The sequence below is a fragment of the Plantibacter sp. ME-Dv--P-095 genome (assembly GCF_030209365.1).
GTDB lineage: Bacteria > Actinomycetota > Actinomycetes > Actinomycetales > Microbacteriaceae > Plantibacter.
On record NZ_JARVSB010000003.1, the window covers coordinates 1 to 54169 of the forward strand.

62 protein-coding genes and 1 pseudogene (1 of these 63 cut by a window edge) are annotated in these 54169 nt (G+C 70.1%); 28 read left to right on the forward strand and 35 right to left on the reverse strand.

Features of this window, described 5'->3' with window-relative positions; genetic code table 11:
- Positions 1–375: 375 nt before the first annotated feature.
- The 11 genes from QRN26_RS02500 to QRN26_RS02550 all read right to left on the reverse strand — a co-directional run bounded on the left by QRN26_RS02500 (position 376) and on the right by QRN26_RS02550 (position 11765).
- Complete coding sequence (locus QRN26_RS02500) at positions 376–1842, reverse strand: hypothetical protein (protein ID WP_285035131.1); 1467 nt, start codon at positions 1840–1842, stop codon at positions 376–378.
- Positions 1832–2644 carry a TIGR03943 family putative permease subunit gene (locus QRN26_RS02505; protein ID WP_157580338.1) on the reverse strand — a complete coding sequence of 271 codons (813 nt, stop codon included), beginning with the start codon at positions 2642–2644 and terminating at the stop codon, positions 1832–1834. The genes QRN26_RS02500 and QRN26_RS02505 overlap by 11 nt, the downstream gene beginning before the upstream one ends.
- Positions 2637–3725, reverse strand: a complete 1089-nt coding sequence (locus QRN26_RS02510; protein ID WP_369817199.1) for a permease — start codon at positions 3723–3725, stop codon at positions 2637–2639. Before QRN26_RS02510 ends, QRN26_RS02505 begins: the two co-directional genes overlap by 8 nt.
- Positions 3726–3732: 7 nt before the next feature.
- Positions 3733–4134, reverse strand: a complete 402-nt coding sequence (locus QRN26_RS02515) for a Fur family transcriptional regulator (RefSeq protein ID WP_056010514.1) — start codon at positions 4132–4134, stop codon at positions 3733–3735.
- 92 nt (positions 4135–4226) lie between these two features.
- Positions 4227–5147 (reverse strand): metal ABC transporter permease, encoded by a 921-nt coding sequence (locus QRN26_RS02520; RefSeq protein ID WP_285035133.1) that lies wholly within the window; start codon positions 5145–5147, stop codon positions 4227–4229.
- Complete coding sequence (locus tag QRN26_RS02525) at positions 5144–6001, reverse strand: metal ABC transporter ATP-binding protein (protein ID WP_056010509.1); 858 nt, start codon at positions 5999–6001, stop codon at positions 5144–5146. Before QRN26_RS02525 ends, QRN26_RS02520 begins: the two co-directional genes overlap by 4 nt.
- Positions 5998–6987 carry a metal ABC transporter solute-binding protein, Zn/Mn family gene (locus tag QRN26_RS02530; protein ID WP_285035134.1) on the reverse strand — a complete coding sequence of 330 codons (990 nt, stop codon included), beginning with the start codon at positions 6985–6987 and terminating at the stop codon, positions 5998–6000. The genes QRN26_RS02525 and QRN26_RS02530 overlap by 4 nt, the downstream gene beginning before the upstream one ends.
- Positions 6988–7097: 110 nt before the next feature.
- The gene (locus QRN26_RS02535; protein ID WP_285035135.1) at positions 7098–8474 is read right to left on the reverse strand and encodes a dihydrolipoamide acetyltransferase family protein; all 1377 of its coding nucleotides are present in this window, start codon (positions 8472–8474) and stop codon (positions 7098–7100) included.
- A 26-nt stretch (positions 8475–8500) separates the two neighbouring features.
- On the reverse strand, positions 8501–9481 hold the full coding sequence (locus QRN26_RS02540) for an alpha-ketoacid dehydrogenase subunit beta (protein WP_056010501.1): 981 nt from the start codon (positions 9479–9481) through the stop codon (positions 8501–8503).
- On the reverse strand, positions 9478–10617 hold the full coding sequence (locus QRN26_RS02545) for a thiamine pyrophosphate-dependent enzyme (protein ID WP_056780748.1): 1140 nt from the start codon (positions 10615–10617) through the stop codon (positions 9478–9480). The genes QRN26_RS02540 and QRN26_RS02545 overlap by 4 nt, the downstream gene beginning before the upstream one ends.
- Positions 10614–11765: a histidinol-phosphate transaminase gene (locus QRN26_RS02550; protein WP_285035137.1), complete on the reverse strand. Its 1152-nt coding sequence runs from the start codon at positions 11763–11765 to the stop codon at positions 10614–10616. The genes QRN26_RS02545 and QRN26_RS02550 overlap by 4 nt, the downstream gene beginning before the upstream one ends.
- Positions 11766–11865: 100 nt before the next feature.
- Between QRN26_RS02550 and QRN26_RS02555 the strand changes: the two genes are divergently transcribed.
- Positions 11866–12258 (forward strand): phage holin family protein, encoded by a 393-nt coding sequence (locus QRN26_RS02555; RefSeq protein ID WP_056010494.1) that lies wholly within the window; start codon positions 11866–11868, stop codon positions 12256–12258.
- Between the two features lie 18 nt (positions 12259–12276).
- Here the strand turns inward: QRN26_RS02555 and QRN26_RS02560 are convergent, their stop codons facing one another.
- Entirely contained in the window at positions 12277–13716 is a 1440-nt protein-coding gene (locus QRN26_RS02560) for a hypothetical protein (RefSeq protein ID WP_285035138.1), read from the reverse strand.
- Positions 13713–14009, reverse strand: a complete 297-nt coding sequence (locus QRN26_RS02565; RefSeq protein ID WP_285035139.1) for a hypothetical protein — start codon at positions 14007–14009, stop codon at positions 13713–13715. Before QRN26_RS02565 ends, QRN26_RS02560 begins: the two co-directional genes overlap by 4 nt.
- 176 nt (positions 14010–14185) lie before the next feature.
- Here QRN26_RS02565 and QRN26_RS02570 point away from each other — a divergent pair, with 176 nt between their 5' ends.
- Positions 14186–14713: a low molecular weight protein-tyrosine-phosphatase gene (locus QRN26_RS02570; RefSeq protein ID WP_056010486.1), complete on the forward strand. Its 528-nt coding sequence runs from the start codon at positions 14186–14188 to the stop codon at positions 14711–14713.
- Entirely contained in the window at positions 14710–16092 is a 1383-nt protein-coding gene (gene purB, locus QRN26_RS02575) for an adenylosuccinate lyase (RefSeq protein WP_056010483.1), read from the forward strand. The genes QRN26_RS02570 and purB overlap by 4 nt, the downstream gene beginning before the upstream one ends.
- 147 nt (positions 16093–16239) lie before the next feature.
- Here purB and QRN26_RS02580 read toward each other — a convergent pair whose 3' ends face one another.
- The 3 genes from QRN26_RS02580 to QRN26_RS02590 form a co-directional block, all read right to left on the reverse strand.
- Positions 16240–16506, reverse strand: coding sequence for a hypothetical protein (locus tag QRN26_RS02580; protein ID WP_056010480.1), 267 nt, complete (start codon positions 16504–16506; stop codon positions 16240–16242).
- Positions 16503–17162: a hypothetical protein gene (locus tag QRN26_RS02585; RefSeq protein ID WP_056010477.1), complete on the reverse strand. Its 660-nt coding sequence runs from the start codon at positions 17160–17162 to the stop codon at positions 16503–16505. Before QRN26_RS02585 ends, QRN26_RS02580 begins: the two co-directional genes overlap by 4 nt.
- Before the next feature lie 70 nt (positions 17163–17232).
- Complete coding sequence (locus QRN26_RS02590; protein WP_285035140.1) at positions 17233–18288, reverse strand: NAD(P)H-dependent flavin oxidoreductase; 1056 nt, start codon at positions 18286–18288, stop codon at positions 17233–17235.
- Positions 18289–18412: 124 nt separating this feature from the next.
- On the opposite strand from QRN26_RS02590, the gene QRN26_RS02595 reads away from it, so the two are divergent.
- The 6 genes from QRN26_RS02595 to QRN26_RS02620 all read left to right on the forward strand — a co-directional run bounded on the left by QRN26_RS02595 (position 18413) and on the right by QRN26_RS02620 (position 24733).
- A complete protein-coding gene (locus tag QRN26_RS02595) occupies positions 18413–19192 on the forward strand; it encodes a carbon-nitrogen hydrolase family protein (protein ID WP_285035141.1) in 780 nt (259 codons plus the stop codon).
- Between the two features lie 55 nt (positions 19193–19247).
- The gene (locus tag QRN26_RS02600; protein WP_285035142.1) at positions 19248–20714 is read left to right on the forward strand and encodes an APC family permease; all 1467 of its coding nucleotides are present in this window, start codon (positions 19248–19250) and stop codon (positions 20712–20714) included.
- A gap of 40 nt (positions 20715–20754) precedes the next feature.
- Positions 20755–21480: a FadR/GntR family transcriptional regulator gene (locus QRN26_RS02605; RefSeq protein WP_056780730.1), complete on the forward strand. Its 726-nt coding sequence runs from the start codon at positions 20755–20757 to the stop codon at positions 21478–21480.
- An 88-nt stretch (positions 21481–21568) separates the two neighbouring features.
- Positions 21569–23185 carry a MinD/ParA family ATP-binding protein gene (locus QRN26_RS02610; protein ID WP_285035143.1) on the forward strand — a complete coding sequence of 539 codons (1617 nt, stop codon included), beginning with the start codon at positions 21569–21571 and terminating at the stop codon, positions 23183–23185.
- A gap of 34 nt (positions 23186–23219) precedes the next feature.
- The gene (locus tag QRN26_RS02615; protein ID WP_056780725.1) at positions 23220–24056 is read left to right on the forward strand and encodes a helix-turn-helix transcriptional regulator; all 837 of its coding nucleotides are present in this window, start codon (positions 23220–23222) and stop codon (positions 24054–24056) included.
- A gap of 107 nt (positions 24057–24163) precedes the next feature.
- The gene (locus tag QRN26_RS02620) at positions 24164–24733 is read left to right on the forward strand and encodes an MmyB family transcriptional regulator (protein ID WP_162235757.1); all 570 of its coding nucleotides are present in this window, start codon (positions 24164–24166) and stop codon (positions 24731–24733) included.
- A gap of 38 nt (positions 24734–24771) precedes the next feature.
- Here the strand turns inward: QRN26_RS02620 and QRN26_RS02625 are convergent.
- Positions 24772–25698 (reverse strand): annotated as a pseudogene (locus QRN26_RS02625) (helix-turn-helix transcriptional regulator); the annotation flags it as partial.
- Between the two features lie 81 nt (positions 25699–25779).
- Between QRN26_RS02625 and QRN26_RS02630 the strand changes: the two are divergent.
- The 5 genes from QRN26_RS02630 (at position 25780) to QRN26_RS02650 (ending at position 30549) form a co-directional block, all read left to right on the forward strand.
- On the forward strand, positions 25780–26340 hold the full coding sequence (locus QRN26_RS02630) for an MmyB family transcriptional regulator (RefSeq protein ID WP_285035146.1): 561 nt from the start codon (positions 25780–25782) through the stop codon (positions 26338–26340).
- Between the two features lie 116 nt (positions 26341–26456).
- Positions 26457–27674, forward strand: coding sequence for a cupin domain-containing protein (locus QRN26_RS02635; RefSeq protein WP_285035147.1), 1218 nt, complete (start codon positions 26457–26459; stop codon positions 27672–27674).
- 96 nt (positions 27675–27770) lie between these two features.
- On the forward strand, positions 27771–28685 hold the full coding sequence (locus QRN26_RS02640; protein WP_285035148.1) for a PucR family transcriptional regulator: 915 nt from the start codon (positions 27771–27773) through the stop codon (positions 28683–28685).
- Complete coding sequence (locus tag QRN26_RS02645; RefSeq protein ID WP_285035149.1) at positions 28682–29752, forward strand: Dyp-type peroxidase; 1071 nt, start codon at positions 28682–28684, stop codon at positions 29750–29752. The genes QRN26_RS02640 and QRN26_RS02645 overlap by 4 nt, the downstream gene beginning before the upstream one ends.
- Positions 29749–30549 carry a family 1 encapsulin nanocompartment shell protein gene (locus QRN26_RS02650; RefSeq protein WP_285035150.1) on the forward strand — a complete coding sequence of 267 codons (801 nt, stop codon included), beginning with the start codon at positions 29749–29751 and terminating at the stop codon, positions 30547–30549. The genes QRN26_RS02645 and QRN26_RS02650 overlap by 4 nt, the downstream gene beginning before the upstream one ends.
- Here the strand turns inward: QRN26_RS02650 and QRN26_RS02655 are convergent.
- On the reverse strand, positions 30546–31640 hold the full coding sequence (locus QRN26_RS02655; RefSeq protein ID WP_285035151.1) for a GlxA family transcriptional regulator: 1095 nt from the start codon (positions 31638–31640) through the stop codon (positions 30546–30548). The genes QRN26_RS02650 and QRN26_RS02655 overlap by 4 nt on opposite strands.
- Before the next feature lie 171 nt (positions 31641–31811).
- On the opposite strand from QRN26_RS02655, the gene QRN26_RS02660 reads away from it, so the two are divergent.
- Together QRN26_RS02660 and QRN26_RS02665 are read left to right on the forward strand one after the other, a co-directional pair.
- A complete protein-coding gene (locus QRN26_RS02660; protein ID WP_502927366.1) occupies positions 31812–32627 on the forward strand; it encodes an SDR family NAD(P)-dependent oxidoreductase in 816 nt (271 codons plus the stop codon).
- Between the two features lie 31 nt (positions 32628–32658).
- Positions 32659–33879 carry an MFS transporter gene (locus QRN26_RS02665; protein WP_285035152.1) on the forward strand — a complete coding sequence of 407 codons (1221 nt, stop codon included), beginning with the start codon at positions 32659–32661 and terminating at the stop codon, positions 33877–33879.
- 36 nt (positions 33880–33915) lie between these two features.
- Here QRN26_RS02665 and QRN26_RS02670 read toward each other — a convergent pair whose 3' ends face one another.
- From QRN26_RS02670 to QRN26_RS02690, 5 genes are all read right to left on the reverse strand, one after another.
- Complete coding sequence (locus QRN26_RS02670; RefSeq protein ID WP_285035153.1) at positions 33916–35175, reverse strand: FAD-dependent oxidoreductase; 1260 nt, start codon at positions 35173–35175, stop codon at positions 33916–33918.
- Positions 35172–35525, reverse strand: a complete 354-nt coding sequence (locus QRN26_RS02675; protein WP_056780693.1) for a UBP-type zinc finger domain-containing protein — start codon at positions 35523–35525, stop codon at positions 35172–35174. The genes QRN26_RS02670 and QRN26_RS02675 overlap by 4 nt, the downstream gene beginning before the upstream one ends.
- 122 nt (positions 35526–35647) lie before the next feature.
- Positions 35648–35974 carry a transcriptional regulator gene (locus QRN26_RS02680; RefSeq protein ID WP_285035154.1) on the reverse strand — a complete coding sequence of 109 codons (327 nt, stop codon included), beginning with the start codon at positions 35972–35974 and terminating at the stop codon, positions 35648–35650.
- Positions 35967–36410: a hypothetical protein gene (locus QRN26_RS02685; RefSeq protein WP_285035156.1), complete on the reverse strand. Its 444-nt coding sequence runs from the start codon at positions 36408–36410 to the stop codon at positions 35967–35969. The genes QRN26_RS02680 and QRN26_RS02685 overlap by 8 nt, the downstream gene beginning before the upstream one ends.
- Positions 36411–36479: 69 nt before the next feature.
- The gene (locus QRN26_RS02690) at positions 36480–36794 is read right to left on the reverse strand and encodes an ArsR/SmtB family transcription factor (RefSeq protein WP_285035157.1); all 315 of its coding nucleotides are present in this window, start codon (positions 36792–36794) and stop codon (positions 36480–36482) included.
- 85 nt (positions 36795–36879) lie between these two features.
- On the opposite strand from QRN26_RS02690, the gene QRN26_RS02695 reads away from it, so the two are divergent.
- Positions 36880–37929 carry an SDR family oxidoreductase gene (locus tag QRN26_RS02695; protein WP_285035158.1) on the forward strand — a complete coding sequence of 350 codons (1050 nt, stop codon included), beginning with the start codon at positions 36880–36882 and terminating at the stop codon, positions 37927–37929.
- Between the two features lie 154 nt (positions 37930–38083).
- Here QRN26_RS02695 and bla read toward each other — a convergent pair whose 3' ends face one another.
- From bla to QRN26_RS02710, 3 genes are read right to left on the reverse strand one after another with little or no spacing between them, the layout of a single operon-like run.
- Entirely contained in the window at positions 38084–39019 is a 936-nt protein-coding gene (gene bla / locus QRN26_RS02700) for a class A beta-lactamase (protein WP_285035159.1), read from the reverse strand.
- Entirely contained in the window at positions 39016–39423 is a 408-nt protein-coding gene (locus QRN26_RS02705) for an SRPBCC family protein (RefSeq protein ID WP_285035161.1), read from the reverse strand. The genes bla and QRN26_RS02705 overlap by 4 nt, the downstream gene beginning before the upstream one ends.
- Positions 39424–39430: 7 nt before the next feature.
- Positions 39431–40321 carry an AraC family transcriptional regulator gene (locus QRN26_RS02710; RefSeq protein ID WP_056780681.1) on the reverse strand — a complete coding sequence of 297 codons (891 nt, stop codon included), beginning with the start codon at positions 40319–40321 and terminating at the stop codon, positions 39431–39433.
- 123 nt (positions 40322–40444) lie between these two features.
- Here QRN26_RS02710 and QRN26_RS02715 point away from each other — a divergent pair, with 123 nt between their 5' ends.
- The 3 genes from QRN26_RS02715 (at position 40445) to QRN26_RS02725 (ending at position 42395) form a co-directional block, all read left to right on the forward strand.
- Entirely contained in the window at positions 40445–40993 is a 549-nt protein-coding gene (locus tag QRN26_RS02715; protein ID WP_056010419.1) for a carboxymuconolactone decarboxylase family protein, read from the forward strand.
- 14 nt (positions 40994–41007) lie between these two features.
- Positions 41008–41235, forward strand: a complete 228-nt coding sequence (locus tag QRN26_RS02720; protein ID WP_056011878.1) for a hexameric tyrosine-coordinated heme protein — start codon at positions 41008–41010, stop codon at positions 41233–41235.
- 104 nt (positions 41236–41339) lie between these two features.
- The gene (locus QRN26_RS02725; protein WP_285035162.1) at positions 41340–42395 is read left to right on the forward strand and encodes a S41 family peptidase; all 1056 of its coding nucleotides are present in this window, start codon (positions 41340–41342) and stop codon (positions 42393–42395) included.
- Positions 42396–42461: 66 nt separating this feature from the next.
- On the opposite strand, the gene QRN26_RS02730 is transcribed toward QRN26_RS02725, so the two are convergent.
- Complete coding sequence (locus QRN26_RS02730; protein WP_285035163.1) at positions 42462–42941, reverse strand: LptM family lipoprotein; 480 nt, start codon at positions 42939–42941, stop codon at positions 42462–42464.
- 99 nt (positions 42942–43040) lie between these two features.
- The gene (locus QRN26_RS02735; protein WP_285035164.1) at positions 43041–43424 is read right to left on the reverse strand and encodes a cupin domain-containing protein; all 384 of its coding nucleotides are present in this window, start codon (positions 43422–43424) and stop codon (positions 43041–43043) included.
- A 137-nt stretch (positions 43425–43561) separates the two neighbouring features.
- Here QRN26_RS02735 and QRN26_RS02740 point away from each other — a divergent pair, with 137 nt between their 5' ends.
- Entirely contained in the window at positions 43562–43822 is a 261-nt protein-coding gene (locus QRN26_RS02740) for a hypothetical protein (protein ID WP_285035165.1), read from the forward strand.
- 37 nt (positions 43823–43859) lie between these two features.
- Here the strand turns inward: QRN26_RS02740 and QRN26_RS02745 are convergent, their stop codons facing one another.
- Both QRN26_RS02745 and QRN26_RS02750 read right to left on the reverse strand, forming a co-directional pair.
- Positions 43860–44567, reverse strand: a complete 708-nt coding sequence (locus QRN26_RS02745) for a hypothetical protein (RefSeq protein ID WP_285035166.1) — start codon at positions 44565–44567, stop codon at positions 43860–43862.
- 34 nt (positions 44568–44601) lie between these two features.
- A complete protein-coding gene (locus QRN26_RS02750) occupies positions 44602–45210 on the reverse strand; it encodes a phosphatase PAP2 family protein (protein WP_285035167.1) in 609 nt (202 codons plus the stop codon).
- Between the two features lie 176 nt (positions 45211–45386).
- On the opposite strand from QRN26_RS02750, the gene QRN26_RS02755 reads away from it, so the two are divergent.
- Positions 45387–46148, forward strand: coding sequence for an SDR family NAD(P)-dependent oxidoreductase (locus QRN26_RS02755; protein ID WP_285035168.1), 762 nt, complete (start codon positions 45387–45389; stop codon positions 46146–46148).
- 49 nt (positions 46149–46197) lie between these two features.
- Here QRN26_RS02755 and QRN26_RS02760 read toward each other — a convergent pair whose 3' ends face one another.
- On the reverse strand, positions 46198–46410 hold the full coding sequence (locus QRN26_RS02760; RefSeq protein ID WP_285035169.1) for a hypothetical protein: 213 nt from the start codon (positions 46408–46410) through the stop codon (positions 46198–46200).
- Positions 46411–46535: 125 nt separating this feature from the next.
- Here QRN26_RS02760 and QRN26_RS02765 point away from each other — a divergent pair, with 125 nt between their 5' ends.
- Together QRN26_RS02765 and QRN26_RS02770 are read left to right on the forward strand one after the other, a co-directional pair.
- On the forward strand, positions 46536–46739 hold the full coding sequence (locus QRN26_RS02765; protein WP_285035170.1) for a hypothetical protein: 204 nt from the start codon (positions 46536–46538) through the stop codon (positions 46737–46739).
- A gap of 123 nt (positions 46740–46862) precedes the next feature.
- Complete coding sequence (locus QRN26_RS02770) at positions 46863–47387, forward strand: hypothetical protein (protein ID WP_285035171.1); 525 nt, start codon at positions 46863–46865, stop codon at positions 47385–47387.
- Here the strand turns inward: QRN26_RS02770 and QRN26_RS02775 are convergent.
- The 4 genes from QRN26_RS02775 to QRN26_RS02790 form a co-directional block, all read right to left on the reverse strand.
- Positions 47342–47746 carry a VOC family protein gene (locus tag QRN26_RS02775; protein WP_056780664.1) on the reverse strand — a complete coding sequence of 135 codons (405 nt, stop codon included), beginning with the start codon at positions 47744–47746 and terminating at the stop codon, positions 47342–47344. The two genes, QRN26_RS02770 and QRN26_RS02775, sit on opposite strands and share 46 nt — an antisense overlap.
- Positions 47747–47871: 125 nt before the next feature.
- Positions 47872–48855, reverse strand: coding sequence for a GNAT family N-acetyltransferase (locus QRN26_RS02780; RefSeq protein WP_285035173.1), 984 nt, complete (start codon positions 48853–48855; stop codon positions 47872–47874).
- 88 nt (positions 48856–48943) lie between these two features.
- Positions 48944–49390, reverse strand: a complete 447-nt coding sequence (locus QRN26_RS02785) for a VOC family protein (RefSeq protein WP_056011872.1) — start codon at positions 49388–49390, stop codon at positions 48944–48946.
- Between the two features lie 83 nt (positions 49391–49473).
- A complete protein-coding gene (locus tag QRN26_RS02790; RefSeq protein ID WP_285035174.1) occupies positions 49474–50361 on the reverse strand; it encodes a MurR/RpiR family transcriptional regulator in 888 nt (295 codons plus the stop codon).
- 134 nt (positions 50362–50495) lie between these two features.
- On the opposite strand from QRN26_RS02790, the gene QRN26_RS02795 reads away from it, so the two are divergent.
- The 4 genes in view from QRN26_RS02795 to nagB are tightly spaced (at most 20 nt apart) and all read left to right on the forward strand, a layout consistent with a single transcriptional unit that may run on beyond the window.
- Positions 50496–51824, forward strand: a complete 1329-nt coding sequence (locus QRN26_RS02795; protein WP_285035175.1) for an MFS transporter — start codon at positions 50496–50498, stop codon at positions 51822–51824.
- On the forward strand, positions 51821–52984 hold the full coding sequence (locus QRN26_RS02800) for an anhydro-N-acetylmuramic acid kinase (RefSeq protein WP_285035176.1): 1164 nt from the start codon (positions 51821–51823) through the stop codon (positions 52982–52984). The genes QRN26_RS02795 and QRN26_RS02800 overlap by 4 nt, the downstream gene beginning before the upstream one ends.
- Before the next feature lie 6 nt (positions 52985–52990).
- The gene (murQ, locus tag QRN26_RS02805) at positions 52991–53971 is read left to right on the forward strand and encodes an N-acetylmuramic acid 6-phosphate etherase (RefSeq protein WP_285035177.1); all 981 of its coding nucleotides are present in this window, start codon (positions 52991–52993) and stop codon (positions 53969–53971) included.
- Positions 53972–53991: 20 nt separating this feature from the next.
- A protein-coding gene (gene nagB, locus QRN26_RS02810; RefSeq protein WP_285035178.1) for a glucosamine-6-phosphate deaminase crosses the window boundary here: on the forward strand, positions 53992–54169 show its start. Its footprint extends 608 nt past the window's final position; 178 of the gene's 786 nt are visible here — the first part of the coding sequence; it begins with the start codon at positions 53992–53994; its stop codon lies beyond the right edge, outside the window.

Here is a 54169-nt window from a genome sequence, read left to right on the forward strand (position 1 = left end):
TCAAGGATCGGATGCTCCTGCCTTTGGCCATCACGACCGCCCTGCAGGGCAACTTTTCTATCTTACATCTTCCCGGCTTGTTGTCAACTCGGCGTTTCAGTCGCTCTGCGAACAGAGTCATGCTGAGCACGAGTGACACCAGGAGGAGGTCATCCAACCGAGACTTGAAACGATAACATCGAAATGTTCTCGCTTTTGGCTGGGGATTGTCCCCGCTTGAGGCCGAGAAGCTCTTCCGCTTCCCGCACCTTTGGGGTGACGAGTGATTACTCTACGTGTGTCTCGGGATCGTGGCAAATTGCGCTTGCATCCCGGGCGTGTCGCCCGGAAAGACGCGGTTTTCGCCAGCCGGGGCGAAACGGCCACGTCGACCGGTCATTGCGCGATACCCGTTCCCGCGCACCAGGACAGGTCGAATCCGGGCTGTGTACCGACGACCTTCCCCGTGCGGGCTTCGACGACCTCGATCTGCGGACCGTTCGGCATCGGCGCGTTCGCGTACCCGTCGAAGCCGGCATCGGCGAAGTCGGGGACCACGACGACCGCGACGTACTCCGCGTTCGGGCTCGCACACAACGACCAGACCACCGCACCCGGCTCCGGCGTGTAGAGCACGGCCGTCGCCCCGTCCTTGATCGCCAACACCCGTTGCTGCGTCGTCCCCGCGGCACGGTCGTAGTCCGCGTAGATGCGAGCGGACAAGGATTCCGTGAGGGCGACGAGCTGACCGGGGATCTCGGTGGGTGCAACCGAGGGGAGCACGAACGGCTCGCTCTTCCCCGTGGCGAGGTCGAGCACCACCACGCCGTCGATCTGTTCGATGACGACCTTGGTGGTTCCCGGGATGTAGCTCGAGATCAGGGCAGCGCGACCGAGGAGCACCGGAGCGGTGGTCGCAGCCGGATCGAGCAACTCCAGCGAGTTGTCCACCGTCCGCACGAGCATCGACGACGTGCGCGGCACGAACGACCACTCGGCCGCCTCGGCCGCGGCTCCGTCGATCCCGCCCACCCGTTCCGGGCCCGTCGGCTTCCCAGAGCGCAGTTCGAACGAGTACAGCGTCAGGTTGTCGCCGCCGTCCCGACCGAACGACTGCTCCGTGAAGAGGAACCCGACGCGACTCTGTGCGGGAGCCGTCTGCAAGGAGGTGATCATGCCCCCCATGGGGAGCTTCACCTCCTGGGTGGCGCCGTCCCTCGTGTCCACCACGACGATGCGACCCAGCCCGCTCGAGTCCTGCTCCACCACGATGAGCGAATCCCCGATCGTCGCGAACTCCTGGATCTTCGCCGCACGGTAGACCGTCTGTCGCTCCCCGCCGTCGAGCGCGAGTCGCATGATCCGGTCCTCGGGCTTCTTCCCCGCCGAACCACCCTGCTTCGCCTCACCCCGGACAAGCGAGAAGCCCTCGACCGGTGGCGTCGAGAACGACGTCGTCAGCTTCGCCGACGGCCCCCCGCCAGGCGCGGTCACACCGTCGACGGTGATCCGGTAGTCGGTCCCGTAGGCGAGCGGCTCCGGGAAGACCAGGGTGATCCCGCCGTCGCCGGTACTGACGTCGAAGTCCGCCGCCGGCTCGACGCTGACCCGATCCGCCCCGAGATCGGCGATCGGCTGGTTGACGGCCATGACGACGCGCTGACCGCGCGACTCGACGAGACCGGTCGGATCGACCACGGTGCGCACGAGCTTCGGCCCCTGCGTGAGACCGACGACGGCGGCGCCGCCACCGATGACGACGAGCGCGACGAGCACGATCGCGACCAGCCGGCCGAAGCCGCTCACCTCTGCGTCCACCCGCGTCGATCGACCGCGCACGGCGGAACGGCGATCAGTAGTCATAGGGGTCCGCCGGCTCCTCGACCTTGTCGACCTTCGCCGTGCCGACCACCAGCGGGTGGGTGGCGTCGCCGGCGGTCAGCGTCCCCGAGACCTCGACCCAGTCGCCGGCTTTCAGCTGCTGGGACCACCCGTCGAGCTCCACCGGGACCCCGACCGGCTGCGCGTCGACGGCACAACAGTTCACGACGAACCGCGAGACGTAGAAGACGCCCGCCGCGTCCGGATCGGCGATCACGAAACCGACGCCGGTGAACGCGCGCCCCTCGAGGTCGGCGGGCCGGGTGGTCTGGCGCAACAGGGTCGCCCAGTCCTTGATGCCGAAGGTGCTGAAGTCCGGGTTCGAGGTGAGGACCGTCTGCGCATCCTGTCCCTGCACCTCGCCGGCGAGCGTGCCGGAGTTCACGGAGCGCTGATCCGCCGTCGCGACCGACAGCGTGGACGGCGGGAGCACGACCATCGAACCCACCACGGCGAGGCTGCCCACCACCGAAGCGAGCTGCAGCACCGTGCGACCACGGCGCTTCGGGACCGCCTCCGTGTCGACGTGGACGAGGACGCTCACGATGCCGAGCGCCACCGCGATGAGCGCCATGATGACCGTGAACACGAAGTAGCGCGGGTGGATGTAGAGACCGAGGCGGTCGGTCATCGCGAGCCAGAGGATGCAGACCGCGGCGGTGACGAGGAGCAGGACGCCCCACCATCGTTGTCGCAGACGCTCGAGCAGGGAGACCCGTCGGGGGTCCACCCCCGCCGGGCCTCGGCTCTGCGGGTGGTCGTGGGTCGCGGTCTGATCAGGCAAGGGCGTTCACTCCGAATCCGAGGGCCGCCGAGAACAGCACGGCGACCGCGGTGATGATCACGAGGGTCCTGGTCGTGTAGGTCGTGCGCATGAGCGCGAGCATCTTGACGTCGACGACAGGGCCGAGGACGAGGAAGGCGACGATGGAACCGGGCATGAAGGTCGAGCCGAAGGACAGCACGAAGAAGGCGTCGACGTTCGAGCAGATCGACACGATGACGGCCAGCGTCATCATGGCGAGCACCGACCACACCGGGTTCGCGCCGAGCGTGACCAGCACCTCCCTCGGCACGAGTACCTGGACGGCGCCCGCGACCGCGGAACCGATCAGCAGCGCCGGCATGATCGCGCGCGCTTCGGCGACGAACTGCTGCAGGCTGCGTTCGACGCGCGTGTGCTCGTGCCCGTGCTGCTCCGTCACCTCGCAGCTGGCCTGGAAGGTCGGGGTGAGCAGCGAGCTCGGGTCCGGATGCTTGCTGAACAGCCAACCGATGAGGTTCGCGAGCAGGAATCCGCCGACGAGACGGGCGACGAGGATGCCGCCGTCCCAACCGAAGGCCTGATGCGTCGTCACGATGACGATCGGGTTGAGGATCGGTGCGGCGAGCAGGAAGGTGATCGACTCCGGCACCGTGAATCCGCGCACGATGAGCCCTCGGGCGAGCGGGACGTTGCCGCACTCGCACACCGGGAGGAACATGCCGAGGAGCGAGATGCAGGCACGACGGAGGATGGGCTGCGACGGAAGCCACCGCTCGAGCCAGCCGTCCGGCAACCAGATCTGCACGAGGATCGACAGCACGATCCCGAGGACGACGAACGGCAGGGACTCCACCACGACGCTGAGGGTCAGGGTGACGAAGTCCCGGACGGCCGTCGGCGGGGTGAGGGCCTCGCCGAGCGGCATGAGTGCCCGGAGGACGAAGAGCCCCACGACCACCGCGAGCGCGGCCCCGATCAGGAGCGGGGTGCGGATGTTCCGCGGATCGCGGCCCTCCGTGCGTCCCCAGTGCTCGGCACCGTCGTCGTCGGGTGCGGTCCAGTCGTCGTCGACCCCGAGGGTGCCGGTCGTCCTGCTCACTGCGGCCTCACGCGCGCTGGGCCGCCGCCGAGCAGTTCGCGCAGAGGCCGAAGACGTCGACGACGTGCTTGGCCTCGGTGAACCCGTGCTGTGATGCGACCGAGCGCGCCCACGCCTCGACCTCGTCGGCCTCGATCTCGATCGTGAGACCGCAGTTGCGACAGATGAGGTGGTGGTGGTGGGTACCCGGCGTGCAGGCGCGGTAGAGGTTCTCGCCGTCCGGCGACTGCAGTGAGTCGGCCTCGCCCTCGACGGCGAGGTCGGACAGGGCGCGGTAGACGGTGGCGAGCCCGATCGGCGAGCCGGTGTCGCGGAGTTCGGCGTGCAGCCCCTGAGCGCTCACGAATCCGTCGTTGCCGCCGAGGGCCTCGCGGACAGCTTCACGCTGCCAGGTGTTGCGCTTCGCCACGGGTGCTCCTGCCTGTCGCTTCAAGGGTACCCGGGAACCACTTGGAGGACGCTCCGAAGGGGCGCGGTGCATCCCTGGCGTGCCGTTCACCGTCACGGCGCGACCTCGACGCGGTCACCGATCGGGCCGACCTCGCTGCGATCGCGACCTCGACGGGACACCCTGGCCCGGCTCCGCGAACCGCGCGAACCGAGGATGCGGCAGACGAGGTAGATCAGGAAGGAGATCGTCGTGATGTACGGGCTGATGGGCAGCGACCCGCCGATGGCGAGCAGGATGCCGCCGACGGCCGACACGAAGCCGAAGAGCATGCTCAACAGCGGCACGAGCAACGGCGACGAGGAGACCCTGAGCGCGGCGGCGGCGGGCGTCACGAGCAGCGCGAGCACGAGCAGCGCTCCGATGATCTGCACCGACACCGCGACCGTGAGCCCGAGCAGGACCATGAAGGCGAGCGACACGAACCGGCTCGGCACCCCGCGCGCCGCTGCGACGTCCGGGTCGAGGCTGTCGAAGCTCAACGGCCGCCAGAGCACGAGGAGCGCGACCAGGACGACGATGCTGATGACGATGAGCAGCCCGAGCTGCGGGTCGTCGACGGAGACGATCTGCCCGGTCAGGAGGCCGAACTTGTTCGCACTGCGGCCGGGATAGAGGGCGAGGAAGAGGATCCCCAGCCCGAGGCCGAAGGGCATGAGCACGCCGATGATCGAGTTGCGGTCGCGAGCCTTCGCGCCGAGCAGCCCGATGAGGATCGCGGCGACGAGCGAACCCGCGAGCGACCCGACGACGACGTTGGCGCCGAACAGCAGCGCTCCGGCGGCACCGGCGAACGACAGCTCGCTGATGCCGTGCACCGCGAACGCCATGTCGCGTTGCATGACGAAGACACCGATCAGCCCTCCGACGATGCCGAGCACCGCGCCCGCGATGATCGAGTTCTGCACGAGCTCGAGCAGCGCGCCGTAGTCCTGGAAGTTGAAGAGCCGTCCCCAGAGGTCGTCGGCGTTCATGCGCCCACCCCCACGGCGCCGGTGCGCGGATCCTCGTCGTGATGGTGATGGTGGGTCTCGCTGTCGGGGATGCCGACGACGACGACGCGTCCGTGACTGCGCAGCACGTCGACCGGTGTGCCGTACAGCTCGGAGAGCACGTCGCTCCGCAGGACCTCGTCCGGCGTCCCCTCCCGGAAGCTGCCGCCGGCGAGGTACAGGATGCGGTCCACCATGTGGAGCACCGGGTTCACGTCGTGCGTCACGAACACCACCGCGGTGTCGTGCTCCCGGCGGCGGCGGTCGATGAGTTCGCTGACACCGCGCTGGTGCTGGAGGTCGAGGCTGAGGAGCGGCTCGTCGCAGAGCAGCAGGATCGGGTCGTCCGCGAGCGCCTGGGCGACGCGGAGCCGCTGCTGCTCGCCGCCGGACAGCGTGCCGACCGGTCCGTCGGCGTACGAGCTCGCGCCGACCGACGCGATGAGTTCGTCGACCCGGCGCCTCGTCGCGGCGGAGCGGATGGGCAGCCCGAAGCGGTGACCGTCGACGCCGAGCGCGACGAGGTCGCGGCCACGCATCGGTGTGCCCGCTGGGATGAGCTTCTGCTGCGGGATGTACCCGATGCGGCGGTCTCCGCGGTGCACCGGTCCGCCGGCGACGCTGATCGTCCCTCGGTCGAGCTGCTGCTGCCCGAGGATGGTCCGCAGCAGACTCGTCTTCCCGGAGCCGTTCGGACCGAGCACCGCGAGGAACTCACCCGGACGCACGGAGAGGTCGAGACCGTTCCAGAGGGTGCGTCCGCCGAAACCGAGCTCGGCCCCGGCGAGCGCGAGGACGTCGACGGGGCCGGATGAATCCGTGGATCCGCTCGTCATCGACCCAGGGCGTCCGCCACGGCGTCGACGTTCTCGGTCATCCACGAGAGGTAGTCCTTGCCGTCCGGGAGGGTCTCGGTGAATGACAGCACCGGCACGCCTGCGTTCTCCGCGGCGGTCTTGACCTGCTCGGTCTCCGCGCCGCTCGTCTGCTCATTGTAGGCAAGCAGGGCGACGGTTCCGCTGCCGAAGAGGTCGAGCGTCTCCTTGAGCACGGTCGGGGAGACGTCCGTGCCCTCCTCGATGGCCTCGCTGAAGGCGTCCGGCGTGCGGTTCTTCAGGCCGGCGGCCTCGAGCAGGTAGAGCGGGACGGGCTCGGTGATCGCAACGCCCTCGCCGTCGTGCGCGGTCTTGATGGCGGCCTGCGCGGACTCGATCGTGGCGAGCGAGTCGGTGAATGACTTCGCGTTGGCCGTGTAGGTGTCGGCGTTGGCGCTGTCGAGCTCGCCGAGCTCCTTGGCCAGCTCGTCGGCGAGCTTCGCCATCGTGGGCAGGCTGTACCAGACGTGCTCGTTGAAGCCCTCGATGTGGTCGTGGCCGTCCTCGTCGGCGTGGGCCTCGTCGGTGTGCGCCGCTTCCGTGTGCTCCTCGTCGGCGTGGTCGTCGTCCGGGGCGAGACCCGACAGGTCGACGACGTTCACGACCTCGACGGAGGTGTTCTCCGCGGCGTCGAGGAGGGTGTCGACGAAGGGGTCGTAGCCGCCACCGTTCTCGATGACGACGTCCGCGTTCTTGATGGAGAGCTGATCCTGCGTGCTCGCCTCGTAGGAGTGCGGGTCCTGGGCGGCCGAGGTGATCAGTGACGTGACCTCCACGTCCTTCCCGCCGATCTTCGAGGCGATGTCGCCGTAGACGTTGGTGGAGGCGACGATGCTGATCTTGCCGTCGTCGGTCGAGCTCGCGGCGGGGCTGCCGGAGCAGCCCGCGAGGACGAGGGCGGCTGCCGGGAGGACGGCGAGAGCCGGGAGCAGGGTGCGAGCGCGCATTGATGAACCTTCTCGATCGGGGTGAGAGCCCCAACGCTACGCCTATTGATACTGATTCTCAAAATCGTCCATCGGAGTCTCAGGGACCGGGTGGTCCGACACCAGAGGACTCAGTCGAGCAGCAGCGCCGGCTCCTCGATGATCGAGGCCACATCGGCCAGGAAGCGGCTCGCCACATCGCCGTCGACGACCCGGTGGTCGAAGGACGCACCGAGCGTCGTGACGAAGCGACTGCGCACCTCACCGTCGACGACCCACGGCTTCTGCTTGATCGTGCCGAGTGCCACGATGCCCACCTCGCCCGGGTTGAGGATCGGGGTTCCCGTGTCCATACCGAAGACGCCGATGTTGGTCACCGTGATCGTGCCGTTCTGCTGATCGGCCGGTGGCGTCTTCCCGTCGCGAGCGGTGAGCGTCAGGGTCTCGAGGGCCCGTGCGAGCTCGAGCAGGCTCATCGCCTGCGCCTCCTTGACGTTCGGCACGATGAGCCCGCGAGGGGTCGCGGCGGCCACGCCGAGGTTGACGTAGTGGCGGACGATGATCTCCTGGTCCGTCCACTCACTGTTGACGGTCGGGTTGCGCCGCACCGCCCAGATCATCGCCTTCGCCATGATGAGGAGTGGCGAGACCTTGACACCCGCGAAGTCCGTCGAGTTCTTGAGGCGCTTGACGAACTCCATCGTGCGGGTCGCATCGACGTCGACGAAGAGGGAGACGTGCGGCGCGGTGAACGCGCTCCGCGTCATGGCGGTCGCGATCGCCTTGCGGACGCCCTTCACGGGGATCCGCTCCTCGCGCTCGTCCGCCCACTCCGGCGTCTCGATGTTGCGGAAGACGCTCGCCTGGCTGGCCTCGCGGATGACGTCGTCGCGGGTGATCTCGCCCGCGAGTCCCGTGCCCTCGATCGTCGTGAGGTCGACCTCGAGGTCCTTCGCCAGCTTCCGGATCGGCGGCTTCGCGATGACGGGCAGTGCCGAAGCGGCCGGGATGCTCGTCGGCGGCTGACGGCGGACGGGCGGCGTCGGGGTGACGGCAGGGCTCGCCGGCTCGATCACCGGGGTTGCACCGCGTCCACGTCGACGACTGGACGTCGCGCCGGCGCTGCCGTACCCGACGAGCACGGCGCCAGGGCGCGGTTCTTCGGCCGGGGAGACGCTCGCAGCGGTGTCCGCGGCCAGGGTGGCGGCCTCCGACTCGGTCGCTCCGGCGGGGGCGGGGGCGGTCGACTCGGCGGGTGCCGCGGCGTCACCCGAGGTCACGCTGATGATCGGCGTCCCGACGTCGACGGTCTGTCCCTCGTCGACCAGCAGCGCGCCGACGGTGCCTGCGAACGGCGACGGGAGTTCGACGAGCGACTTCGCGGTCTCGATCTCGACCAGCACCTGGTTCACCGACACGGTGTCGCCGGGCGCGACCTTCCAAGCGACGATCTCGGCCTCGGTCAGGCCCTCGCCGACGTCCGGCAGTTCGAACTGGAGATCACTCATCGTGGTTCCTCGTCTTCCTTCGATGTTCAGTAGGCCAACGAGCGGTCGACCGCCTCGAGGATGCGGTCGGCATCCGGGAGGTAGACGCCTTCGAGCTTCGCCGGCGGGAACGGGGTGTCGAACCCGGACACCCGCAGGACGGGTGCCTCGAGCGAATAGAACGCACGCTCGGTGACCGTGGCCGCGACCTCCGAGCCGACGCTCGTGAAACCGGGCGCCTCCTGCACGTAGACCAGCCGGCCGGTGCGACGGACGGACTCGACGAGCGGGTCGTAGTCGACGGGTGACAGCGATCGCATGTCGACGACCTCGACGCTCGTCCCCTCGGCTGCGGCGAGTTCGGCGGCCTGGAGCATGACACTCACGATGGCACCGTGGCCGGCCAGCGTGACCTCCGTGCCGGTGCGGACGACGCGGCTGCCGTGGAGCGGGGCGGCCGAGCCGTCGAGGTCGACCTCGCCCTTCGGCCAGTAGCGGCTCTTCGGCTCGAGGAAGACGACGGGGTCGTTCGACGCGATCGCCTCCTGGATCATCCAGTACGCGTCGTTCGGCGTCGACGGGCTCACGACCCGGAGGCCGGCCGTGTGGGCGAAGTAGGCTTCCGGGCTCTCCTGGTGGTGTTCCACCGCACCGATGTGCCCGCCGTACGGGATCCGGATGACGACGGGCATCTGCAGCTTGCCCTCGTGACGATTGGTCAGCTTGGCGAGCTGCGTCGTGATCTGGTTGAAGGCCGGGAACACGAATCCGTCGAACTGGATCTCGCACACGGGCCGGTAGCCGCGCATCGCGAGTCCGATCGCCGTCCCGACGATGCCGGACTCCGCGAGCGGGGTGTCGAGGACGCGGTCGCCGCCGAACTCGGCGTGCAGCCCCTCCGTGACGCGGAAGACACCGCCGAGCGGGCCGATGTCCTCGCCCATGAGCAGGACCTTGTCGTTCTCGGTCATCGCCTTGCGGAGACCGGCGTTCAGCGCCTTCGCCATCGGCATGGTGGTGATCGTCATGCGTTGCCCCCTTCGAGCGAGGCCTCGTAGCGTTCGAGCCAAGCCTGCTGCTCGGCCATCAGCGGGTGCGGTTCGGAGTAGACACCGTCGAAGATGAGCCCGCGGCCCGGTGCTTCGAGGGCCAGGGTCCTGACGCGGGTGTCCTCGGCGAGGGCAGCGGCCTCCTCGTCGACCTCGGCGAAGAACGCGTCGGACGCGCCGAGCCCTCGCAGGTACGTCTTGAACCGGATGATCGGGTCGCGGGCGATCCACGACTGCAGCTCGTCGTCCGTCCGGTACTTGGTCGGGTCGTCGCTCGTCGTGTGCGCGCCGATGCGGTAGGTCATCGCCTCGATGAGGCTCGGACCACGGCCGGCGCGGGCGTCGTCGAGGTGCTTCGCCGCCGCGGCATAGCTCGCCAGGACGTCGTTGCCGTCGATGCGGACGCTGTCCAGGCCGAAGCCCGCCGCGCGCTGGTACAACGGTTCGCGCGCCTGACGCGAGACGGGGACGGAGATCGCCCACTGGTTGTTCTGGAGGAAGAACACCTGCGGGGTCTGGTAGCTGGCGGCGTAGATGTACGCCTCGTTCGCGTCGCCCTCCGAGCTCGAGCCGTCGCCGAAGTAGACGAGGACCGCGGCGTCCCGCTCGGGGTCGCCGGTACCGACGACCTTGTCGAAGGTCATGCCCATGGCGTAGCCGGTGGCGTGCAGCGTCTGAGCGGCGAGCACCAGCGTGTACAGGTGCATGTTGCCGTTCGACGGGTCTGCCGGGTCCCAGCCACCGTGGGTGTTGCCGCGCATGAGTCGCACGATGTCGATGGGATCGACGCCGCGGATCATGGCGACGACGTGCTCCCGATAGGAGGGGAAGATGTGGTCCTGCGCGCGCGCCGCCCGGGCGGAACCGACCTGCGCGGCCTCCTGGCCGTGGGACGGCGGCCACAACGCCATCTGTCCCTGACGCTGCAGGTTCGTCGCCTCGATGTCGAAGGCGCGGACGTTCGCCATGTCTCGGTAGAACTGCTGCAGATCGGTCTCGGTGAGGCGATCGACGAACGGTTGGTATCGCTCCGCGTGCTCGTTCGGCGCGAAGGTGCCGGCGGCGTCGATGAACTGGACGCTGGGCACGGTGGGGTCGTCTCCGGAACGGCTCATCGTGAGCGCACTCCCTCTCGTGTCGGGTGGTCGGCCGGCAGTGCGGCGAGGATCTCGGCGGTCGCGGCGAGGAGCGGCTCGATCGACTCCGCCTCGCCGATGGAGATGCGGACGCCGTCGCCGGGGAAGGCGCGTCCCACGATGCCGTGGGCGAGGAAGACCTCGTTCGCCGCTGCAGCGTGTGATCCGAGGCCGAACCAGACGAAGTTGCCCTGGGCCTCGGGGATGAACCAGCCCTGCTCGCGCAGCGCCTCGGCGAGCGCGTCGCGTCGTTCGGTGATGACGGCGACGCGCGCACGGATGTCGTCGGCGTTCGCGAGTCCGGCGATGGCCGCCTGCTGTGCGGGGGCCGTGCTCGAGAGCGGGATGGCTGCGTTGCGGGCGCCGTCGAGGACGAGCTCGTGACCGATCGCCCAGCCGACGCGGAGGCCGGCGAGTCCGTAGGCCTTGGAGAAGGTGCGGAGCACGACGAGGTTCGGGTGGGCGTCGAGGAGCGGGATCCCGTTGACGGCGTCGTCGTCGGTGACGAACTCGCGGTAGGCCTCGTCGAGGAGGACGAGGACGTCGGAGGGGACCGCACGGAGGAACGTCTCGAAGGCTTCGCGTCCGACGACGGTGCCCGTCGGGTTGTTCGGAGTGCAGACGATGACGACCCGGGTGCGGTCGGTGACGGCGGCGGCGATCGCGGCGAGGTCGTGGGAGCCGTCGGCCCGGTTCGGGACGGGGACGGAGGTGGCGCCGGCGACGGTGACGAGACCCGGGTAGGCCTCGAAGGACCGCCAGGCGAAGACGACCTCGTCGCCCGGACCCGCGGTCGCGGTGATGAACTGGCTGAGCAGCGCGACCGAACCGGCACCGATGTGGATGCGTTCGGGCGTCACGCCGTTGGCTTCGGCGAGCGCCGTGCGCAGCGCCAGGGCCGCACCGTCGGGGTAGCGGTGGGCGTGCGCCGCGGTGTCGGTGATCGCCGTGAGGACGGCGTCGAGCGGCGGGAACGGGACCTCGTTGCTGGAGAGCTTGAACGCGTCGGGTGCTGCGGGCTTGCCCTGGCGGTAGGGCGGCAGATCGGCGATCTCGGGGCGGAGACGGACCGGGCTCCGGCCCGGCTGAGCGGCCGGCTGGGCGGTGGTAGGCGGGTTCTCACTCACCCGACGAGTCTAGGGCGCGACGGATACCCGCGGCGGAATGCAGTGCGCTTGCCCAGACCGGCCCTGTCGTGGGCGCTACGGGAGTGGGAGGATGGCCCCCATGGGACGTTTTCTGCTGAACCTGCTCGCCAACGCCTTCGCCATCTGGGTCACGACCCTGCTGGTCTCGGGCGTGCACATGACCCCCTACGCGCCGGGCGGCACGCTCGAGATCGTCCTCACCTATGCGCTGGTCGCGCTGATCTTCGCGATCGTCAACACGATCATCGGCTCGGTCATCAAGGTGCTCGCCTTCCCGCTGTACATCCTGACGCTCGGGTTGATCGGCCTGCTCATCAACGGCCTCCTCCTGCTCATCACCGCGGGCATCAGCGGCTGGTTCGGATTCGGCCTGAGCGTCGACGGGTTCTGGTGGGGTGTCCTCGGCGCGATCGTCATCTCCATCGTGAACTGGCTGCTCGGCATCATCATCCGCCCGAAGAAGCGCGACTGACGGACGCTGACGCCCCGGTCACGGCAGGACCTTGTCCGCCCGGTACTGGTGGACCTCACCGGTGGCCGTGAGCCCGGAGAGCGGATCGATCGCCGGCGCGAGCCGTTCCTCGGAGGACTGATCGATGAGGCGTGCCGTCTCGCGGTAGCGATCGAGGTTGTGCGCAGGGAGCGGGTCGTCGCCGGGAGGCGGCGTGCCGCCGTCGTACAAGGACCGCTGGACGACGGTACCTCCGTTGAGCGAGTCGCGCCGTTCACCGGAGACCGCCGGGATGACGTCCTCGGTATGTTCGACATGGGTGCGTGCGAGGTCGTCATCGAACTCGAACGATTCGACGGGTGACCCGAACGTGACGAGGGTGGAGTCGAAGAGGCCGCTGGCGGCGATGCCGGAAGCCACGATGCCCCCTTGGGAGTAGCCGACGTGGAGCACGGAGGCGCCCTCGGGGATACCTGCGAGCCGCATGGCCTGCAGCGTCGCCTCCAGGCTCTCGGCATCCGTGTGGGCGACGGCGGTCACATTGCTGCGATTGTCCCAGGGCTCCGTCGACGACTCGGGGAAGCCTGCCTCGATCGTCCCGCCCGTCCAGACGATCCATTGGTCGGCTCCTGAAGCGTCCTGGTAGCGCTCGATGCGGATCTGCGGAGAATCGGCACCGCCGTGGGGGATGCGCTCGACCAGTTCCTCGTAGGTGGCCGGAGGGGCGGGTCGCTGCTCCGCCCCCTTGGTCTTCACCTCGACCGCCTGGACCGGGGCAGGCGTGAACACACCGGCGTACTGGGCAACGCTGGCCACAACCGATGCGGCGAACGCGACACCGGTGATCCCCTGCTCGCGCAGGCGATTGGCGTCGAGCATGACCGGGAGGCCGAACAACCCGATGAGGAACTCGTCGGATCCCGAGACCACGCCGCGCACGAGGGCGACGAACGCGGGTGACGAGACCAGCTCGCGCATCGACCGAGCCGAGGCCTCGTCGATGTCCTCCACGGCCTCCGACGAGAAGAGCCCGACGATCGCACGGAACGCTGTCCTGATGAGCGCGACCTCCCCGACGGCGGCCAGGATCGCGAGCGGGATCAGCGGCGAGGCGCCCATGGCCCACCCGGCGACGCCCCCGGCGAAGGTGAACAGCGCTTGGACCTGCCGCTCGATCTGTCCGTAGTTCTCCGCTGTGAGGATCAGGTTCCCTCCCAACCGCGTCGCATCCTCACCCGCATGGCGGAGGTGGGCGGCTGCCCGCGCCGCCGCCTCACTCCCCGCCCTGGCGTCGGCTTGGGGGACGACGGATGGACCGAGAGGCACGCGGGAGAAGTCATCGGTCGACACGGACTCGGCGCGGTCCGCCCAGCTCGCGCACGCATCGCCGAGTTCCAGGAGCAGGGCGGCGAAGAGGAGGTGCTCCTCCGTGTCCACCGCCACGACGCCGCCGCCGCGGATGGTGATGTCGTCGCTCATGCCCCACCCCCATCGATCATGGACGACGCCGCCCCACGGGCACTTCTCAGCCCCTCATCGAGTGCCGAGGCCGCCTCACGGAGCACGCTGGTGAGTTCGTCCGCGGACCAGGAGAACTGCGTTGCCGCCGATCCGACCCACTCCTGACCAGCGCGCGCCTGCATGAACCGGAAGAGCTCCGTGTTCAATCCGAACAGCACGTCCTCGAGACATCGAGCTCGCCCTTCAAGGACCGCGGTCGCGTCCTCCGCCCCGCGATCGACACTGCACATGGTCTCCGTGACGTCTCCCATCGGGGACCTCCTCTCCGCCCGGACGGCTGCCGGCGCTGTCGTCGACTCTGCCGAACCGATCGAGCGGCCATGCCGGCGCGACCTCGCGTTGTGGAGCGGCCGTGCCGGCGGCGAGGTGTGGAGGAGTCTGACGGGAACAGTTCGACGGCCCGGGCGCGGTCGGCCAGAATAGACGCATGAACACCCTCGGGGAGGCCGACCCCGGCACCACCCCGTTCCGCGTGTGCTTCGTCTGCGCGGGCAACATCTGTCGATCCCCGATGGCGGAGAGCGTGTTCACCGACCTCGTCGCGGCCGCCGGTCTGGAACAGCTCGTCGAGGTCTCCTCCGCGGGCACCGGCGACTGGCACGTCGGCGAGCACGCCGACCACCGGACCGTCGCCGCCCTCCGGGCCCACGGCCACGACGCCACCGCCCACCGCGCCAAGCAGTTCGACCCCGACCGCTTCCACAGCTACGACCTCGTCGTCGCGCTCGATCGCAGCCACGAACGCATCCTCCGCGCCTGGGCGAGCGACGACGCCGACCGCTCCAAGGTGCATCTGCTGCTGAGCTTCGACAACACCGCCGGAACGCGCGACGTCCCCGACCCCTACTACTCGGACGAGCAGATGTTCGAAACCGTCCTCGGCATGATCGACCACGCCTGCCGATCCCTCTTCCACCAGCTCGAACCAGCACTGACCCAGGGAGCCACCCCATGACCGAATTCCCCGCCCAGCCGCTCAGCCCGCTCGACGGCCGCTACCGCCCCGCCGTCACGGCGCTCGGCGAATACCTCTCGGAGGCCGGCCTCAACCGCGCTCGCGTGCAGGTCGAGGTGGAGTGGCTCATCTACCTCACCGAGCACTCGATGTTCGGGTCCGCCCCGCTCTCGCCGGTCGAGGTCGAGCGCCTCCGCGCCCTCTACCTGGAGTTCGGTCAGGCCGACATCGACTGGCTGGCCGAGAAGGAAGCCGTCACGCGCCACGACGTGAAGGCCGTCGAGTACCTCGTGCGCCACCGCCTGTCCGAACTGGGACTCGACCGCATCGCCGAACTCACCCACATCGCCTGCACGAGCGAGGACATCAACAACCTCTCCTACGCGCTCACCGTGTCACAGGCCGTCCAGTCCATCTGGCTGCCGAAGCTCCGGCTCGTGCTCGACGCCCTCCGCACCAAGGCCGTCGACTTCCGCGCCGTCCCCATGCTCGCCCGCACGCACGGCCAGCCCGCGACCCCGACGACGATGGGCCGCGAACTCGCCGTCACCGTCTACCGGCTCGAGCGCATCGCCCGGCAGATCGAGGCGAACGAGTACCTCGGCAAGTTCTCCGGCGCCACCGGCACCTTCGCCGCACACGTGGTCGCCGACCCCGAAGCCGACTGGCCCACCATCTCCCGGGAGTTCGTCGAGGGTCTCGGGCTCGACTGGAACCCGCTGACGACGCAGATCGAGTCCCACGACTGGCAGGCGGAGCTCTACGGCAAGATCTCCCACGCGAACCGCGTGCTCCACAACCTCGCCACGGACATCTGGACCTACATCTCCATCGGCTACTTCCGCCAGATCCCCGTCGCCGGAGCCACCGGCTCGTCGACCATGCCGCACAAGGTGAACCCGATCCGCTTCGAGAACGCCGAGGCGAACCTCGAACTGTCGAGCGCGATCCTGGACTCCCTCGCCGCGACGCTCGTCACCTCCCGCCTGCAGCGCGACCTCACCGACTCGAGCGCCCAGCGCAACATCGGCGTCGGGTTCGGCCACTCCCTGCTGGCCCTCGACAACATCCTCGGCGGGCTCGGCCAGATCGACCTCGCGGAAGACGTGCTCGCGAACGACCTCGACCACAACTGGGAGGTGCTCGCCGAAGCTATCCAGACGGTCATCCGCGCCGAAGTGACCGCCGGTCGCTCGAGCATCGAGGACCCGTACGCGCTGCTCAAGGAACTCACCCGCGGGAAGCGGCTCGGCCAGGCGGAACTCGTCGAGTTCGTCGGCCGACTCGACATCGGGGACGCCGCCAAGCAGCGTCTGCTGGAGCTCACCCCGGCGACGTACCTCGGACTGTCCGACGACCTCGTGGACTACCTGCCGTAGGACACTCCGACAGGCTCGGCGACGGGAGACCGGGCGCCGAGCCTGTCGCGGGGACCGGGAGGGCCGGATCAGGGAGCGGAGTCGGTTCAGGGAGCGGGCGCGCCCTTCGACAAGCTCAGGGACCAGACGGGCTGGGCCGGCGGCGGGTCAGTGGCCGGAGGGCCGCGGCGGACGCTTGTCGTCGCCGTCCTGCTCGTCGAGGTCGAGCTTCTCCTGGAAGTCGGGCTTCACGGCCAGCGCCAGCATCGCCAGCACGACGAGCGAGGCGATGAACGCGATGCCGAGACCGATCAGCGACAGGACGATCTCGCGGGTGGACATCAGGACGACGACGCCCGTGAAGACGCCCATCACGCCCGAGAGCACGAGGAGTTCGATGGGACGCAGGACGTCGTCTCGGTTGGGCTTGCTCATGATGCGGCTCCAACCGTGCCGTTGGTGTCGTCGGAGGCCGGGGCGACAGCCGGGCGGTTGCCCGCCCACCGCAGCGAGAGCCCGCCGATGACGAGGTAGACGCCGATGATGGCGGCGTAAGCCCCGACGAGGCCGACGACGACGATGTCCGCACGGAGGACACCTTCGACACCTCCCGGGGCGGCGAAACGCTGCTCGAGGCCAGGCGGGACGAGGAGCGTCGCGAGGGCCAGCAGCACGGTGAAGGCGCCGACAGCCGTCCAGTCCTTCGCCGCAGCGAGGCGTCCGCGCCAACGGATGCCGCTGTACAACTCGAGGAACCCGGTCAGCGCGGCCCACAGGGTGACGACGTAGAGGAAGATGCTCAGGCCACCGCCGCTGACCATGAGCGCGAACACGCCCGTGACGACGCCGATCACGCCCTGGCCGAGGAAGAACGCCCGGGTGACGGTGTCGGAGAAGTTCGGGAAGGCGAACACCGCGACGATCGCACCGGAGAGCAGCGCGAAGACGCCGAAGACGATCAGCCCGAACTGCGAGGAGTGACCCTGCGTGAAGGTGACGACCCCGGCCGTGGCGAGCGCGACCACCGCGCGCAGGATCGGGACCATCCAGTACCGATCGTGCTTGGCGCCGTCGAACGGGATGCTGGGCACGGTGAACGTCTCATCTCTTGCAGGAAGTCCCCTCCAGCTTACGCGGTCCTGCGTGCGGTGCCGACCGGGGTCAGGGTCCCCTGGGTGGGACCGGCAAGCCCGCCGCGAGTTCCGCGAAGACCGCCGCGGCGTCGGCCCGGTCGCGCGTCAGGAGCGCCGCCTGACCTGACCAGAACCCCTGGAGCTCGGCGAGGCCACGCTCGGACGCGACGGTGCGGAACCGGCCGGTCAGCCAGTTCTGGATCGGGAACGGACCGATGACGCCCGACGCCTCGATCTGGCGCAGCACGCGGTTGGGGATGCCCCGGCCGAGCCGACCGCTCATCGCCCGCGTCAGCACCGTGCCGTCAGCCGGTGTCGACACGATGGCCGCACGATGCTCGTCGGTCGCGGCGGAGACACCCGTTCGGAGGAAGGCGGTGCCGACCTGGACGCCGGACGCACCGAGCGCGTGCGCGGCGGCGACACCGCGCCGGTCGGCGATGCCACCGGCCGCGATCACCGGGACGTCCAGAGCGTCGACGAGCTGCGGGATCAGGGCGACGAGGCCGACGAGCGAATCCTCGGCCGGGCGCAGGAACGAGACACGGTGCCCGCCGGCCTCCATCCCGGTGCCGACGACGACATCGACGCCGCCCTCCTGCAGGGCGAGTCCTTCGGCGACCGTGGTCGCCGTCCCGACCACGGCGATCCCCCGCTCGTGCGCGGCGTCCACCACGGGACGGGGCGGGACGCCGAAGACGAAGCTCACCACGGCGGGTCGCGCCTCCAGGACCGCGTCGATCTGCTCGTCGAACGGCGGGGTGTATCGCGTCGGACGCACCGGCTCCTCGAGCGACAGCTCGTCGAACACGGGCCGGAGGGCGGCGACCGCGGCCTGGAAGGCGTCGTCGGAGCCCTCGGGCACCGCCTCGTCCCCCGTCGGCAGCCACAGGTTCAGGGCGAAGGGCGCGTCGGTCCGCCGGCGGAGTTCGGCGGCCGTCCGCTCGATGCGCTCGGCGTCGTAGCCGTAGAGCCCGAAGGAACCGAGGCCACCCAGGTCGCTCACGGTCGCGGTGAGCTCGATGGAGGACAGTCCGCCGAACGCACCGAGCACGATCGGGACGTCGACAGGGAGGGTGAGCACGCCCTCAGTATGTCGCCCGCCACTTGTGGGCGAAACCGGATTGCAACACGATGGACATCGAACAGATCACTTTGAGCTGTTTACTGGACACATCCGCCCGCCCCACTCGAGGAGTACCACCGCCATGACCCTGACCGTCGCCGGACTGCAGCACCACGGCGTCCTCGGAGACGTCGAGGCGAACCTCGCCCTCATCGCCGACGCCGCTCGACACGCATCGGATCGTGGCGTGGATCTGCTCGTCACCCCCGAGATGTTCGTCACCGGGTACAACCTCGGCGACCGGCTGGCCCCGCTCGCCACGCCGGAGCTGGTCGACCGGGTCGCCTCGATCGCCGTGGAGGTCGGCATCGCGATCCTCGCCGGCCTCCCCGAGCCCGTCCCGAGCGGCGGCGTCGCGAACGCGCTCGTCCTCATCGACGCCGACGGCACGGAGCTGCTCCGGTATCGGAAGACGCACCTGTTCGGCGACCTCGACCGGCACCTCTTCGTCGCCGGCGACACCCTGCCGCCGATCGTCGAGCTGAACGGCGTCCGCATCGCCGTGCTCATCTGTTACGACGTCGAGTTCCCCGAGACCGTCCGCGCAGCCGCCCTCGACGGCGCCGACGTCGTGATCGTCCCGACCGCACAGATGGAGCCGTACGCGCACATCGCCGAACGCCTCATCCCGGTGCGCGCCTGGGAGAACCAGACCCCCCTCGTCTACGTCAACCGTGTCGGGTCCGAAGGCGACCTCACCTACGTCGGCCGCAGCAGCATCGTCGGCCCGGACGGCGTCGTCCTCGACGCCCTCGACGCGGACTCCACCGGCCTCATGATCGCCACGATCGATCCGGAGGCCACCAGGCGCGCCAGGCAGGAGAACCCCTACCTCGCCGACCGCCGTGCCGAGCTGTACTGAACGACCCCGTCCGCTCCCCCTCCCGAGTCCCCCGACTCCCCCGGAAAGTGACCTCATGACCGTCAACCCCATCGCCGAACCGCGCCAGCGCCTCGACGGCCAACTCGGCACCGGTTCCATCGTCTTCATGGTGATCGCCGCCGCCGCACCCCTCACCGTCATCGGCGGCAACGTCCCCATCGCGATCGGCACCGGCAACGGCGCCGGGGCCCCGATCGGCTTCGCGCTCGCCGCCGTCATCCTCCTCGTCTTCTCCGTCGGCTTCGTGACCATGACGCCGTTCGTCCGCGAGGCCGGCGCGTTCTTCTCCTACGTCACGGCCGGACTCGGCTCACGACTCGGCCTCGGCTCCGCGTTCACGGCACTCGTCGCCTATACGGCGATCCAGGTCGGTGTCTACGGCTACATGGGGTGGGCACTCGACGACCTCGTCACCTTCTTCGGCGGCCCGAGCCTGCCCTGGTGGCTGTACTCCTTCGCGACCATGGCGATCGTCGCCCTGCTCGGATACCGCCACATCGACCTGAGCGCGAAGGTGCTCGGCATCGCTCTGACCCTCGAGATCCTCGTGGTCGTCGTGCTCGACGTCGTCATCTTCGCGACCGGCGGCGCGGACGGCATCGCGGTCGAGACCTTCGACCCGTCCAACATCTTCACCGGCGGGATCGGCGTGGCCGTCCTCTTCGCACTGACCGGCTTCATCGGCTTCGAAGCCACAGCCGTCTTCCGGGACGAGGCACGCACCCCGGAACGCACCATCCCGCGGGCCACCTACCTGGCCGTGATCATCATCGGCGTCTTCTACGCGATCTCGTGCTGGGCCCTCGTGACGGGCATCGGCGCAGGGAACGCCGTCGCCGTCGCCCAGCAGACGCTCGCCGGCGAAGGCAACCTCCTGCTCGACACGACGACCACCTACCTCGGCCCGATCATGCGCGACGTCGTCCAGGTCCTGCTCATCACCAGCCTGTTCGCGTGCGTCCTCTCCTTCCACAACGTCATCGCGCGCTACCAGTTCACGCTCGCGCAGAAGTCGGTGCTGCCCGCCCGCCTCGGTCGACGCCACCAGGCACACCACTCACCCTCGACCTCCTCGATCGTGCAGACGGTGACGGCGGCCATCGTCCTCGCCGCGCTCGCGCTCGCCGGCCTCGACCCGCTCGTCGGGGTCTTCGGCTCCATGGCCGGGGTGGCGACCGTCGGGATGGTGCTGCTGATGCTGACGACCTCGATCGCCGTCCTCGTCTTCTTCGCGCGCCGACCTGAGCTCGTCGCCGGCCGCGCCTGGGGTGCACGGGTGTTCCCGATCCTCGCGGTGGTGGGTCTCGCCTTCGCGCTGTGGCTCGTCCTCTCGAACTTCACCCTCGTCACGGGTGGAAGCGTCGCCGTGAGCGTCGTCCTCGCCCTCATCCCCGTGGTCGCGATGCTGGTCGGTATCGTGATGGGGAAGCGGTTCCCCTTGGACACCGAGCCGGACGGCGCGACGACGACGGCCAGCGCCGAGCAGCCGACCGCGAGCTGACGTACCGCCACCGGCGGGTACCACACGAGACGAGGGCGACATGGATCTGGGTTCACCCTCGCTCGGAGCGATCCGGCGCACGACCGCCGTGGACACCGTCCGCGCGCGCATCTCGCTGGCGCTCGAACTCGGGATGCTGGTGCCCGGTCAGCGGCTCCCGGCTCCCGAGGAGGCGGCTCGGGCGTTCGGTGTCAGCGAGATGTCGGTGCGGCGCGCGTACCGGGCGTTGAGCGAGGAGGGCGTCGTCGTCCGGCGGCAGGGCAACACGGGTGGAACGTTCATCGCGGATGCGCCGACGGTGGGCACCGTGCCCGAGATCGCCGCGTACCGCGAGGACGCCGTCCACGTGCATGCGCTCATCGACCAGCGGGCGACGCTCGAGGCCGGGCTGGCGGCGCTTGCTGCCGCCGAGCCGGAGGTGGCGTCGATACGTCGGCTCGACGAACTCGTGGCGGCCATGCGGACCGAGCCCGACTGGAGCCGGTTCCGCGAGGCGGACGCGGCCTTCCATGCCGAGCTGGCCGCGTCTGCAGGCGTGCCGGGAGCGGCGGAGCTCCACGACCGGGTGTCCCGCGAGCTGTACTCCTACTTCATCCCCTATCGGATCGAGTACCTCCGCGCGTCGAACGAGGAGCACGCCCTGCTCGTCGACGCCCTCCGCCGCGGCGACGTGGCTGCCGCGAGCCGCCTCGCCTCCGAGCACGTCGCCGAGCTCCACCGATCGATGTACGTCGGCCTCGGGGACCGCACCCACAGCACTCGGTGACGGGGTCGCGGTTCCGCTCAAATATCCGACATGCGTTGTACTAAGGCATAGTGGTGACGGGTTCACACCCGCCGCGAAGGAGCTGAGCATGATCGACAAGACCTCCATACAGGACTTCCCGCCGATGACGGCCTCGCTGCTGGCGGACAACTCCGGCGTGTTCCGCGTGGGCACCGCCGAGCGATACCTCTCCGCCACCGACGCCGGAACGGCCCGCCGTCAGCTCGTCGAACTGATGCAGGCCGAGGCCAGGACCTCCGGTCGGCCGATCCGGGTGACGGTGACCGATCCCACGAGCGTCACCGTGCTGCTGGTCGGGGTCGACGGCGAACTGCAGGAGGAACCGCAGTCGGTGGCACCCGCCCGGGGCGGCACACCTGCCGCGCCCGCGCCGCCCATGCCGAGTCGTCGGGTGACGCTGATCCAGGCTCCACCCGGGGTGCCCGCGCAGGCCGGACCCGCCACGACACCGCCACCCGCACCCGCGCGCGTCCCCGAGCAGTCGGCGCCGGCGCAGCCCGTCCCACCCCAGCGGCCGGCCGTGCAGCAACCGACGCTCGACGGTCCGCCGTTCCAGCCGATCCGGAGCCAGCCGGGCGCGCCACAGCCCAGCGCGCCACAGCCGAGCCCGCCGCAGCCGATGTCGGCTCAGCGCTCCGTCCCCACCCAGCAGGCCACGCCGACCACGCCGACGCAACGCCAGCCGGTCCCCGCGCAGCCGTCGCCACAGCTCCAGCCTCCCGTCGCCCCGCAGCAGCCCGCAGCCGGGCAGCCAGCCGCGCCGACCGCCCGTCGGGACCTGCGTGACGCACCCTCGTTCCTCGCACCGCCGACCATCGGTCCGGCCCAGCACGGACTCGCCGGCCTGCTCAACAAGCTCGGGTTCTCCGTGCCGCCGTCCGCGAACGAGCGGGCCGAACGTGACGACGTCAACGCCGTGTCGCGCCACTTCCCGAGACGCCGCACCATCGCCGTCGCCAACCAGAAGGGCGGCGCGAACAAGACGCCCACGGTCGTCAACCTGTCGTCGGTGTTCGCCCGCTACGGCGGTGGCGGTGTCGCCGCGTGGGACAACAACGAGACCATGGGCACGCTCGGCTGGCGGACCGAGCACGGCGGACACGACTCGACCGTGCTCGACCTCCTCGCCGCGGCCGGCGACCTCCTCTCCCCCGGGGCGGAGCGCGCCGACCTGTCCCGCTTCGTGCACCACCAGCCCGGCGACAAGTACGAGGTCCTCCGTTCCGCGGCCGACGGCGAACATGTCGTGACCGCCGACGAGGTCGACCTCGTCCACCGCGTCCTCGCCAAGTACTACCGGTTGATCGTGATGGACTCGGGCAACTCCGCCGGCGCCCCCAACTGGCGGCGCATGGTGGACCTCACCGACCAGCTCGTCATCCCCACCACGACCGTCGAGGACAAGAAGGAGGGCGCGCGGCTCACCCTCACCGCCGTCAGCCGGGTGAGCGAACGAGGTGCGGAACTCGCGCGCAACGCCGTCGTCATCGTCTCCGAAGCCGAGGCGAAGGATACCTCCATCGCCAACGCCTACGCCGAGGACTTCCGCCCATACGTCCGCGATGTCGTCGTCGTGCCGTTCGACCCCGCCTTGAAGAACGGGGTCATCCGCCACGACGCCCTCCGCTCGAACACCCAGCGCGCGTGGCTCGCCGCGGCGGCCGCCGTATCCCGCGGACTCTGACCCGCCGCCTGGACCCCGTGCAGGAGCGGACGACGTGATCACCCGGGCGGCGGCTCTCGGCCGATACCTCACCACCCGACGCGGACTCGTCCGGCCGGAGGACGCGGGCCTCCCCCAGGAGGACGGCCGACGGGTGAGCGGCCTCCGGCGCATCGAGGTGGCGGCACTCGCCGACGTCAGTGCCGACTACTACCTCCGCCTCGAGCAGGGACGGGACCAGCGCCCGTCGGAAGCGGTGCTCGCGGGCATCGGACGCGCCCTCCAGCTGGACGAGCACGCCATGGACTACCTCTTCCGGCTCGCCTACGACGTCGACCTCTTCCCGGCCGATCACCTGCCGTCCGAATCCCACCAGCCGTCATCCGCCGAGCGGCCGGTGCCCGACACGACGCTCCTCGACCACTGGTCCGACACGGGTGCCTACATCACGGACGGCAACCGGGACATCGTCGCGTCCAACACCCTTGCCCGGCGCGTGGGCGGCGGCCTTCTCGACGTCGGCCAGAACGACGTGCTCGGGTACTTCGACGACCGGATCCGGGCCGTCACCCCGGAGTGGGAGGCGTACGCCCCGAACGTCGTCGCAGCGCTCCGCTACAGCAGCGATCCGAGCAGCCCACGCCTGCAGGAGATCGTCGACGAGCTGACCCGCCGCAGTCCCCTGTTCACGCGCCTGTGGGCCCGACACGACGCCCGGCCGCTCGCCGGCGCCCCACTCCGGGCCTCGATCGACGACCTCGGCACCGTCGAACTGCAGTACCAGCACCTCGTCGTCCCCGACTGGCCGGGACATCAGCTGACGACGATCTTCGCCGAACCGGGGACGCCGGGTTCCGCCGTGCTCGCCTACCTCGCCGTCCGAGGCGACTGACCACCGCCGATCGCCACCGATCGACCCGACGCACGGACGTCGACGCTCGATCGATCCGTGTCCTCCGGGGGCTGGCCGACCGTGGCACCAAGGCCTACCGTTGAGCCATGATCGCGAACGAGGGCGTCCGAGCACGCCGGGACCGGGTCAAGGACTTCATCGCCTCCTGGCGTGAGGTGCCCGTGGTGCTCTGCGACCGCACGCTCGACGTCATCGAGGCCAACCCTGCGGCGTCACGACTGTCACCGGCGTTCCAAGCCGGCGTCAACCTGGCCCGGTTCGCCTTCCTCTCACCCGACCGCGTGGCGGAGGATGCCGGCTGGAACCGCATGTCCGCGACGACGGCGGTGCTCCTCAAGCGCTCCGTCGACGAGCACGACACCGATCGTGCCTCGGCACGGATCATCGGTGAGCTCTCGGCGATGTCGCGCGACTTCGCCCGCACCTGGGCCGCCCCGGAGGAACCGGTGGAGACCTCCGGGCCCATCCACTTCCCGACAGCGGTCGGCGACATCGAGATGGTCTACAACCTGCTGAGCGCACCCGGCCCGGAGGGCGACCTCCTGATGGTGTTCGTCCCGTCCGGACCGGCATCGCGCGCGGCGTTGCGACGACTCTCCGCCGACGTCCTCGGCGACGACCCGGTGTCGCCGAGCGATCCGGTGTCCGCCCCCTGAGCAGCCTCACCGGCGGCGAGGTAGGCGATCGCCGCCGCAGCCGCTGAACCGCGCTCACCGAAGAACACCGTGAGGAACTGGTCGGTCTGCGGGACCTCGAAGGTCTGCGACCGGAAGTCGACCCAGCCGAGCGGCTCGATGAACGTGCGCGTCCGCTTGGACGTCTGCGGTTTGACGAGGTGCTCGGCCCAGATGGTCCGGAACACCGGATGCCTCGCCGACAGCATGCCGACGATCTCCTGCAGGCGCGGATCGTCCGGTCGCCCGTAGTAGCGCAGCGGTGCGGTGAGATCGCGCAGGGTCCCCTCCCACTCCCGGTGGATGCGGTCGTACTCCGGCGCTTCGGGCGGGGTGCTCGCCCGGAAGTCGGCGTACTGCTCGAACGCGGACACGAGCAGGTTGACCCCCGGGTCGAGCATGCCGGCGGGGACCCACGCCCGGGCGAGCGGGTTCGCCGCGAGGACGTACTGGTTGCGGTCGCTCACGTAAGCCGGCGTGGCCGACCAGTGCGTGAGCAACCGGGCGACCCGTTCGTCCACCGTGAACGCGCGCTCGTCGACCGCTCGGATGAACGGCCTCGGACTGACGAGGCGGAGCAGGTACCGTCGCCCGTTGTCGTCGAGCAGCAACGCCCTGGCGAGACCCAGCAACACCTGTTCGGAGGGCCGATGCACGCGCCCCTGCTCGATCCGCAGGTAGTACTCCGGACTGATGCTGGCCAGCTGGGCGACCTCCTCGCGGCGCAACCCGGGCACTCGACGGCTGGCTCCGCCACGGATCCCGACCTGTTCGGGCTGCACGACCTCTCGGCGAGCGCGCAGGAACTCGCCGAGCGCATTCGAGAACCGAGCTGAGGGCATCACCACGTCCGTCTGAGAGAGCGTATGGAGTCGAAGCCCATCATCGCCGATCCCGGGTCGACCGATGGATCCGTTCCCGGTCCGTTCTGGGCTGTTTCTGGACATGTCGGCCTGGTCCAGGCCGACTCGCGATCATGGCCCTGCGCGTCCCACCCGGGTTCCGCGGACCGTCACTATCGTGGTCGCATGGTTGGGCCCGAACCGTCCGGACAGCTCCCGCGGGACCTGGTGGACCTCGTCGACGCCTGGTCCGCGGTTCCGGCGTTCCTCCACGACCGGCACTTCACCGTGCTCCATGCGAACCGGCTTGCGCGGTCGCTGTCGGTCGCGTTCCGTCCGGGGGCCAACCTGCTGCGATCGACCTTCCTCAGACCGGAGGTCCTCCGGGCGAGCCCCGAACCCGAGCTCGTCACCGACCACGTCGTCGGCGCGCTGCGCAGCTCGCTCGGCACGCATGAGTGGGACGACGTGTTCGAGCGCCTCGTCGATGAACTCCGCGCCGGCAACCGGGGTTTCGCGCGGGCTTGGGTCGACCTCGATCCCGGGGCCGAACCGGGTGCCGCGGAGACCTTCACCTTCACCCTCGCCGAGGTGGGTCCGCTCGAACTGCGGTACCTGCAGTTGCAGGTCCCCGAGCACTTCGGGCTGAGCCTGGTGATCTGGCGGGCCTGCGACGAGGAGTCCGAAGTGCTGCTCGCGCGCCTCGCCGCACGGGTGTCGGACGAGGCCCAACCGGACGCGGACTGATCCGTCCGGAACCCGTGTCGGACGAGGTTCCGACGTCCGCAGGAAGCCACCACCGCCGGCTGCTGGTCTGCTGGAGGGCATCGGCCCAGCGCCGCGGCAACCTGGGGAGGATCACCATGGATTCGACGGACGCCACCGTCCCCCACCACGACGCCCCACGGTTGGGCAACCCGGACCTTCCGGCGGAGGGCGAGGAGAACACCCTCCTCCATCCGCAGAGCACGCGGATGACCGGTCCGCAGAACCCGGCCGTCGCGAGTCAGTTCCCGAACCAGATCGACGCTCCCGGCACCGACATCAGCACGCAGGCGTTCTTCTGGTCGTCCTTCAACATCTCGCCCCGTCGGGTCCAGGACGGCGGCTGGGCGCGCGAGGTGACCAAGCAGGACTTCGCGATCTCCGACGAGATCGCCGGCGTCAACATGTACCTCGAGGCCGGTGGCATCCGCGAGCTCCACTGGCACCAGACGGCGGAGTGGGCCGTCATGACCCGGGGGAAATGCCGGGTGACGACCCTGAGCCGGTCCGGGCTGCCGAGCGTGGAGGACGTCGAGGAGGGCGACCTGTGGTTCTTCCCCGCGGGCACGCCGCACTCCCTCCAGGGCCTCGGGCCCGACGGCGCCGAGTTCGTGCTCGCCTTCGACGACGGCGAGCAGTCGGAGTCGAACACCCTGCTCCTCACGGACTGGTTCGCGCATACGCCCCCGGACGTCCTGGCCAAGAACTTCGGGGTCGCCCAGGAGACCTTCTCGGACATCCCGCTGCACAACCTGTGGATCTTCCCCGGTGACGAGCCTGGCCCGCTCGCGAAGGACCAGGAGGACGCCGGCGTCGAGTGGGGCGCCTCCGAACCGATCATCTTCCGCCTCTCCCGGTCGAAGCCCCTCCACCGCAACAGCGGTGGCAGCATCCAGATCGCCGACAGCACCAACTTCCCGCTGTCGCAGTCCGTCGCCGCCGCGCTGGTCACCGTCGAGCCAGGCTCGATGCGTGAGCTGCACTGGCACCCGAACGCCGACGAGTGGCAGTACTACCTGCGCGGGTCCGCCCGCATGACCGTCTTCAACACCGGCCCGCACGCGAACACGACCGACTTCCGGCCCGGCGACATCGGCGTCGTGCAGAGGAACCTCGGGCACTACGTCGAGAACACCGGCGACGACGTCCTCCAGTTCCTCGAGGTGTTCCGCACCGACCGGTACGAGGAGGTCTCGCTCGCGAACTGGTTGGCGCACGTCCCGCCGTCGCTCGTCGCCGCGCACCTGAACATCGACGAGGCGACCCTGGCGACCTTCCCGAGGGAAGCTCAGGGCATCACGCCACTCCGGCCCTGAGCCGCAGGGTGGTTCTCGGCGGGCCACGCTCGCCGGGACCCACCGCCCTAGCTTGAGCGGGACAGCACTCGTATCCATCCGCGCGGAGGGGCACCGATGAACGGCGAACGCAGCACGAGCGACACCATGGACAGCGCCTGGTCCGTCCCCGACGACCGGGCCTTCGTCCTCGGCGACCTGCTCTGCGACCACCGCGACCGTCGGCGGCGGGCCCTGCACACCGCTCGGACCCGACGCTGGCTCGACGCCTACGGCGACGTCGTCGTGCGCTCCGTCCTGCTCTCCACGACGAGCGTCCAACAGCGCGACGAGTTCGCCCGCGCCCTCCGCCACGGTGGCCGGGACCACACGATCGTGCTCGAGCAGCTCGGCGAGTTCGTCCTGGTGACCTCGGAACGCCGGGCGCCCGGGACCGTCGCCGACTGGATCGGCTCCGTCGTCCCGACCGGCGTCCGGGTGTCGGCGATCGGGTCCGCCTCCCTCCACGCCGACGAGGACGACCTGCTGCACGCGGTCAACGAGGCACGCACGGCGGCCGACATCGTGGGGCAGGTCGGCCAGGCGGTCGGTTCGACCCGGGCCGAGGAGCTCGGCGGTTGGCGGTTGCTCCATGCGATCGAGGCGGACCCCTCCCTCATCACCGCGGTGTCTCCCGCCGCCGACGAGCTGCGGCACGCCGACCCCGTCCGGCTGGAGACCATCGAGACCTACCTCGACGCCGGCTGCAACGTCGTCGCCGCCTGCGAGCGCCTGCACATCCACCGCACGACGCTCTACTACCGCCTGGACACGATGCCGGAGGTCGTGCGGGAAGCCCTTGCGGACGGCTGGAAGCGGAGCACCTTGCACCTGACGCTGAAGCTGCTGCGCCTGTGGAACGACCGGACGCCGGCGTCGGGACGCGCGTCGGCTCCGTCCGGGGCTCGGCGACCGCGGGACGGCCGGCGGGCGATCGCCCCGGTCCGGCAGCTGCATCCGCGCACCGCGGGCGCCGAGGAGCTCCCGCGATGACGAGTTCCTCGCGTCGGGTCCCGATCGAGCCGCAGTCCGTCGACGCGCCCCTGAGCGGGACGGCCGTGTTCCTCGTGCTGACCGTGAGCGATGCGGCGGGCGCCATGGACACCGTCCGCAGCACGCTGGCGAGCGTCGCGGACGTGCTCAAGAACGTCGCGTTCCGCGACCTCGACGCCGCCCTGTCGTGCACGGTCGGGATCGGGGCGCGGGTCTGGGGCGAACTCACCCGGGGTCCGCTGCCGAGCGAACTCCATGTCTTCCCGACGGTCGTCGGCGACCGGCACACCGCGCCGTCGACGCCCGGCGACGTGCTGCTCCACATCCGAGCCGCGCGACGCGACCTGTGCTTCGAGTTCGAGCGGCAGCTCCTCGACCTGCTCGGCGACGCCGTCGAGGTCGTGGACGAGACCGTCGGCTTCCGCTCCTTCGACGTGCGGGACCTGCTCGGGTTCGTCGACGGCACCGCGAACCCCGTCGGCCAGGACCTCCCCGACGCGACCCTCGTCGGTGACGAGGACCCCGCGTTCGCGGGCGGCAGTTACGTCGTCGTGCAGAAGTACACGCACCCCTTGGATCGCTGGCGTGCGCTCACGACCGAGCAGCAGGAGGCGATCATCGGTCGCACGAAGGCCGAGAACATCGAGCTCGACGACGCCGAGACCGGCCAGAAGTCGCACAAGACCCTGTCGACGATCGTGGTGGACGGCGCCGAACACGACATCCTCCGGGACAACATGCCATTCGGCAGCCCGGCCCACGGCGAGTTCGGCACGTACTTCATCGGGTACGCCCGGCGGCTGTGGGTGATCGAACGGATGCTGCAGCGGATGTTCGTCGGCGATCCTCCCGGCCTGCACGACCGGCTCCTCGACTTCTCGACCGCACAGACCGGTTCGGTGTTCTTCGCGCCCAGCGCCGCGTTCCTCGAGGCGATGGACGACGACCCGGACCCGGCCCTGCCCGACGCGCCGACCACCACCACCGACACCCCCGCGACACCGCCGGCCGACGGCTCACTCGGCCTCGGGTCGCTCCGCCCGGCCGACGACAGGACGACGTCATGAACCACCTCTTCCGCCACCTCGCCCCGATCACGGAGGAGACCTGGCAGATGCTCGACGATGAAGCGCGCACGAGACTGACCCCGGTCCTCGGTGGACGACGTCTCGTCGACTTCGCCGGGCCGCTCGGCTGGGAGCACTCGAGCACCGACGTGGGGCGCGTCGGCGCGGTCGTCGACGCTCCGCTCGACGGGGTGATCGCCCGCCGACGCACCGTCCTCCCGCTGACCGAGGTGCGCGCCGACTTCGTCCTCTCCCGCGGCGAACTCGACAGTGCCGCCAGGGGCGCGCTCGACGTGGACCTCTCGCCCCTCGACGACGCGGTCACGAGCCTCTCGACCGTCGAGAACACGGCGATCCTCGCCGAGTGGCCTGCGGCGGGGTACACGGGGATCTCGGCGGCCTCGCCGCACCAGCCGTTGCCACGTGAGGACGATCCCACCCGCTTCGCCCAGGTGGTCGCGGCAGCCGTGGAGACGCTCGCCCGCGCCGGGATCGGCGGCCCGTACGCGCTGGCCGTGGACACGCCCAGCTGGGTGTCGGTCGCGGGTGGGAACGACGCGGGTGGCGCACGGCTCTCATCCCACCTGGAATCGATCCTCGGCGGCGGCATCGTGTGGACGCCGGGCATCGAAGGCGCCGTCGTCATCAGCCGCCGCGGTGGCGACTTCCTCTTCGAGTCCGGCCAGGACATCGCCCTCGGGTATGCGGCGCACACCGCGGACTCGGTCAGTCTCTACCTCGAGGAGTCGTTCAGCTTCCGGGTCGTGACGCCCGAAGCGGCCATCGCGATCCGCTAGCGCGGCGAGCGCTGGAGCGGCGAACCGGCGTCGGCTGCTGCGCCGGCCCGGGGCGCCTGGGCGGGGAGGGACGTCTCGACGGCTCCAGCACCGGTCGTCCGGAACCGCCGCTGGTACTCCGAGGGCGTCGTGTTGTAGCGGGCGGCGAACGCGCGACGGAACGCGATCGGGCTGGCGTACCCGGCGGCGGCGGCCACCTCACCCACGGTGTCGCCGGCCTCAAGCATGCCGAGCGCGACGTCGAGCCGGAGCGATCCCACGTATTGAATCGGCGTCATGCCGAGTTCGTCGCGGATGACCCGGTTGAGGTGGCGGACGCCGACGTTCGCGTGGGCGGCGATGTCGGCGAGCGAGCCCGCCCGGGTGGGGTCGCCGTGGATGTAGTCGGCGACGGCCTTCGCGATCGAGGTGCGCGCCGGCTTCGCCCGGACCGAGGCGGAGAACTGCGACTGTCCGCCGGAGCGCCGCATGTAGACGAGCAGCAGCTGGGCGATGGACCGTGCGACGTCCGCGCCGTGGTCCTCCTCCACGATGGCGAGCGCGAGGTCGATCCCGGCGGCGACCCCGGCGGACGAGTAGGTGTCGCCGTCGCGGACGAAGATCGAGTCCGGTCGCACGTCGATCGACGGGTAGGCGGCCGCGAGAGCACCGGTGAACTTCCAGTGGGTCGTCGCCGACTTGCCGTCGAGGAGCCCCGTGACCGCGAGGGCGAACGCGCCGCTGCAGATCGAGGCCACCCGGTCTGCGCGCGACGCGAGGAGCCGGACCGCGGCCTGCACCTCGTCCGGTCGGTACACCTGCGGGGCCGACTCGCTCCCGGGGACGATCACGAGGTCGAGCGGGCCGCTGTCCGCCGCGGCTGCGTCCACGCCGACGCGCAAGCCCATGGAGGTGACGACGTCGCGTCCGTCGTGGGAGAAGAACCGGACGTCGTAGCCGTCGACCCGTTGGTTCGCCTCCGTGAACACCTCCGCCGGGCCGACGAAGTCGAGCGTCTTCACCTGGTCGAACAGGAAGACCCCGACCCGTCGCCGTCGTGGAGGCGTACCGAGTCCGTCCCGTGGTCGGGTCACCGGCTGGGGCGGGCTCATGCCTTCATCCTGCCCGACGATCCCCGGCACGACCACCACCGGTTTCGACGTCTGTCGAAGACCTCGGCGACGAACGTCCGACAACGGCCGTCCGGTCGCGGCGTACGCTCGGACCGGCAGGTCCGCGACCCGGGCTTCCGACCACCGTCACGACGCCCAAGGAGCTCTCCCATGCGACTCGAACGCGCAGGATCCATCCCCCTCGACCTGACGGGCCGCACCGCGCTCGTGACCGGTTCGACGAGCGGCATCGGCTACGCGATCGCGGCGCGACTCGTGGAGGCCGGTGCGGACGTCATCATCAACGGGCGCGACGCCGACCGGCTCGAAGCGGCCATCCTGTCACTCGACGAGGAGTCGGTCGAGTCGGTCCGCGGGATCACCGCCGACGCGAGCACCGCCGAGGGTGCGGAGCAGCTCGTCGCCGAGGCCGGGCACGTCGACATCCTCGTCAACAACCTGGGGATCTTCGAAGCCGTGCCGGCGCTCGACATCACCGACGAGCAGTGGCGGTCGATGCTCGAGGTCAACGCGCTGGCGGCCGCACGGCTCACCCGGCTCCTGCTCCCCGGCATCTCCGCCCGCGGTTGGGGTCGCGTGATCAACATCGCCAGCGACTCGGCCGTGGTCATCCCCGAGGAGATGATCCACTACGGCGTGTCGAAGACCGCCCTCCTCGCCGTGAGCCGCGGCTTCGCGAAGGCGGCGGCCGGCACCGGGGTGACGGTCAACTCCGTGATCGCGGGCCCCACGCACACGCCCGGTGTCGAGACCTTCGTGCGGCAGCTCGTCGGCGACGAACTCGACTGGGACGCCGCCCAGCGCGAGTTCATGCGGTTGCACCGCCCACAGTCGCTCATCGGACGACTCCTCGAGCCCGTCGAGATCGCCAACCTCGTCGTCTACCTGTCGTCGCCACTCGCGTCGGGCACGACGGGCGGCGCCCTCCGCGTCGACGGCGGCTACGTCGACTCGATCCTCCCCTGACCGCCGCGACGACCGAGAGCCGGGCGACCCGATGACGACCTCCTCCGTCCCGACCCGATCCCGCGTCTCGCACGGTGCCGGATTCTGGATCGTCGCGACCACGTTCCTGCTCGTGATGGCGTACTCGACCGTCCCGACACCGCTGTACGCGCTGTATCAGGCGAAGGACGGCTTCCCCGTCTCGACCATCACGGTCATCTTCGCCGCCTACGCCGTGGGGGTCGTCTTCAGTCTGTTCTTCGTCGGGCACATCAGCGACTGGGTCGGACGACGGCGCATGCTGCTCATCGCGATCCTCATCTCCGCCCTCTCGGCCGTGCTGTTCCTGCTGTGGAACAGCGTGGAGGGGCTGATCGTCGCCCGCGTGGTCAACGGCGTCAGCATCGGCGTCCTCACCGCGACCGCGACCGCACACCTCGGCGAGCTGCGAGCGGTGGCAAAACCGGATGAGAACGCGGTGGTCGCCGCCTCGGTCGCCGGGGCCAGCAATCTCGGAGGCCTCGCCCTCGGCCCGCTCATCGGCGGACTCTTCGCGGAGTTCCTCCCCGATCCGCTGGTCCTCCCCCACGCGGTGTTCCTCGTCGCACTCATCGTCGCGGGGATCGTGATCGCCGCGGTGCCGGAGACCGTCGAGCAGAGCGAGCCGAAGCGACGCTATCGACCGCAGCGACTCGCGGTGCCGGCGTCCTCCCGGGGAGCCTTCGTCGCAGCCGGCTTCGGGGCCTTCGCCGGCTTCGCGCTGCTCGGCCTGTTCACCTCACTCGCCCCGACCATCCTCATCGGCACCTTCGACGAACCCGACCACCTCCTCGCCGGGGCGACGACGTTCTCCGTGTTCGGGGCGGCAGCCGTCGGACAGGTGCTCCTCGCCCGACTGCCGTTGCAGCGCCAGCTCCTCATCGCGACCGTCAGCTGCGGCGTCGGTCTCGCCGCCGTCGCCGCCGGTGCGGTGCTCCCGCAGCTGGGCGTCTTCATCGTCGGCGGGATCATCGCCGGACTCGGGGTCGGCGTCCTCTTCAAGTCGGCGATCGCCACGGCCGCGTCCCTCGCCGACCCGGCCCGCCGCGGTGAGACGCTGTCGCTCGTCTTCCTCATCGCCTACTGCGGGCTCGCCCTCCCGGTGCTCGCGATCGGGTTCGCCCTGACCTTCGCGCCCGAGATCGAGGTGCTGCTCATCTTCGTCTCGCTCGTGCTGGTGACGACGGTGCTCGCCGGTGTCGCGATGACGCGGCGGGCGGCCCGACAGGCCTGACCAGGCCGGCCGTTCTCCGGGGTCCCGGTCTCACGCCTACCCGTACGTCTCGGCCAGGTAGCGGTGGGTGAGCGAGACCGCCATCGCGCCCTCGCCGACCGCGGAGGCGACGCGCTTGATCGAGTTGGCTCGGACGTCCCCCGCGGCGAACACCCCGGGTTGGTTCGTCTCCAGGTGCATCGGCTGCCGGGCGAGCGGCCACCGGGTGAGGTGCTCCGGCAGGAGGTCCCCGCCGGTCAGCAGGAAGCCACGGCTGTCGAGCGCGACCGCCGAATCCTCCGCCCAGGCGGTGTTGGGCCGGCCGCCGATGCAGATGAACAGACGCGTGGCCGGGATCTCAGTGGTCGTGCCCGCGGACTCGACGGTGAGCGCACGGAGGCGGTCGTCACCGTGGAGCGCCGTGACCCTGGTGTCGACGAGGATCTCGACGTTCGGAGCCGCGAGCAGGCGACGGAGGAGGTAGGTCGACATGGTCGACGACAGCGACGGACCACGGACGAGGACCGTGACCCGCTCGGCGTGCGCCGCGAGGTTCATCGCCGCCTGCCCGGCTGAGTTCGCGCCCCCGACGATGTACACGTGCGCGCCCACGCACGACGACGCCTCGCTCGTGCCGGCTCCGTAGAACACCCCGGAGCCCTCGAACTCGTCCTCGAGCGGCAGTCCCAGCCGACGCCATTGCACCCCGGTGGCGCAGATGACCGCACGCGCGGACAGGTGGGAGCCGTCCGCCAACTCGGCCTGCATGTGGTGGTCGCCGAAACTGCGGCTCAAGCTGTGCCGCATGACGAGGAGTTCGGCGCCGAACGCGATCGCCTGACGCCGCGCCTGTTCGGCGAGCGCCGCCCCCGAGATGCCGTGCGCGAACCCGAGGTAGTTCTCGATGAGGCTGCTCGAACCGGCCTGGCCACCGACGGCGTCGCGTTCGACGACGGCGACGTCGAGGCCCTCCGACGCCGCATAGACCGCCGCCGAGAGCCCCGCTGGGCCCGCGCCGTACACGAGGACGTCGTACTCGCTGCGCTTCGGGCGTTTGATCCAGCCGAAGTGCTCAGCGATCTGCGCCGGGGTCGGGTCGGCGAGTCGGGTGCCGTCCGGGAAGACGACGACGGGCAGGCGGGTCTCCGTCAACCCGGCTCCGAGCTGGTCGAGGCAGTCCTCCTCCGTCTCGATGAGGACCGTCTGGAACAGGACGCCGCTGCGCGTGAGGTAGTCGCGGATCGCGAACGCCTCGCGCCCGAAGGACCGCTCGAACACCAGCAACGGCGCGATCGCCACCTCCCCGACGGCGGTCATGAACCGAGCAGGCGTTCCCAGTCGGCCGGCACCCGCTCGTGCGGACCGGGGACCGTCTGCGACCGCGGGTGGCTGAGCGGCGGTGCGAGCGTGGGACCGGCGAACGACTCCTCCGTGCCGTAGTCGTAGAACCAGTCCTCCCCCGGTTCGTAGCTGCGGATCACCCGGTGGCCGGTCGCGGTCGCGTGCTTCGTCGCGTGTGTGTTGAGCGAGTCGTCGCAGCACCCGATGTGGCCGCAGAACGTGCAGCGGCGCAGATGCAGCCACCAGCTGGCGGTCGCCTCGCACTCGACACAACCGGGTCCGGACGGCGGGACGTCCGGCTTGATGAATCGCTCGACATCGTCCATGGTGGATCCCTTCCTCGTCTCGTCGTCCGACGACGTGGACCCACCGTACGTCGGCCGGAACGGACTGGCCTTCGACGGGCGTCGGAAGTCCGCAGGAGGGCCGGATCGGCGGTGCGTCAGCGTCAGCGCCGGGCGTTCTGCACGATCGCGGCGAGGGCGTCGAGATAGGACTCGAAGGCGACCCGTCCGTCCGCGGTGAGGGCGATGCGTCGACCGCGGCGGTCGGTGTCGCTCTTCCCGACCTCGACCACCCCGGCCTCGGCGAGCGCCGAGAGGTGCTTCGAGAGCGCCGACTTGCTGACGCCGGTGATGCGGAGGAGCGAGGCGAAGTCAGTGTACTCAGCGGGCGCGAGCGCTGACAGCAGCGCGAGGCGGGCGGGCTCGTGGAAGAGCGGGTTCAGCGCCGGACGGCTGATCTCGGCGTCTTCGGCTCGGTGGTCGTCAGACATCGCGCGACCCCGACCGCCCGCCCAGCGTCGCGGAGCCGTTCGCGAGCCGCACCAGCGCGGGCAAGCAGGCGGCGAACACGACCACGGCTGCGACGACCGCCGACACCGTGTTGGGTACAGGGACGCCTGCGGAGCGGGCGATCCATTGGGTCACGACGTAGACCACGGCGACGGCCACGCCACTCGCGGTGAGCAGCAGGACGCCCCTCCGGTCAGACCAGTCGAGGCGGAGTCGCACCGGCCGCGCGAGGGACAGGGCGACGAAGCCGATGGCGACGAGTCCGAGCAACCAGACCATGTCGAGGTCGACGACGACCCCGAGCGCGATGATGAGCACCGCAGTGAGGATCGCGGTGGTGAGTGCTCCCTCGCGGGCGGAGCGGCGTGAGGCGTCTCGCGCCTGGTTCCAGCGGTCCTGTGCGTCTTCATGATCCATGATCGACCTCCAGTCGTTGCGTCTGGAGAAACTATCACAGTGTTTCCCCAAAGGAAACAACCGCTGCCGTCAGAGGTCGAGCGACAGCCGCCGGCCGAGGGCTTCGATCGCGGCTTCGTCGCGCTGGTAGTGCGACCACTGGCCGATCCGGGTACAGGTGACCAGGCCGGCGCGCTGGAGCGTCGCCATGAACTGCGAGGCGGTCGACTGGGAGACCCCCGCCCGCGCCTGGATGTGTTTCAGACAGACGCCCACCTCGCTCGCGGGCCGATCCTGGGGCGGGAACGACTCGGGGTCCTTCAGCCAGCCGAGGATCGCGAGGCGCGTCGGGTGCCCGAGTGCCTTGAACACCGCCACCAGGTCCGACTCATCAGCGTTCGCCATGGCCCCACTATATCGCTATATCGCGATCTCCCGATGTTGTGTGAGACTGTGCATCGGTAAATCACGATCTAACGATGGAGAAGTCATGACGCAACACACAGCACTCGTCATCGGCGCCCGCGGCGTCATCGGCGGGAACCTCATCACCCACCTCGAGACGCTCGGATGGGACGTCATCGGTCTGTCGCGCCGCGGCGGGACGGACCGAGGTGCCGTCCGCCACATCGCCGTCGACCTGCTCGACCGCAACGCGACCATGCAGGCCCTCCGCGGCCTGACCGAAGTGACCCACGTCTTCTACGCCGCCTACCAGGACCGCCCGAGCTGGGCCGAACTCGTCGCCCCGAACCTCGCCATGCTCACGAACGTCGTCGACGCCGTCGAACCCGTCGCGACGCACCTCGAGCACATCAGCCTGATGCAGGGCTACAAGGTCTACGGCGCCCACCTCGGCCCCTTCGCGACACCGGCGAAGGAGTCCGACCCGCCGCACATGCCGCCCGAGTTCAACGTCGACCAGCAGCAGTTCCTCGAACGCCGACGCGTCGGGGCGAGCTGGTCCTGGTCCGCGCTGCGCCCCTCGGTCGTCGCCGGGATCGGCCTGGGCAACCCCATGAACCTCGCCATGGTCATCGCCGTCTACGCGTCGATGAGCAAGGAGCTCGGCATCCCGTTGCGCTTCCCCGGCCGACCCGGCGCCTACACGAGCCTCATCGAGATGACCGACGCGGACCTCCTCGCGAAGGCGACGGTGTGGGCGGCGACCACCGAGGACGCCCGCGATCAGGCGTTCAACATCACGAACGGCGACCTGTTCCGGTGGTCGTCGATGTGGCCGAAGATCGCCGCGTTCTTCGACCTCGAGGTCGCGCCACCCTTGGAGATGCAGCTCGCCGAGGTCATGGCCGACAAGGAGGCGCTGTGGAACGCGATGGTCGACCGGCACGGGCTCGTCGCCACGCCCTATCGGGACGTGTCCTCATGGACGTTCGGGGACTTCGTGTTCTCGTGGGACTACGACGTCATCGCGGACACCTCGAAGTCCCGGCGAGCCGGGTTCCACGAGTACGTCGACACCGAGACGATGTTCCTCGGCATCTTCCAGGAGCTGCGCGAGCAGCGGCTCATCCCCTAGCGGCGGATGCGTGACCGCTCGCCCGGCGGCCACGCTGACGCTGGCTCCGCAACAGCCCCAGCGCCATGGGCATCGCGATGCCGAGGAAGCAGATCAGGGCGAGCACCGGTGTCGTCATGCGGGCATGATGCCCGCCCGAGCTTGGAACGAGCGGTCAGGAGGCGAACGCGGAGAGCGCGGCCTTCGCGACCGCCGCGACGAGCGCGTCTTCGTAGTCGGCGTCGGGGTCCAGGGTGGTGGTGAAGATCGACAGGATGATCGGCTCCCGATCCGGCGGACGGACGATCGCGACGTCGTTCCGGATGCCACCCGCGCCACCCGACTTGTCGGCCACCGGCCAGTCGGCGGGTGCACCGGCTCGGATCAGGGTGTCGCCGGTCGCGTTCCCGCTCATCCAAGTGAGGAGCGTCTCCTGGTCGGCGGGCTCCAGCACGGAACCGTCGATGAGGCGGGAGAGGTCGTCGGCGAACGCGGCGGGCGTGCTGGTGTCCTCGGTGCTGCCGGGCTCGATCACGTTGAGTGTCGGCTCCGCGTTGACCACCTCGATCACCTCGTCACCGAGGGCGGAGAGCGCGGCGTCCAGTCCGCTCGGCCCGCCGATCCGGACGAGGACGAGGTTGAGCGCCGTGTTGTCGCTCCGACGTACCGAGGCCTCGGCCAGTTGCGACAGGGTGAGGCCGGTGTCGACGTGCTCGCTCGTCACCGGTGAGTAGCCGGCCGCCTCGACGTCCTCCGCCGACCAGGTGACGAGCTCCTCCCGCGCCGCGGCGGGCACCTCGTGGAGGAAGACGGCTGCGGCGAGCGCCTTGATCGTCGAGGCGTATCCGAAGCGCTCATCGGCCCGGTAGGACAGTCGGGCTCGGGACCCGGTGTCGATCGCGCTGACCCCGACGCGCGCGCCGAACTCGGCCTCCAGCGCCTGGAACTCCGCCGAGCGGTCGGGTGCGGGGACCACCGCCGGTGCCGACGATGTCGGTGCCGCGCTCGGGCCACCGGAGGGCGACGGAGCGGACGGGCTGCAGCCGACGACGCCGATCAGCAGCGCTCCGGTCAGGACGACGGTGCGAAGGGAGAGTCGACGGCCGGTCATGAACGAGGGCGATCGGTCCCGGTGATCTGCTGGTCGAGTCGCTCGAGGTCTTTCGCGACGAGCTCGATGTCGCGGGCGAACTCGTCATCGTCGAGCTCGATCTGGCGGACCGTGAAGACGACCTCCGCGCCGTCCGGGTGCGACAGGACCCGGACGGGGTTCGTGACCACCGTGCCCGTGGGCAGCGTGACGTCGTGATCGAGCACACCGAACCGGTTGCGCTCGACGAAGCGGACCTCCACGCGGCCCATCGGCGATTCGACGAACAGGGAGTCGCCCTCGCGCACCACCGCGGCCTGCGCGAGTCCGGCGGCCCAGCGCGGCAGGTTGTCGACGTCCGACGCGTACTCGTAGACGGCTTCCGGCGAGGCGGCGATGACCCGACTGACGTGGTGGCTTCTCATCGTGGCATCATGCCAGCCCTGACGGCCGCACGGCCACCGCGTCAGCCGACAGCGCGGAGGCCGACCAGGCCCGCGGCGATGACCCGACGCGCTGCGAGAAGGCGCGCGAGAACGCCGGCGCACTGGCGTACCCGAGGCGCGAGGCGGTGCGGCCGACCGGCTCCCCGGCACGGAGCATGCCCTGCGCGAGCGTCACGCGCCAGCTGGTGAGGTACTCGGCGGGAGGCATCCCGACCAGCGCGGCGAACCGAGCCGCGAACGTGCTTCTCGACAGCCGTGCCTCCTCCGCCATCGACGTCAACGTCCACGGCTCACCCGGCGCCTCGTGGATGGCGACGAGCGTGCGTGCCAGCGCGGGATCCGCCAGCCCGGTGAGGAGGCCCGCCGGCAACCCGACCTCGTCCGTGTGGTCGAGCATCCAGCGGAACAGTTGCATGAGGACCACCTCGAACAGCCGGTCGACGATGACCCGCTGCCCGCAGGCACCGGCGTCGACCTCGGTGAAGAGGAGATCGAGGGCGGGCCGGAGCGTTGTCACTGCGTCGAGCGGGATCACGACGACCGGCGGCAACGCGAGGAGGAGCGGATGTGTGGCACCGCCCTCGACGTCGATGGTGGCGCAGGCGAATTCGGAGTCCTCGGTCGGCGCGTTGTGGAAGGCGTGTTCCAGCGGCCTCGGGTAGAACAGCAGGCTCGGGCGATCGACCTCGACGGTCTCCATCCGGCCGTCGGCGTGCTGATGCGTGACGGTCATCTCGCCGTCGCGGAGCACGTGCAGGAAGCCGCGCCCGGGGCTCGCCGCGAACGTGGTGACGCCGCACAGCGGGCCCGCGTGGAAGAGGCTCGCCCGGATCCGGAACTGTTCGAGCATCGACGACAGGCGGTCCACGGGGTACATACCGCCAGCATCTCAGACGATCTGCACCGAAGTCCAGACGTATTGCAACGAATCGTCCGGTGTCGGCGCGCAGGATGGGATCACCCCCGGAGACACCGGGCCAGTCAGAAGAGGAACCCAGCCATGTCACTCATCCCCCTCGTCGATCCCGAGACCGCGACCGGAACCACCAAGGAGCAGCTCGACCAGATCCGCGCCGCCTTCGGCACCGTTCCGGCAATGTTCAAGACCGTCGCGAACTCGCCCGCTGCCCTGACGAGCATGTGGTCGGCCTTCGGCGCGTTCGGCGCGAGCAGCTCGCTCGGCGCAGCCCTCGGCGAGCAGATCGCCGTCGCCGTCGCCAACCGCAACTCCTGCGAGTACTGCCTCGCCGCGCACTCCGCGCTCGGCCGGAAGGCCGGTGTCAGCCGTGACGCCATGGCGGCTGCGCAGACCGGGCAGTCCCACGACCCGAAGACCGCCGCCATCCTCGCCTTCGCGCTGCGGCTCGTCGAGCTCCGGGGTCAGGTCCCGTCCTCCGACGTCGAAGCGCTGCGCTCGCACGGCGTCACCGACGAGCAGATCGTCGAGATCGTGGGCCAGGTCGCCCTGAACCTGTTCACGAACTACCTCAACGTCGCGCTCGAGGTGCCGGTCGACTTCCCGACCGTGGCGCTTCGCCCTGCAGCCTGAGCGGGGTGGTCCCGATGACCGAATCCTGGCTCCCCACCCTGCTGGCCGCCACACCGGAGGATGGCTATGCGCTCGCCATCAAGCTGTCGAGAACCGGCGTCAAGATGACCCAGCCTGACGCGGACGTCCGCGCACGTCTGCGGGTCGCCTATGCGGAGAACGCCGACAGCCTGATGGGCGCCTCCCAGGTGATCGCGATCAACTTCCAGACCGTCGCCGCAGCGAACGGCTACTGGCGTTGACCGCCGAACCGCCGCACCACGATCCCGCCCGCGGATGACGTCCACGAGGCGGGATCGTCCTGCGGACGGACGCCTCGGGCGGCAGCGGTTCGTAGCGTGGAAGCATGCCCCGAACCACCCGTGACCACCCTCCCCTGCAGCAGCCGATCACCGGGCGGAGACGACGACGGGGCCGCATCGTCGGCGTCGTCGCGGCGTCGCTCCTCGCGGTGATCGTGGGTGGCGCGATCGTCGCCGCACCGCTCCTGCGGTCGTTCGGGATCTACCTCGTCCCGCCGTCGCCGCAGACCTACGCGGAGGTCGCGCTCGACGGCATGCGCCAGGGCATCGAGGCGACGCCGAAGCGGTACGCGGAGGTCCGGGCGCGAGTGCTCTCCGAGGTCGCCGACGCCGACGTGTACACCGACACCTATGGGCCGCTCGCCGCAGCGGCATCCGAACTGGGCGGCCCCCACACGACGTTCGCCGATCCCGCTGCGGCCGCGGAGCAGTTCGGGCCATCCTCCGGGAACGAAGCGGACAACGAGCTCCCGACCGTGACCAGCACCGACGGCGTGACGACCATCCGCCTGCCGACCCTGATCGGCGGCGGGACGGGGCCGGACTCCTTCGGCCAGCGGTACATCGACACGGTGACGACCGCCATCGCAGACGCGGCGCCCAGCACGACCGACTGGGTCGTCGACCTCCGCGACAACCACGGCGGCAACGTCTGGCCGATGCTCGCGGCCGTCGCACCGCTGTTGGACGACGGCACGGTCGAGACGTTCGAAGCCGTCGACCGATCCACCGTGGTATCGGTGGACGGCGGCACGGTCTCCTCGGATGGTGCGCAGCAGGCCGCGGCGACGAGTCCGCAGCAGAAGGTGGACGGCCCCATCGCCGTGCTGATCGACGGGATGACCGGCAGCTCCGCCGAAGCGGTCGCGATCGCGTTCATCGGCCAAGCGGACGTGCACGTGTTCGGGCAGCCGAGTTACGGCTTCAGCACCGCCAACCAGCCGCTCCGCCTCTACGACGGAGCGGTGGTGAACCTGACCGTCGCCGTCGACGCCGATCGCACCGGCAAACGGTACGGGGTCCCGATCCAGCCGGACACCGTCGTCGACGACGCGCAGCTGCCGGCCGCGGTCACGGACTGGCTCGCGACGTTCCGCTGAGCGGCGACCGCCCGATCAGCGGAAGTCGCCCACCTGCCGCTCAACGGGCGCGGACGGACGGCCTACTCAGCGTTGCACACATGGACCGGACGTGCCCAGGACGAGGACCGGCCCCCACTCTGACGTGTCGGCGAATTCGTCGAGACGGACGTAATAGCCGTCATCGGAGATGAAGGAGACGCCGCTCGTGGCGTCTGAGGAGTCGTCGGCTGCGACCGCCTTCTCGACCTTCCACGCCGGCCTGTCGGCATACATCGCCGCGGCCTCGTCCAACCAAGCGTTGCGATCGAACCCCTCTGCGACGCTCACCGTGATGCTGCCGTCGTACTGGGCGGCACCGCCGCTGCAGGCGAGGTCGACCTCCTTCTCGCTCACCGTCGACGCTCCGTCAGGCAACGTCGCTTCGAACTCCTGACGCAAAGCGAGCGCCGCTTCCTTCGCAGACTCGTAGCTGGGCCCACGGTCGAGCGCCCCGCACCCTGCAAGGGTGCCGACGAGGCAGATAGCGAGGAGAGTGCTGACGGCGCGGCGCATGGCGACCTTCATACCACGACGGTCTGGCCCGGTGGACTCGCGAGGAGCGTCCTCCGACCCCCCGCCCCCGGATCCTGACCGCGGCGTTCCCGAGCTGTCGGGCGCCTGGTCTCAGCGGAAGTCGCCGACCTGTCGCTCCACGGGCACGGTGCCCTCGACGACCACATCGCCGGTGTGCGCGGTCGTGACGGTCTCGATGAGGACGATCTCGACCTCCTCCTCGGCAATGGGATTGTGTTGCACGCCTCGCGGTACGACGAAGAACTGGCCCGGGGTCAGCACCACCTCCTGGTCGTCGGGGAGCTGGATCCGGAGGGTGCCGGAGACGACGAGGAACATCTCGTCCTCGTTCGCGTGGTCGTGCCAGACCAGTTGGCCGAGCAGCTTGGCGACCTTCACGTACTGGTCGTTCACCCGTCCGACCACTCGTGGGGTCCAGTGGGCCTCGACCTGTCGGAGTTCGGCCGCGATGTCGATCCCGTTCAGAGCTGTCATACGACCATCGTCCCGGACCGGATGCAGGGAGTGCCGCACGACACCTCCAACGTTCCGGACACCGGCTTGGAGGACGAGCGGCCGGCGCATGCCCCGACGCGCCAACCGCTCAGGGGGCACCCGCGTAAGCTGCGCGCATGGGGTATCGGGACTGGGATGAGACCGCTGCGGTCGACCGCGTCAGCGACTGGCTCCTGAAGAACTGGGCGGTGCGGGTCGTCCTGGTGTCCGCCGTCGCACTGCTGGCGTTCGGCGTGGACGTCGCGTCCCCTCCCGCGGCCTTCCGCACGTGGTTCATCATCGCGGTCCTGGTCGCGGCCGCGACGATCGCGCTCGTGCAGTTCGCCCGCGCTCGTCGACGTCGGCGGACGCACGCTCAGCCTGACCGAACCGACTAGCCCCAGCCCGCGCCTCGCGTGCACCCGGCCGATCGGATCACACCGGGAGCGGACGGTTCCAGCCGGGGACGTGCACACCGACCGTGTCTTGGGCGGTGCCGTTCCACGTTACGTAGAGACCGGCCACATCCTGCATCGCCGAAGCGACCAGTCCGCCGGCCACCCGCTCGGCGTCGTCCACCGTCTGGAGCCACGTCGCCTGTGCCTCTCGGTCGCCGGCGGCTGCTCGCGCGTTGAGCTCAGGCGTCAGGACGTCGACCATCGCGCTGTCGAGATAGGAGAAGCTGACGTCGATCCGAGACGCCCGCGCGATCTTCATGAGGTCGTCGATCGCCGCCACCGCGAAGGAACGGTCGTGGTCGCCGTGTTCGCGTTCGACCCGTTCGAGCGCCCGGTCCCGACAGCAGTCGAGACCGACCCGCACCGCCACGCCCTGATCGCGCAGGTGGTCGAGCGCGGTGGCGAACGCGACCTCGGAGCCGGACCCGGCGGCGGTCTCGGCGATCCGGGTGTCGACGACCTCCGCGAGGACCCCGTCCGCCGACCCCGCGTCGAGCCCGACGACCTCGGCGTACCTGCGGACGACGGGCCGCGCTTCGTCGATCGAGACGAACCCGGGGAACACGAGGTCGCGCGCATACGTGCGCACGAAGAACGACGCAGCCCCGGCATCGCCCGGAGCCCGCAGGTACGGCGAGATGAGGCAGGTGCGCCAGTGGTCGTCGGCGAGTGGTCGGGTCGTCATGCGACCATTCTGGCCGGAGACGGGTACACCCCCGCTACCCCTGGAGCGCGGCGAGGATCGGGAGATATGCGAGGAAGACCGCACCACCGGCACCGAACCCGGCGATGACCTGCGCCGTCGTGTGCGCCCCCTCGCGGACGCGGGCCCAGCCGACGACGAGCGGCACGAGGAGCAGGGTCGCGGCGAGCGCCACGGGCAGGGAGCCGAACTGCAGGATGGCGACGAAAGCGGCGATGGCCGCGTGGATCGACAACTTCCACGCCAGGTTCACCGCCGTGACGACGAGCAAGCCGATGATCGCGGCGATGCCGACGGCCAACAACCGGGCGTCGGCGCCGAGCCAGACGAGCAGTGACACGCCGAGCACCACGGACACCAGCACGCACGCGAGGATCGGTCCGCGCTGGCGGCGGTCGGAGACGAACCGCCCGCTGACCCTGCCGGAGCGCGCCAACAGGATGAGTGCCGCGTAGGGCAGGACCGCGATCAGCAGCGAGGCGAGCAGGGCCGTCCAGATGCCACGCGGTGCGGTGCCGACACCGGCCTGGATCAGGGCGAACGTCAGGAGCGGCGCCGGCCCGAAGACCTCCGAGACCACCTGGGCGACGCGGAGGCTGCCGGTGGGGCGGGGAGCAGGACGCATCCCTCGACGGTAGTGCCCCGGGGCGGCGGCCGAGTCACGGTGCCAAGCGACAACCTGGTCGGACCGCCGACTATCCTCGTGAGGGTCAGGGCAGACGCGACGCCGACACTGAACAGCAGCGTGGAGTGGCATCCCATCCATCGGCGTTCGAGCCGACGATCGAACGGAGCACGGCGATGACCTCACTCGGATTCGCAGGTCAGCGAGTCGCCTTGGTGACCGGTGCCTCGAGAGGGCTCGGTGCCGGGATCGCCCGCCGGCTGGGTGCTGACGGGTATTTCGTCGCCGTCAACTACCGATCCGGGGCCGAGCAGGCGGCCGACGTCGTCGAGTCGATCCGGCAGGCCGGTGGTGCCGCCGAGGCGTTCAGCGCGGACGTGACGGACGAGGAGTCGGTGGTCTCGCTCGTCGAGCACATCACCGAGGCAGCCGCGCCCATCTCCGTGCTCGTCGCCAATGCGACGGGCCCGCAGCCGTCGGTGCCGATCGACCGGCTCGGCTGGGACGACCACGTCGCCCAGTTGGCGTTCTTCGTGAAGAGCCCGACCCTCCTCGTGCGTTCCATCGCCCCGCACATGCGTGAGCAGCGGTTCGGCCGGATCATCCAGATCGGCTCGGACATGTTCGAGCGTGCCCTCCCCGAGATGTCCGCCTACGTCGCGGCGAAGGGTGCCCAGCTCGGGTTGACCAGGTCGTGGGCGCGCGAGCTCGGGCCGGACGGCATCACCGTGAACCTCGTCGCCCCCGGGTGGATCCCCGTCGAGCGCCACGCCGACGCGTCAGCGGAGGACATCGCGGCGTATTTGGCCGAGGTGCCGATGGGGCGCATGGGCACGATCGCCGACATCGCCGACACCGTCGCGTTCCTCGCCTCCGACCGGACCGGGTTCATCACGGGCCAGCGCATCACCGTCAACGGCGGCCACACCATCGATTGACGCGGACCCGCGACTCGCGGTCAGCAGGGGTTGCCGACACCCCTCGCGATCACGACCGAGGGCGACGACGCGCGGTGAGGATGAACGCGATCAGCCCGCACACGAACTGCACCGCGGCGAGCACCAGCTGGAACACGTCGCCGGGCTCACCGGACCAGTCGATGAGGCACAGCACGAGCTGCGCGAGCCCGGCGACGGTCAGCAGCGCCGCCGCAGCGAGCAGGAGGGTGGAACGGGTCCTCTTCATGGGCGGCGGTGGCATGGACGTCAGCCTAGGTCGTCCCGGCCGGTCGTCGCCAGCGGTTCCTTCACGTCATGCGCAGCTCAGCGTGCGGGGCACACTGCGAGCGCGACTCGCCGCCGGAAGCCTGCGGCTAGGGTGGCCGGATGAAGAACGCGGCTGCGGCACCCTGGGTCCGGCTCGGGTTCCTCGGTGTTCTCGCGCTGATCCTTGGCTTGAACCCGTCCATGCCGCTCCCGTTGAAGCTCGCCGCCCTCTCGCTCCTCGCCCTCAACCTGGCGATGACCCTCCTCAGGTGGCGCGACGACCGCCGGCGTCGAGCGGCGCACGAGGACGGCGAACCCTCATAGTTCGCTGGCCACGCTCGAGTCCTGAGTTCAGAGCGTGAGGAGACCGTCGGGGTTCCGGTCATCGACGCATGGATCCCGTGAGGACCGGCATCCGGCGGGTTGGTGAGGCGTAGACCGGTCGTCATGACCCTCACGACCATCCTGCCCTCGCTCCGCCGCAGCATCCCGGACCCGTTCGTCCCTGACCGTTGGCCGGCACACACCAGCCTCAGCACCACGGACGTGATCGTCGCCGACGTCTCGATGCTGCACCTAGTCGCACGGCAGGGAACGCCGTGCGTCCACACGGCGGCAGCGGTGATCCCCGGCACCGGCGGGTGTCCGTCCTCCAGCGAGCAGACCTCCGTGATCGTCGCCAGCGTCGTCGCGGTGGCCTTCGGTGAAGACGGCCATCACCTCACCCTCGACGCCCGCCTGTCGGAAACCGACGCGTGCTGGTCGGAACTCCGCTTGATCGGCCGGGCGTCCACGACGCACTCCGTCGCCTTCCGCGTCGAGAACGAATCCGCCATCGATCCGGCGGGCGACGAGCCGTGCGTGCAGCTCCCGCGAGACCTCGTGGCTGGAGACCTGCTCGCCGTACCGTGTCGAGGTGGGGTCGCTCAGGCGGTCGGCTCGGTGTCCGGCTTCATCCAGAACGGTGAGTAGTGGTAGCCGTCCGGGTCGTCGAACTGGCGCTGGTACATGAACGGGTAGTCGTCGGTGTCGCCGACCCGTCCGCCCGCGGCGCCAGCACGCTCGACGAGTTCGTCGACCGCTTCCCGGCTGCCGAGGTCGAACGAGACGGTGACCTTCGACGGCGTGTCCGGTCCGCCGATGAGGTCCTCGGTGCCACCGACCCCGGCGTACATCTCGCGGCTGCCGAGCATGACGAACTGCTCGGGAGCGATCTCGAAGCAGGACACCTGCTCGGAGGACATCGCCGCGTTGCGCGTCCAGCCGAGGGCGTCGTAGAAGGCGGTCGCGCGTTCGACGCTCTCGACCGGGCAGGTGATGAAGAGGCTCATGCGGTCAAGCTACGCCCGGCACGAATCAGCCACAAGGACGATCTCCGGGCTGCGGTCGGCGCGATGCGCGACCGTCCGATGGCGACGCCGCGATGGTCGAGTCCATCGCCGCTGACCGGGATGCTCTAGGCGAGTCCGGCCGCGTCGCCTTCTGCACCGTCGCCCGCTTGGGCGTGCACGATCCGCACCCGCGTGACGGAGAAGGACGCGCGCGCGAACGCGTTCCGCATCGGCACGTTCGCGGCGTCGGTCGTGCCGACGATCCGGTCCTGACCGTCGTCGTGGTGCACGTGGACCATCTCCGCCAGGAGGTCGTGGACGTACCCGTGTCCGCGATGGTCGGGCAGCACGCCGAGATAGCTGATGCTCGCGTCGTAGGCGGTCCTGGTCGGGATGATGAACCCGACGGTCGTGCCGTCGAGGAGTTCGGCGACCCGCCACGCCTCGCGCTTCCCCGGCAGGGAGCGGTAGAACGCGAGGTCGTCGTCGGCGAGCGCCTGCACGCCTTCGCTGGCGACCATGTCGAGGGTGTGCGCGTCGAGCGTCCCGGTCGCGACCTGGGCGAACAGCTCGTGGAACCGCTCGTCCGGGGCTTCGACGAAGCGCAGGCGGGTCGAGCGCGGGGGTCTGGGATCGGTGCTCGACCTCGCGAAGCTGATGCGTTCGGTGGTGCGAGAAAGCCCTCCCCCGTGAGCCGCGGCCTCCCGCCAGCGGACGGCGGCGACCGCTCCGGGGTCATCCGCCCACCCCGGAGCGACGTCGACGTTGAACTCCAGTGCCGGGCCGGCGCCGAACGCGTCGACGCCGGCGCGGATGAGGGCCGCTCCGACCACCTCAGGGGCCGACAGCTCGGGGTCGGCAGCGAGGAGGTCGAGGGTGGCAGGTCTCGACGCGTCGGACTGTCCCCACCAGAGCGCGTGACCGACGATCCGCCCGTCCCGCTCGGCGACCCAGGTCCATTCCGGCCGATAGTTCCGGGCATCGACCTCGCCGCCGAAGCGCTCGAAGGCCACCGTCGTCACCGGGCCACTCATCGCCCAGTCGGGCAGGTGGCGCAGCTCAGGCTCGGTGGCTGGTCGGATCAGGACGTCTGCTCGGGTGTCGGTCATCCCTCCCACCTTGGCGAGGAGCGCTTGGTCTGTCCAGGGCGGATCTGGTGCGTCCAGACGCCGGCACCGCCGTCCGGCAGGGTGCCGCTCAGCGCGGTTCGGTCTTCGTCAGGTCCTGGGCGAGCATCACCAGGATGCCGCTCGGGCCACGCAGGTAGGTGAGTTTGTAGACGTCCTGGTAGTTCGCCACACCACGAAGCGGGTAGCACCCGTGTCGGGCCGCCGTGGCGAGCGCGACGTCGATGTCGTCGACCGAGAAGGCGACGCGGTGCATGCCGATCTCGTTGGGCGCTGTCGGTTCCGTCTCGATCGCGTCCGGGTGCAGGTACTCGAACAGCTCGATCTGCCCGTGACCATCCGGCGTCTTGAGGACGGCGATCTTGGCGTGGTTGCCGTCGAGACCGACCGCGGTGTCCGCCCAGTCGCCGCTGATGGTGTCCCGCCCCGCGACTTCGAGCCCGAGGTCGACGAAGAAGGAGATGGCCTCCTCGATGTCCCGGACGGCGATCCCGACGTTCTCCAGCTTGATTGCCATGACCCGCATGCTACTCACCGATCGCGCGGTTGTACCCGACGGAACGAACCTTGTCGGTGACCGGGACGCGACCGACGCGGACGTCACTCGGAAGTGCGACGCTCCCGCACCGCGTCGAAGGTGCGCTGCAGGGCCGCCGTGGACGCCTCGTAGTCGACCTGGGCGACGCCGATGAAGAGGCAGTCGACGACCATGAGCTGCGCGATCCGGCTTCCGAGCGCCCCCGACCGGAACGCGGTCTCCCGGGCGGCCGTCTGGAGGACGATGTCCGCGCCGCTCGCCAGCGCCGACTCCGCGTGGTTCGTGATCGCGATCGTCGTCGCCCCTGAGCGAGCGGCGAGACGGAGGAAGTCGACGGTGTCGGCGGTCGCTCCGGAGTGCGAGATGGCGACGGCGACCGACTGCTCGTCGAGGATCGCGGCAGCCGTCCAGGCCGCGTGCGAGTCGGGCCATTCGAGTGCGACGCGGCCGATGCGGGAGAGCTTGCGCTGGAGGTCGACGGCGACGATCGAGCTCGCTCCGACGCCGAAGATGTCGACGCGGCGAGCGCCGGCGACCGCTGCGGCTGCGCGCGTGAGGGCTTCGGTGTCGAGGGCCTGGGCGGTGTCGGCGATCGACAGGGACTCGTTCGCGGCGACCTTCGCGACGATGTCGTCGAGGCTGTCACCGGCGACGATGTCGGGTGATTGGGCGTTCGTGCCGGCCAGGGCGAGTCGCTCGCGGAGGTTCTCCTCGGTCAGGTCGTGCCGGAAGTCCTTGAAGCGGTCGTAGCCGATCTTCCGCGTGAACCGCACGACCGTCGTCGTCGAGGTGGACGCCTCCTCCGCGATCTCCGCGACCGACCGCGTTGCGAACGCGCCCGGGTCGGCCAGGAGCGACTCCGCGATGCGGCGCTCCGAGGGGCGGAGTTCTTCGAGACGAGCGCGCACCTCGGTGGACACCGCCCGCGCTCTGCGGCCGTCTGCTCCCATGCGTGCTCCCCTCGTCGGTCATCACTGTACCGTCGGCACCGGCCGACGACAGGTATGGAAAGTACCATCCCTCGTCTGACCGTGTATCTTTGTGGCAAAGCCCCGAGCACGATCCAGGAACCAAGGGAGGTCCCGTGACCAGCTCCACACCGCCCATCACGATCAGCAGCGCCGCCCGGCGTCGCGCCATCGTGGCCGGCAGCGTCGGCAACTTCATCGAGTGGTACGAGTTCGGGATCTACGGGTTCCTCGCCACGATCCTCGCGGCCCAGTTCTTCAGCGACGGCGAGCAGACGGGCATCGAGTCGCTCATCGCGACGTACGCGTCCTTCGCCATCGCCTTCTTCTTCCGCCCGGTGGGTGCGGCCCTGTTCGGCCGGATCGGCGACCGGATCGGTCGGAAGCCGACGCTCATCCTCGTCCTCGTACTGATGTCCGGAGCGACCGCCCTCATCGGCATCCTCCCGACGTACGCGTCGATCGGTGTCGCGGCTCCGATCCTGCTCACGCTCGTGCGCATCCTCCAGGGGCTCTCCGCGGGTGGCGAGTTCGGCGGGGCCGTCTCGGTCATGACCGAGTTCGCACCTGCGGGCAAGCGCGGACTCTACGGCTCCTGGCAGTCGTTCACCGTCGCGCTCGGCCTCCTCGGCGGCGCGGGAACCGTCGCGCTGTTGTCGGCCGTCCTGTCCGAAGCGGATCTGGCGGCGTGGGGCTGGCGGATCGCCTTCCTCCTCGCGATCCCGCTCGGCGCGGTCGCCCTGTTCCTCCGCCTCAAGCTCGAGGAGACGCCGGAGTTCCAGCAGATCACCGCCTCGGGCACCGACACCGCCAAGGCTGCGACGCAGCCGGTCGTCCGTGCCGGCGCTGCGGCGACCGCGAAGGCGATCCTCCTCGGCATCGGCCGACTGATGGGGTGGTCCGCCGCGGGGTACACCTTCCTCGTCGTCATGCCCTCCTACCTGCAGAGCAGCCTCAACGCGTCGTTCCAGGAGGCCCTGATCTCGACCGTGCTCGCGAACGCCGGATTCGCCGCGACGATCCTCCCGGCCGGATGGCTGTCGGACAAGATCGGTCGCCGCTGGGTGATGCTCACCGGCACCGGCCTCATCGTCATCCTCGCGCTGCCCCTGCTCAACGTGCTCCAGAACCCGGACCTCGGGGTCGGGATCCACGGGCTCGCCGTGTTCGTCGCCGGAGCCGTCGTCGGCATGATCGCGGGCCCCGGCCCGGCCATGCTCGCCGAGATGTTCCCCACCTCCGTCCGCTACACCGGCCTCGGGTTGTCGTACTCGATCTCGAACGCCGTGTTCTCGGGCAGCGCCGGACTCATCATCACCTCGCTGATCGCCTCCACCGGCGACCTCGACGTGCCCGCGTACTACGTGATGGCGACGTGCGTGGTGAGCGCGATCGCGATCGGCACCCTCCGAGGGAACGCGCACCGGACGGAGCTGCGCAAGTGACCCGGCCCATGCGCGTCATCGGCCTCATGTCGGGCACCTCGCACGACGCGATCGACGCGGCCGCCGCGGAGATCAGCGTCGACGGCGACACCCTCGTCGTCCACCCACTCGGCCTCATCACCGCCGGGTACGAGCCGGAGCTGCGCGCCATGATCACCGCAGCCCTCCCGCCCGCGGCAACGAGCGTCGAGGACGTCTGCCGTCTGGACACCCGGATCGGCCAGGCGTTCGCCGACCTCGCGGTCCGTGCCGTCGCCGAGCTGTGCGATGGCGACGCCGATCTGATCGTCTCCCACGGCCAGACCATGTACCACTGGGTCGAGGACGGCCGGGTGGAGGGGACCCTCCAGCTCGGCCAGCCTGCCTGGATCGCCGAACGCACCGGCGTGACCGTCGTCGCCGACCTCCGTTCGCGCGACGTCGCGGCCGGCGGCCAGGGCGCCCCGCTCGTGAGCATGATCGACGCCCTCTGGCTCGCGGGTGGGACCGCCGCAGCCGTCAACCTCGGCGGCATCGCCAACGCGACGATCGTGCGCCCGGGAACGGATCCGATCGCGTTCGACAGCGGACCCGCGAACGCCCTCATCGACGCGGTCGTCGCCGAGCACACGGGTGGCGCCCGGCAGTACGACGCCGACGGTGAACTCGCCGCGCGCGGCACCGTCCACGAGGAGACCCTCGAGCTGCTGCTCCGCGAGCCGTACTACGGGCGTCCCGCACCGAAGTCGACGGGTAAAGAACTCTTCCACCTCGCGTACCTGCGGCAGCAGCTCGCCGGCCGACCGGCGCTGCCTGTGGAGGACCTGGTCGCGACCCTGACCGAGCTGACCGCCCGGACCGTGGCCGACGCGGTCCGCGGGGTCGAGCGCGTCATCCTCGCCGGCGGCGGCGTCCGCAACCCGCAGCTCGTCGCACGCATCCGCGCGGCCCTCCCCGAGGCCGAGGTCGTCATCAGCGACGACGCCGGGCTCCCGTCCGACGCGAAGGAGGCGCTCGCCTTCGCCGTCCTCGGGTTCCTGACGGTGAACGGACAGGCGGGCTCCCTGCCCTCCGCCACCGGCGCCTCGCACGGCAGCGTGCTCGGCGCGATCGTCCCCGGAAGCGCCCTCCCGGCTCGGACCCTCGACGGGCCTCCGCAGGGGCTACGGTTCGAAGCATGACGGCCGATGGAGCACCGCACCACCGCGACGGCCACACACCGTCAGACCCAGAACGGACGGCCCATCGTGCCTGAGACCTCGAGTACCCTGGCCGCGCTCTCGACGGAGGGACGCAACCCGCGCACGATCGACCTCGACACCCTCGACACGCTTCGGCTGCTCGAGGTCATCAACGACGAGGATCGGCTCGTCGCGGATGCGGTCCGCGCGGAACTGCCGGACATCGCCCGCGCCGTGGAACGCATCACGGAGGCACGACGGAACGGCGGGCGCCTCATCTACCTGGGCGCCGGGACGAGCGGTCGGATCGGCCTGCTCGACGCGGTCGAGTGCCCGCCGACGTTCGGGACCGACCCCTCCGAAGTGATCGGGCTCATCGCCGGCGGCGAGAACGCGTTCGTGGTCGCCGTCGAAGGTGCTGAGGACGACTTCGAACTCGGTGCCGCGGAACTCCGCGCAGCCGAGCTCCGACCCACCGACGTGGTCGTCGGGCTCGCGGCCAGTGGTCGCACCCCCTACGTCATCGGCGGCCTGCGCTACGCCCGCCAACTCGGTGCGGCGACCATCGCGGTGTCCTGCAACACGGGCTCGCGGATCGGGGCCGAGGCCGAGATCGCCATCGAGGTCATGACCGGCCCCGAGGCGCTGACGGGGTCGACCCGACTCAAGGCCGGGACCGCGCAGAAGCTCGTGTGCAACATGCTCTCCACCGCGAGCATGGTGCGCTCGGGCAAGGTCTACTCCAACCTCATGGTGGACGTGCGGCCCACGAACGAGAAGCTCGTCGACCGCGCGCAGCGGATCGTCGCCGACGCCACCGGAGCCGATCGCGCCGTCGCGGACGCCGCCCTGGAACAGGCCGGGTCACATGCCAAGACGGCCGTCGTCATGCTCCTCGCCGACGTCGACGCCGCGACGGCGACACGCCTGCTCGAAGCGAACGACGGCGACGTCCGCGCGGCCGTGTCCGCTGCTGCGAGCGCCTGAACAGGAACGAGAGGACCACCGTGGAGATCATCATCCTTCCCGACGCAGCCGAGGTCGGTCGGGTCGCCGGCGCGAAGATCGCGTCGATCGTGGCCGGGCGGCCTGAGCCGGTCATCGGCCTGGCGACCGGCTCCAGCCCCCAGGGCATCTACACCGAGCTGGCTCGTCGCGTCGCAGCGGGCTCGCTATCGTTCGCCG

Excerpts from the sequence above, each read along its gene's own strand:
- QRN26_RS02565 (WP_285035139.1), bottom strand. The coding sequence starts at position 14,009 with ATGGGAGACGTCACGGAGACCATGTGCAGTGTCGATCGCGGGGCGGAG.
- QRN26_RS02780 (WP_285035173.1), bottom strand. The coding sequence starts at position 48,855 with ATGACCGACACCCGAGCAGACGTCCTGATCCGACCAGCCACCGAGCCT.
- QRN26_RS02685 (WP_285035156.1), bottom strand. The coding sequence starts at position 36,410 with ATGGATCATGAAGACGCACAGGACCGCTGGAACCAGGCGCGAGACGCC.
- QRN26_RS02775 (WP_056780664.1), bottom strand. The coding sequence starts at position 47,746 with ATGAGCCTCTTCATCACCTGCCCGGTCGAGAGCGTCGAACGCGCGACC.
- QRN26_RS02630 (WP_285035146.1), top strand. The coding sequence starts at position 25,780 with ATGGTTGGGCCCGAACCGTCCGGACAGCTCCCGCGGGACCTGGTGGAC.
- QRN26_RS02580 (WP_056010480.1), bottom strand. The coding sequence starts at position 16,506 with ATGAGCAAGCCCAACCGAGACGACGTCCTGCGTCCCATCGAACTCCTC.
- QRN26_RS02705 (WP_285035161.1), bottom strand. The coding sequence starts at position 39,423 with ATGAGAAGCCACCACGTCAGTCGGGTCATCGCCGCCTCGCCGGAAGCC.
- QRN26_RS02735 (WP_285035164.1), bottom strand. The coding sequence starts at position 43,424 with ATGACAGCTCTGAACGGGATCGACATCGCGGCCGAACTCCGACAGGTC.
- QRN26_RS02500 (WP_285035131.1), bottom strand. The coding sequence starts at position 1,842 with ATGACTACTGATCGCCGTTCCGCCGTGCGCGGTCGATCGACGCGGGTG.
- QRN26_RS02525 (WP_056010509.1), bottom strand. The coding sequence starts at position 6,001 with ATGACGAGCGGATCCACGGATTCATCCGGCCCCGTCGACGTCCTCGCG.
- QRN26_RS02675 (WP_056780693.1), bottom strand. The coding sequence starts at position 35,525 with ATGGACGATGTCGAGCGATTCATCAAGCCGGACGTCCCGCCGTCCGGA.
- QRN26_RS02720 (WP_056011878.1), top strand. The coding sequence starts at position 41,008 with ATGACCGAATCCTGGCTCCCCACCCTGCTGGCCGCCACACCGGAGGAT.
- QRN26_RS02750 (WP_285035167.1), bottom strand. The coding sequence starts at position 45,210 with ATGCGTCCTGCTCCCCGCCCCACCGGCAGCCTCCGCGTCGCCCAGGTG.
- QRN26_RS02645 (WP_285035149.1), top strand. The coding sequence starts at position 28,682 with ATGACGAGTTCCTCGCGTCGGGTCCCGATCGAGCCGCAGTCCGTCGAC.
- QRN26_RS02755 (WP_285035168.1), top strand. The coding sequence starts at position 45,387 with ATGACCTCACTCGGATTCGCAGGTCAGCGAGTCGCCTTGGTGACCGGT.
- QRN26_RS02715 (WP_056010419.1), top strand. The coding sequence starts at position 40,445 with ATGTCACTCATCCCCCTCGTCGATCCCGAGACCGCGACCGGAACCACC.
- QRN26_RS02695 (WP_285035158.1), top strand. The coding sequence starts at position 36,880 with ATGACGCAACACACAGCACTCGTCATCGGCGCCCGCGGCGTCATCGGC.
- QRN26_RS02670 (WP_285035153.1), bottom strand. The coding sequence starts at position 35,175 with ATGACCGCCGTCGGGGAGGTGGCGATCGCGCCGTTGCTGGTGTTCGAG.
- QRN26_RS02725 (WP_285035162.1), top strand. The coding sequence starts at position 41,340 with ATGCCCCGAACCACCCGTGACCACCCTCCCCTGCAGCAGCCGATCACC.
- QRN26_RS02640 (WP_285035148.1), top strand. The coding sequence starts at position 27,771 with ATGAACGGCGAACGCAGCACGAGCGACACCATGGACAGCGCCTGGTCC.
- QRN26_RS02650 (WP_285035150.1), top strand. The coding sequence starts at position 29,749 with ATGAACCACCTCTTCCGCCACCTCGCCCCGATCACGGAGGAGACCTGG.
- purB (WP_056010483.1), top strand. The coding sequence starts at position 14,710 with ATGACCGAATTCCCCGCCCAGCCGCTCAGCCCGCTCGACGGCCGCTAC.
- QRN26_RS02785 (WP_056011872.1), bottom strand. The coding sequence starts at position 49,390 with ATGGCAATCAAGCTGGAGAACGTCGGGATCGCCGTCCGGGACATCGAG.
- QRN26_RS02570 (WP_056010486.1), top strand. The coding sequence starts at position 14,186 with ATGAACACCCTCGGGGAGGCCGACCCCGGCACCACCCCGTTCCGCGTG.
- QRN26_RS02760 (WP_285035169.1), bottom strand. The coding sequence starts at position 46,410 with ATGCCACCGCCGCCCATGAAGAGGACCCGTTCCACCCTCCTGCTCGCT.
- QRN26_RS02740 (WP_285035165.1), top strand. The coding sequence starts at position 43,562 with ATGGGGTATCGGGACTGGGATGAGACCGCTGCGGTCGACCGCGTCAGC.
- QRN26_RS02665 (WP_285035152.1), top strand. The coding sequence starts at position 32,659 with ATGACGACCTCCTCCGTCCCGACCCGATCCCGCGTCTCGCACGGTGCC.
- QRN26_RS02595 (WP_285035141.1), top strand. The coding sequence starts at position 18,413 with ATGACCCTGACCGTCGCCGGACTGCAGCACCACGGCGTCCTCGGAGAC.
- QRN26_RS02655 (WP_285035151.1), bottom strand. The coding sequence starts at position 31,640 with ATGAGCCCGCCCCAGCCGGTGACCCGACCACGGGACGGACTCGGTACG.
- QRN26_RS02710 (WP_056780681.1), bottom strand. The coding sequence starts at position 40,321 with ATGTACCCCGTGGACCGCCTGTCGTCGATGCTCGAACAGTTCCGGATC.
- QRN26_RS02560 (WP_285035138.1), bottom strand. The coding sequence starts at position 13,716 with ATGAGCGACGACATCACCATCCGCGGCGGCGGCGTCGTGGCGGTGGAC.
- QRN26_RS02520 (WP_285035133.1), bottom strand. The coding sequence starts at position 5,147 with ATGAACGCCGACGACCTCTGGGGACGGCTCTTCAACTTCCAGGACTAC.
- QRN26_RS02540 (WP_056010501.1), bottom strand. The coding sequence starts at position 9,481 with ATGACGATCACCACCATGCCGATGGCGAAGGCGCTGAACGCCGGTCTC.
- QRN26_RS02690 (WP_285035157.1), bottom strand. The coding sequence starts at position 36,794 with ATGGCGAACGCTGATGAGTCGGACCTGGTGGCGGTGTTCAAGGCACTC.
- QRN26_RS02770 (WP_285035171.1), top strand. The coding sequence starts at position 46,863 with ATGACCCTCACGACCATCCTGCCCTCGCTCCGCCGCAGCATCCCGGAC.
- QRN26_RS02745 (WP_285035166.1), bottom strand. The coding sequence starts at position 44,567 with ATGACGACCCGACCACTCGCCGACGACCACTGGCGCACCTGCCTCATC.
- QRN26_RS02620 (WP_162235757.1), top strand. The coding sequence starts at position 24,164 with ATGATCGCGAACGAGGGCGTCCGAGCACGCCGGGACCGGGTCAAGGAC.
- QRN26_RS02790 (WP_285035174.1), bottom strand. The coding sequence starts at position 50,361 with ATGGGAGCAGACGGCCGCAGAGCGCGGGCGGTGTCCACCGAGGTGCGC.
- murQ (WP_285035177.1), top strand. The coding sequence starts at position 52,991 with ATGGAGCACCGCACCACCGCGACGGCCACACACCGTCAGACCCAGAAC.
- QRN26_RS02610 (WP_285035143.1), top strand. The coding sequence starts at position 21,569 with ATGATCGACAAGACCTCCATACAGGACTTCCCGCCGATGACGGCCTCG.
- QRN26_RS02660 (WP_502927366.1), top strand. The coding sequence starts at position 31,812 with ATGCGACTCGAACGCGCAGGATCCATCCCCCTCGACCTGACGGGCCGC.
- QRN26_RS02605 (WP_056780730.1), top strand. The coding sequence starts at position 20,755 with ATGGATCTGGGTTCACCCTCGCTCGGAGCGATCCGGCGCACGACCGCC.
- QRN26_RS02530 (WP_285035134.1), bottom strand. The coding sequence starts at position 6,987 with ATGCGCGCTCGCACCCTGCTCCCGGCTCTCGCCGTCCTCCCGGCAGCC.
- QRN26_RS02535 (WP_285035135.1), bottom strand. The coding sequence starts at position 8,474 with ATGAGTGATCTCCAGTTCGAACTGCCGGACGTCGGCGAGGGCCTGACC.
- QRN26_RS02730 (WP_285035163.1), bottom strand. The coding sequence starts at position 42,941 with ATGAAGGTCGCCATGCGCCGCGCCGTCAGCACTCTCCTCGCTATCTGC.
- QRN26_RS02680 (WP_285035154.1), bottom strand. The coding sequence starts at position 35,974 with ATGTCTGACGACCACCGAGCCGAAGACGCCGAGATCAGCCGTCCGGCG.
- bla (WP_285035159.1), bottom strand. The coding sequence starts at position 39,019 with ATGACCGGCCGTCGACTCTCCCTTCGCACCGTCGTCCTGACCGGAGCG.
- QRN26_RS02635 (WP_285035147.1), top strand. The coding sequence starts at position 26,457 with ATGGATTCGACGGACGCCACCGTCCCCCACCACGACGCCCCACGGTTG.
- QRN26_RS02555 (WP_056010494.1), top strand. The coding sequence starts at position 11,866 with ATGGGACGTTTTCTGCTGAACCTGCTCGCCAACGCCTTCGCCATCTGG.
- QRN26_RS02765 (WP_285035170.1), top strand. The coding sequence starts at position 46,536 with ATGAAGAACGCGGCTGCGGCACCCTGGGTCCGGCTCGGGTTCCTCGGT.
- QRN26_RS02545 (WP_056780748.1), bottom strand. The coding sequence starts at position 10,617 with ATGAGCCGTTCCGGAGACGACCCCACCGTGCCCAGCGTCCAGTTCATC.
- QRN26_RS02600 (WP_285035142.1), top strand. The coding sequence starts at position 19,248 with ATGACCGTCAACCCCATCGCCGAACCGCGCCAGCGCCTCGACGGCCAA.